Source organism: Thiothrix litoralis (assembly GCF_017901135.1).
GTDB lineage: Bacteria > Pseudomonadota > Gammaproteobacteria > Thiotrichales > Thiotrichaceae > Thiothrix > Thiothrix litoralis.
The window spans coordinates 2,239,175-2,296,333 of the sequence record NZ_CP072801.1 but is presented as its reverse complement, the minus strand read 5'-3'; the positions used below and the strand labels follow the sequence as shown (position 1 = coordinate 2,296,333).

55 protein-coding genes (1 of these 55 running past the window's edge) are annotated in these 57,159 nt (G+C 53.6%); 29 read left to right on the top strand and 26 right to left on the bottom strand.

Going from position 1 to position 57,159, the window contains the following annotated elements:
• From J9253_RS11090 to J9253_RS11040, 11 genes are all read right to left on the bottom strand, one after another.
• Positions 1-224 carry the beginning of an ABC transporter ATP-binding protein gene (locus J9253_RS11090; RefSeq protein ID WP_210221067.1) on the bottom strand. It extends 829 nt beyond the left edge of the window, so 224 of the gene's 1,053 nt are visible here — the first part of the coding sequence; its start codon is at positions 222-224; its stop codon lies beyond the left edge, outside the window.
• On the bottom strand, positions 224-1,819 hold the full coding sequence (locus tag J9253_RS11085) for an ABC transporter permease (RefSeq protein WP_210224602.1): 1,596 nt from the start codon (positions 1,817-1,819) through the stop codon (positions 224-226). The genes J9253_RS11090 and J9253_RS11085 overlap by 1 nt, the downstream gene beginning before the upstream one ends.
• A 32-nt stretch (positions 1,820-1,851) precedes the next feature.
• Positions 1,852-2,862 (bottom strand): Fe(3+) ABC transporter substrate-binding protein, encoded by a 1,011-nt coding sequence (locus J9253_RS11080; RefSeq protein WP_210221066.1) that lies wholly within the window; start codon positions 2,860-2,862, stop codon positions 1,852-1,854.
• 12 nt (positions 2,863-2,874) lie between these two features.
• Entirely contained in the window at positions 2,875-3,768 is an 894-nt protein-coding gene (locus J9253_RS11075) for an LbtU family siderophore porin (protein ID WP_210221065.1), read from the bottom strand.
• 52 nt (positions 3,769-3,820) lie between these two features.
• Complete coding sequence (locus J9253_RS11070; RefSeq protein WP_210221064.1) at positions 3,821-4,954, bottom strand: DUF1513 domain-containing protein; 1,134 nt, start codon at positions 4,952-4,954, stop codon at positions 3,821-3,823.
• Between the two features lie 3 nt (positions 4,955-4,957).
• Positions 4,958-6,097, bottom strand: coding sequence for an imelysin family protein (locus tag J9253_RS11065; RefSeq protein ID WP_210221063.1), 1,140 nt, complete (start codon positions 6,095-6,097; stop codon positions 4,958-4,960).
• Positions 6,098-6,108: 11 nt separating this feature from the next.
• Positions 6,109-7,398, bottom strand: a complete 1,290-nt coding sequence (locus tag J9253_RS11060; protein WP_210221062.1) for a di-heme oxidoreductase family protein — start codon at positions 7,396-7,398, stop codon at positions 6,109-6,111.
• Positions 7,399-8,637: an imelysin family protein gene (locus tag J9253_RS11055; protein WP_210221061.1), complete on the bottom strand. Its 1,239-nt coding sequence runs from the start codon at positions 8,635-8,637 to the stop codon at positions 7,399-7,401.
• The gene (gene hemP, locus J9253_RS11050) at positions 8,634-8,816 is read right to left on the bottom strand and encodes a hemin uptake protein HemP (RefSeq protein WP_028490109.1); all 183 of its coding nucleotides are present in this window, start codon (positions 8,814-8,816) and stop codon (positions 8,634-8,636) included. The genes J9253_RS11055 and hemP overlap by 4 nt, the downstream gene beginning before the upstream one ends.
• 17 nt (positions 8,817-8,833) lie before the next feature.
• Positions 8,834-9,040: a (2Fe-2S)-binding protein gene (locus J9253_RS11045; protein WP_028490108.1), complete on the bottom strand. Its 207-nt coding sequence runs from the start codon at positions 9,038-9,040 to the stop codon at positions 8,834-8,836.
• A 175-nt stretch (positions 9,041-9,215) separates the two neighbouring features.
• Positions 9,216-9,677: a hypothetical protein gene (locus tag J9253_RS11040; RefSeq protein ID WP_210221060.1), complete on the bottom strand. Its 462-nt coding sequence runs from the start codon at positions 9,675-9,677 to the stop codon at positions 9,216-9,218.
• 165 nt (positions 9,678-9,842) lie between these two features.
• Here J9253_RS11040 and J9253_RS11035 point away from each other — a divergent pair, with 165 nt between their 5' ends.
• From J9253_RS11035 to bfr (J9253_RS11025), 3 genes are read left to right on the top strand one after another with little or no spacing between them, the layout of a single operon-like run.
• Positions 9,843-10,988 (top strand): cytochrome-c peroxidase, encoded by a 1,146-nt coding sequence (locus J9253_RS11035; protein ID WP_228291357.1) that lies wholly within the window; start codon positions 9,843-9,845, stop codon positions 10,986-10,988.
• A gap of 33 nt (positions 10,989-11,021) precedes the next feature.
• Positions 11,022-11,492, top strand: a complete 471-nt coding sequence (bfr, locus tag J9253_RS11030) for a bacterioferritin (RefSeq protein WP_210221059.1) — start codon at positions 11,022-11,024, stop codon at positions 11,490-11,492.
• Positions 11,493-11,504: 12 nt separating this feature from the next.
• The gene (gene bfr / locus J9253_RS11025) at positions 11,505-11,972 is read left to right on the top strand and encodes a bacterioferritin (RefSeq protein WP_210221058.1); all 468 of its coding nucleotides are present in this window, start codon (positions 11,505-11,507) and stop codon (positions 11,970-11,972) included.
• Positions 11,973-12,065: 93 nt separating this feature from the next.
• On the opposite strand, the gene J9253_RS11020 is transcribed toward bfr (J9253_RS11025), so the two are convergent.
• Positions 12,066-12,659: a HupE/UreJ family protein gene (locus J9253_RS11020; RefSeq protein WP_028490103.1), complete on the bottom strand. Its 594-nt coding sequence runs from the start codon at positions 12,657-12,659 to the stop codon at positions 12,066-12,068.
• Between the two features lie 222 nt (positions 12,660-12,881).
• On the opposite strand from J9253_RS11020, the gene katG reads away from it, so the two are divergent.
• The 3 genes from katG to J9253_RS11005 all read left to right on the top strand — a co-directional run bounded on the left by katG (position 12,882) and on the right by J9253_RS11005 (position 18,671).
• Complete coding sequence (gene katG, locus J9253_RS11015; protein ID WP_210221057.1) at positions 12,882-15,059, top strand: catalase/peroxidase HPI; 2,178 nt, start codon at positions 12,882-12,884, stop codon at positions 15,057-15,059.
• 133 nt (positions 15,060-15,192) lie between these two features.
• Complete coding sequence (locus J9253_RS11010; RefSeq protein ID WP_210221056.1) at positions 15,193-16,368, top strand: OmpA family protein; 1,176 nt, start codon at positions 15,193-15,195, stop codon at positions 16,366-16,368.
• A 113-nt stretch (positions 16,369-16,481) separates the two neighbouring features.
• Positions 16,482-18,671 (top strand): hypothetical protein, encoded by a 2,190-nt coding sequence (locus tag J9253_RS11005; protein ID WP_210221055.1) that lies wholly within the window; start codon positions 16,482-16,484, stop codon positions 18,669-18,671.
• On the opposite strand, the gene J9253_RS11000 is transcribed toward J9253_RS11005, so the two are convergent.
• Entirely contained in the window at positions 18,668-20,023 is a 1,356-nt protein-coding gene (locus tag J9253_RS11000; protein WP_210221054.1) for a sensor histidine kinase, read from the bottom strand. The two genes, J9253_RS11005 and J9253_RS11000, sit on opposite strands and share 4 nt — an antisense overlap.
• Positions 20,024-20,025: 2 nt before the next feature.
• The gene (locus J9253_RS10995) at positions 20,026-20,712 is read right to left on the bottom strand and encodes a response regulator transcription factor (RefSeq protein ID WP_028490162.1); all 687 of its coding nucleotides are present in this window, start codon (positions 20,710-20,712) and stop codon (positions 20,026-20,028) included.
• Positions 20,713-20,957: 245 nt separating this feature from the next.
• Here J9253_RS10995 and J9253_RS10990 point away from each other — a divergent pair, with 245 nt between their 5' ends.
• Both J9253_RS10990 and J9253_RS10985 read left to right on the top strand, forming a co-directional pair.
• Positions 20,958-21,203: a type II toxin-antitoxin system prevent-host-death family antitoxin gene (locus J9253_RS10990; protein ID WP_028490161.1), complete on the top strand. Its 246-nt coding sequence runs from the start codon at positions 20,958-20,960 to the stop codon at positions 21,201-21,203.
• The gene (locus J9253_RS10985) at positions 21,200-21,616 is read left to right on the top strand and encodes a type II toxin-antitoxin system VapC family toxin (RefSeq protein WP_210221053.1); all 417 of its coding nucleotides are present in this window, start codon (positions 21,200-21,202) and stop codon (positions 21,614-21,616) included. The genes J9253_RS10990 and J9253_RS10985 overlap by 4 nt, the downstream gene beginning before the upstream one ends.
• Before the next feature lie 13 nt (positions 21,617-21,629).
• On the opposite strand, the gene J9253_RS10980 is transcribed toward J9253_RS10985, so the two are convergent.
• From J9253_RS10980 to J9253_RS10970, 3 genes are all read right to left on the bottom strand, one after another.
• On the bottom strand, positions 21,630-22,046 hold the full coding sequence (locus J9253_RS10980; protein ID WP_028490159.1) for a type II toxin-antitoxin system VapC family toxin: 417 nt from the start codon (positions 22,044-22,046) through the stop codon (positions 21,630-21,632).
• Positions 22,033-22,269, bottom strand: coding sequence for a FitA-like ribbon-helix-helix domain-containing protein (locus J9253_RS10975; protein WP_028490158.1), 237 nt, complete (start codon positions 22,267-22,269; stop codon positions 22,033-22,035). The genes J9253_RS10980 and J9253_RS10975 overlap by 14 nt, the downstream gene beginning before the upstream one ends.
• Before the next feature lie 68 nt (positions 22,270-22,337).
• The gene (locus J9253_RS10970) at positions 22,338-22,847 is read right to left on the bottom strand and encodes a DUF4405 domain-containing protein (RefSeq protein ID WP_028490157.1); all 510 of its coding nucleotides are present in this window, start codon (positions 22,845-22,847) and stop codon (positions 22,338-22,340) included.
• Between the two features lie 164 nt (positions 22,848-23,011).
• On the opposite strand from J9253_RS10970, the gene J9253_RS10965 reads away from it, so the two are divergent.
• The 5 genes from J9253_RS10965 to J9253_RS10945 all read left to right on the top strand — a co-directional run bounded on the left by J9253_RS10965 (position 23,012) and on the right by J9253_RS10945 (position 28,823).
• Entirely contained in the window at positions 23,012-24,373 is a 1,362-nt protein-coding gene (locus tag J9253_RS10965) for an efflux transporter outer membrane subunit (protein ID WP_210221052.1), read from the top strand.
• Positions 24,374-24,385: 12 nt separating this feature from the next.
• A complete protein-coding gene (locus J9253_RS10960; RefSeq protein ID WP_210221051.1) occupies positions 24,386-25,711 on the top strand; it encodes an efflux RND transporter periplasmic adaptor subunit in 1,326 nt (441 codons plus the stop codon).
• Positions 25,708-26,424 carry an ABC transporter ATP-binding protein gene (locus J9253_RS10955; protein WP_228291356.1) on the top strand — a complete coding sequence of 239 codons (717 nt, stop codon included), beginning with the start codon at positions 25,708-25,710 and terminating at the stop codon, positions 26,422-26,424. The genes J9253_RS10960 and J9253_RS10955 overlap by 4 nt, the downstream gene beginning before the upstream one ends.
• Complete coding sequence (locus tag J9253_RS10950) at positions 26,424-27,638, top strand: ABC transporter permease (RefSeq protein ID WP_210221050.1); 1,215 nt, start codon at positions 26,424-26,426, stop codon at positions 27,636-27,638. Before J9253_RS10955 ends, J9253_RS10950 begins: the two co-directional genes overlap by 1 nt.
• Positions 27,639-27,779: 141 nt before the next feature.
• Positions 27,780-28,823: a cytochrome-c peroxidase gene (locus J9253_RS10945; RefSeq protein ID WP_210221049.1), complete on the top strand. Its 1,044-nt coding sequence runs from the start codon at positions 27,780-27,782 to the stop codon at positions 28,821-28,823.
• Positions 28,824-28,830: 7 nt separating this feature from the next.
• On the opposite strand, the gene J9253_RS10940 is transcribed toward J9253_RS10945, so the two are convergent.
• Complete coding sequence (locus J9253_RS10940; protein ID WP_210221048.1) at positions 28,831-30,009, bottom strand: glutathionylspermidine synthase family protein; 1,179 nt, start codon at positions 30,007-30,009, stop codon at positions 28,831-28,833.
• Between the two features lie 3 nt (positions 30,010-30,012).
• Entirely contained in the window at positions 30,013-30,669 is a 657-nt protein-coding gene (locus J9253_RS10935; RefSeq protein ID WP_210221047.1) for a hypothetical protein, read from the bottom strand.
• Between the two features lie 116 nt (positions 30,670-30,785).
• Here J9253_RS10935 and J9253_RS10930 point away from each other — a divergent pair, with 116 nt between their 5' ends.
• The 3 genes from J9253_RS10930 (at position 30,786) to J9253_RS10920 (ending at position 33,168) form a co-directional block, all read left to right on the top strand.
• Positions 30,786-31,202, top strand: coding sequence for a ComEA family DNA-binding protein (locus tag J9253_RS10930; RefSeq protein WP_210221046.1), 417 nt, complete (start codon positions 30,786-30,788; stop codon positions 31,200-31,202).
• Between the two features lie 67 nt (positions 31,203-31,269).
• Entirely contained in the window at positions 31,270-32,301 is a 1,032-nt protein-coding gene (galE, locus tag J9253_RS10925) for a UDP-glucose 4-epimerase GalE (protein WP_210221045.1), read from the top strand.
• A gap of 183 nt (positions 32,302-32,484) precedes the next feature.
• Positions 32,485-33,168 (top strand): polysaccharide biosynthesis/export family protein, encoded by a 684-nt coding sequence (locus tag J9253_RS10920; protein ID WP_210221044.1) that lies wholly within the window; start codon positions 32,485-32,487, stop codon positions 33,166-33,168.
• A gap of 76 nt (positions 33,169-33,244) precedes the next feature.
• On the opposite strand, the gene J9253_RS10915 is transcribed toward J9253_RS10920, so the two are convergent.
• Together J9253_RS10915 and J9253_RS10910 are read right to left on the bottom strand one after the other, a co-directional pair.
• On the bottom strand, positions 33,245-34,651 hold the full coding sequence (locus J9253_RS10915) for a GTP-binding protein (RefSeq protein ID WP_228291355.1): 1,407 nt from the start codon (positions 34,649-34,651) through the stop codon (positions 33,245-33,247).
• The gene (locus tag J9253_RS10910; protein WP_210221043.1) at positions 34,584-36,068 is read right to left on the bottom strand and encodes a GTPase domain-containing protein; all 1,485 of its coding nucleotides are present in this window, start codon (positions 36,066-36,068) and stop codon (positions 34,584-34,586) included. The genes J9253_RS10915 and J9253_RS10910 overlap by 68 nt, the downstream gene beginning before the upstream one ends.
• A gap of 145 nt (positions 36,069-36,213) precedes the next feature.
• Here J9253_RS10910 and J9253_RS10905 point away from each other — a divergent pair, with 145 nt between their 5' ends.
• The 10 genes from J9253_RS10905 (at position 36,214) to J9253_RS10860 (ending at position 49,020) form a co-directional block, all read left to right on the top strand.
• Complete coding sequence (locus J9253_RS10905) at positions 36,214-36,543, top strand: hypothetical protein (RefSeq protein WP_210221042.1); 330 nt, start codon at positions 36,214-36,216, stop codon at positions 36,541-36,543.
• A gap of 90 nt (positions 36,544-36,633) precedes the next feature.
• Complete coding sequence (locus tag J9253_RS10900) at positions 36,634-38,229, top strand: efflux RND transporter periplasmic adaptor subunit (RefSeq protein WP_210221041.1); 1,596 nt, start codon at positions 36,634-36,636, stop codon at positions 38,227-38,229.
• 9 nt (positions 38,230-38,238) lie between these two features.
• Entirely contained in the window at positions 38,239-41,355 is a 3,117-nt protein-coding gene (locus J9253_RS10895; protein WP_210221040.1) for an efflux RND transporter permease subunit, read from the top strand.
• A complete protein-coding gene (locus J9253_RS10890) occupies positions 41,342-41,767 on the top strand; it encodes a hypothetical protein (protein ID WP_210221039.1) in 426 nt (141 codons plus the stop codon). The genes J9253_RS10895 and J9253_RS10890 overlap by 14 nt, the downstream gene beginning before the upstream one ends.
• A gap of 76 nt (positions 41,768-41,843) precedes the next feature.
• Complete coding sequence (locus J9253_RS10885) at positions 41,844-42,455, top strand: DUF4395 domain-containing protein (RefSeq protein WP_210221038.1); 612 nt, start codon at positions 41,844-41,846, stop codon at positions 42,453-42,455.
• Positions 42,456-42,468: 13 nt separating this feature from the next.
• Positions 42,469-42,669 (top strand): heavy-metal-associated domain-containing protein, encoded by a 201-nt coding sequence (locus J9253_RS10880; RefSeq protein WP_210221037.1) that lies wholly within the window; start codon positions 42,469-42,471, stop codon positions 42,667-42,669.
• A gap of 4 nt (positions 42,670-42,673) precedes the next feature.
• Positions 42,674-44,926, top strand: coding sequence for a heavy metal translocating P-type ATPase (locus J9253_RS10875; protein WP_210221036.1), 2,253 nt, complete (start codon positions 42,674-42,676; stop codon positions 44,924-44,926).
• 35 nt (positions 44,927-44,961) lie between these two features.
• The gene (locus tag J9253_RS10870; protein WP_228291354.1) at positions 44,962-45,822 is read left to right on the top strand and encodes a D-hexose-6-phosphate mutarotase; all 861 of its coding nucleotides are present in this window, start codon (positions 44,962-44,964) and stop codon (positions 45,820-45,822) included.
• Between the two features lie 9 nt (positions 45,823-45,831).
• Positions 45,832-47,505, top strand: coding sequence for a thiamine pyrophosphate-binding protein (locus J9253_RS10865; protein WP_210221034.1), 1,674 nt, complete (start codon positions 45,832-45,834; stop codon positions 47,503-47,505).
• 9 nt (positions 47,506-47,514) lie between these two features.
• A complete protein-coding gene (locus J9253_RS10860; protein ID WP_210221033.1) occupies positions 47,515-49,020 on the top strand; it encodes a hypothetical protein in 1,506 nt (501 codons plus the stop codon).
• Positions 49,021-49,082: 62 nt separating this feature from the next.
• On the opposite strand, the gene J9253_RS10855 is transcribed toward J9253_RS10860, so the two are convergent.
• The gene (locus tag J9253_RS10855) at positions 49,083-49,403 is read right to left on the bottom strand and encodes a LysM peptidoglycan-binding domain-containing protein (RefSeq protein ID WP_210221032.1); all 321 of its coding nucleotides are present in this window, start codon (positions 49,401-49,403) and stop codon (positions 49,083-49,085) included.
• Between the two features lie 170 nt (positions 49,404-49,573).
• Between J9253_RS10855 and J9253_RS10850 the strand changes: the two genes are divergently transcribed.
• Positions 49,574-50,050 (top strand): STY0301 family protein, encoded by a 477-nt coding sequence (locus J9253_RS10850; protein WP_210221031.1) that lies wholly within the window; start codon positions 49,574-49,576, stop codon positions 50,048-50,050.
• 102 nt (positions 50,051-50,152) lie between these two features.
• Here the strand turns inward: J9253_RS10850 and acuI are convergent, their stop codons facing one another.
• The 3 genes from acuI to J9253_RS10835 form a co-directional block, all read right to left on the bottom strand.
• Positions 50,153-51,136 carry an acrylyl-CoA reductase (NADPH) gene (gene acuI, locus J9253_RS10845; RefSeq protein WP_210221030.1) on the bottom strand — a complete coding sequence of 328 codons (984 nt, stop codon included), beginning with the start codon at positions 51,134-51,136 and terminating at the stop codon, positions 50,153-50,155.
• A 49-nt stretch (positions 51,137-51,185) separates the two neighbouring features.
• On the bottom strand, positions 51,186-51,824 hold the full coding sequence (gene acuR / locus J9253_RS10840) for an acrylate utilization transcriptional regulator AcuR (RefSeq protein WP_210221029.1): 639 nt from the start codon (positions 51,822-51,824) through the stop codon (positions 51,186-51,188).
• 190 nt (positions 51,825-52,014) lie between these two features.
• A complete protein-coding gene (locus J9253_RS10835; RefSeq protein WP_210221028.1) occupies positions 52,015-54,189 on the bottom strand; it encodes a hypothetical protein in 2,175 nt (724 codons plus the stop codon).
• A gap of 206 nt (positions 54,190-54,395) precedes the next feature.
• Between J9253_RS10835 and J9253_RS10830 the strand changes: the two genes are divergently transcribed.
• The gene (locus J9253_RS10830) at positions 54,396-55,427 is read left to right on the top strand and encodes a DUF6174 domain-containing protein (RefSeq protein WP_210221027.1); all 1,032 of its coding nucleotides are present in this window, start codon (positions 54,396-54,398) and stop codon (positions 55,425-55,427) included.
• 3 nt (positions 55,428-55,430) lie between these two features.
• Entirely contained in the window at positions 55,431-56,318 is an 888-nt protein-coding gene (locus J9253_RS10825; RefSeq protein ID WP_210221026.1) for an ATP-grasp domain-containing protein, read from the top strand.
• Here J9253_RS10825 and J9253_RS10820 read toward each other — a convergent pair.
• Positions 56,315-56,887, bottom strand: coding sequence for a YceI family protein (locus tag J9253_RS10820; RefSeq protein ID WP_210221025.1), 573 nt, complete (start codon positions 56,885-56,887; stop codon positions 56,315-56,317). The two genes, J9253_RS10825 and J9253_RS10820, sit on opposite strands and share 4 nt — an antisense overlap.
• Positions 56,888-57,159 lie beyond the last annotated feature (272 nt).

The window sequence follows — 57,159 nt, the reverse complement described above, 5'->3', positions numbered from 1 at the left end:
GGCAAGTGCGTGTTGTGGTCACTGATAAGCTGTCCATTCAGCGTGATACTGCCTTGTGTGACGGACTCGAAACCGGCAATCGCCCGTAACAGCGTCGTTTTGCCGCAGCCACTCGGCCCTAGCAAGCAGCCGATTTGCCCGTCTTCCACCGTCAGGCTCACCGCGTGTACGACGGCGTTGTTGCCGTAACGGATGTGGATGTTTTGTAGGGTCAGTTTGCTCATCAATGTTCCCCCGCCCGCGATTTACCAATCGAGCGACTCAATAAAATTACCGGAATAATCCCCGCCACCACGATCATCAGTGAGGGCAGACCCGCATCCGCCAGCCGTTCATCTGAAGCCAATTCATACGCCCGCACTGCCAAGGTATTGAAGTTGAAGGGGCGTAAAATCAGCGTAGCAGGCAGCTCCTTCAACACATCCACAAACACCAGCAGAATAGCGGTCAGTAGCGTGCCTTTCATCAGCGGTAAATGCAGGCGGTGCAGCACACCAAACGCACTCAAACCCAGCGAACGCCCGGCATTATCCAGCGTCGGTTTAATCTTCCCCAACCCGGCTTCCACCGTTTGCAAGGACACCGCCAGAAAACGCACGTTGTAAGCAAACAGCACGGTAAACAGCGTGCCACTCAGCACCAGCCCGATAGTGCTGCCTCGCCATTGCTGGCTGATAGTGTTGAGTTGCGTATCCATCCACGCAAACGGGATCAGTACCCCAATCGCAATTACCGTGCCGGGAATCGCATAACCCATCGCCGCTATCCGCGCTGTCAGGTTGACCAGCGGATCGTTGCTCAAGCGCTTGCCGTAGCCCAGAATCAGCGCCAAGAGCAAGGCAAACAGTGCCGCCAAACTTGCCAGCATAATGCTGTTCCACACCAGCTTGATGAAATCAGCATCCAAGCCGTTGGTAGCGGTGGTGACACTCCAGTACAGCAATTGCCCGACGGGAATCACGAAACCGAGCAGCAAGGGCAGGGCGCAGACCAGTACCGCCGCGACCGCATAACTTCCCCGTAAAGGATAGCGCGGCAACCGCGAATACTTGCTGGACGTATGATGGTAACGTGCCTTGTGCCGTGACCAGCGTTCCAACAGGATCAGCACGAACACAAACCCCATCAGCAAGGCCGCGAGTTGTGACGCAGCCGCATGATCACCCAACCCAAACCACGTGCGGAAAATACCCGTGGTAAACGTCGTTACCCCGAAATATTGCACCGTGCCAAAATCCGCCAACGTTTCCATCAACGCCAGCGACAAGCCGGTAATAATGGCAGGCCGCGCCAACGGCAAAGCCACGCGAAAGAAACTTTGCCACTGGTTTGACCCCAGTGTACGGCTCACTTCCAGCACGCAAATCGACTGTTCCAGAAAGGCTGCCCTTGCCAGCAAATACACATACGGGAACAGCACCAAGGAGAGCATGGTGATGGCACCACCCAGCGAACGCACATTCGGGAAGTAATAATCGCCATAGCCCCAGCCGGTCAGCTCACGCAACAGGCTTTGCACGGGGCCGGAAAAATCCAGCATCCCGGTATAGGTGTAGGCAATAATGTAAGCAGGCATAGCCAGCGGCAACAGCAATGCCCATTCAAAAAAGCGTTGCCCCGGAAACTGGCACATGCTGTTTAGCCATGCCGCCGGAAGCCCCAGCAGCAATACGCCAAAACCCACGCCTAGCACCAGCCACAAGGTATTCAACAAGTAATCGCTGAGCACCGTTTCACGCAAATGTTGCCAAACCTCGGGTGCAGGCACGAACACATAGCCGAACACCGCAAGGATAGGCAAGGCGGTCAGCAGTGCCATGCTCAACAGCACAGCACGCCACAGCAGGGGTTTTATTTCCACCCAGCTTTATCCATGATTTTGACGGCTTCGGCATTGTGTTTGCCAAGTTCCGACAAGTTCAGGCTATCCGCTTTGAACTCACCCCAGCCTTGCAGCATGTCGCCACTAGCGACGCCCGCTTTCACCGGGTACTCATGGTTAGCTTCGGCGTACCATTGCTGCGATTCGTCGTTCACCAGAAATTCCATCAGTTTGACGGCGTTATCCTTGTTTTTAGCGGTTTTGGTGACAGTCGCACCGCTGATATTGATGTGCGTGCCACGGTCGGCCTGATTAGGCCAGAAAATCGCGACTTTTTCGGCAGCGGCTTTGTCTTCCGCATTTTCACCTGCCAGCATTTGCCCGTAGTAGTAGGTGTTGGAAATGGCAATGTCGCACTGTCCGGCAGCCGCCGCTTTGATCTGATCGCGGTCGCCACCTTCGGGGGGGCGGGCAAAGTTTTTCACCAAGCCATTAGCCCATGCCTGTGCTTTTTCTGTGCCATTGACTGCCATCATCGACCCCAGCATCGACTGGTTGTAAATGTTGTCGGAAGAGCGGATACAAATACGGCTTTTCCATTTTGGGTCAGTCAAATCTTCGTAGGTGGAAAGTTCTTCCGGTTTCACCTTGCCCTTCACATAGAAGATCGGGCGGGCGCGGGAAGTCAGGCCAAACCATTGGTTATTTGCGTCACGCAGATTAGCGGGAATGGCCTTTGTCAGTACCTCAGATTCAACGGGCTGGGTTAGCCCCATTTCTACCGCGCGGTAGAGGCGGCCTGCATCAGCCGTCATCAGCAGGTCAGCCGGGGTATTGTCGCCTTCGAGCCGGAGGCGTTCCAGCAACGCATCATCCTTGCCGGTGACGAGGTTAACGGCAATGCCGGTTTGCGCGGTAAATTTGTCGAACAGCGGTTTGATCAATTGCTCCTTACGAGCGGAATAGACGTTCACTTCGCCATCTGCCAGTGCTGGCGTTGTCAGGCTGGCGATGACCAGCCCCAATAGCTGTTTTTTCATACGGTTCGCTCCTTAAAATTCGTAAGCCATTTGCAGGGTGACGACATCTTCTTTCGCGCCGTCGTAACCTTCGTTATTCATGTATTCTGCCGCGAAACTGGCTTTCTCAAAGACAGGCATCCGGTAGGCAATGCCCGTGGCGGTTTCGGGCAGTTCCAGCGCTTCGGCTTCCTTGGTTTGTTGGTAGGCCAATGCGATGGTGCGGTCGTTACCAATGTCCAGCCCCACTTCCAGATTGGTAGCGGAAGGTTTGGCGGTGCTGTCGTCTTCGAGGGTGATTTCATCTACCGCAATGTGTTCGGCAATCACATTGGCCTTACCGATCTTGGCACCGGCATGGAGGCCAACTCCCGTCGCAGCCTTGTCATTCACGTCAGAAATGTAGCTAACCCCCGCGCTGAAATGTTCAGTGGCATAGTCGAGGTTTGCGCCGTAATCGTCGATCTTGTCACCGCCATCTTCATCATCCTTGAAGACGTAGGCGGAACCGGCGAGATTGCCTGCACTCATGCCCAGTTGCAGCGCTTCTTCCTGTGTTTCAGCCAGTTCCAGCGTTAGCGGGTCGGAAACCATGTTGCTGTCGAATTTGCCGAAAGGCACGTACATGCGCCCGACGGTGACATCCAGCCCTTCACGCGGTTTGAAGGTGAGGGTGGCTTCATCCACGCTGATGTTGTCGCTGTTTTCACCTTGTCCGTACAGGAACAGTAAATGCCCGTCGAGCTTGTCATTCAGCTTGTTGTCGATGCCCAGCTCCACGGTTGGCACGGTAATATCACTGGTATCACCGTCGTCATTGCTGACAAAACCCGCTTCAACTTCAACTGCACCGCTCAAGGTGGTTTCGGCGAAAACAGGTGCTGCTAGGCTTGCGCCAATCAGAATGCTGAGTAGGGTAGGTTTCATGCGGGAACTCCAAAAGTTGTCAATTTTTTAAGTAGCATTGGCTTGTCTATACTCATGACAGCACCACATGGTTATCCCACAACGTGTCGGGATAATGGTGCAGCAGACTGGCTGATGCGGGTTGATAGGTTGAGGCAAAAGTGTGGATGCCACCCGTGGCATCGGATACTAAAAATTGTTGCTGATCAGCAAGAAAACTAACCCCACTGGGTTCTGGCAAGGGGTGTGCGTGCAGAAAACGCCGTTCGCGGGTGCTCCAGAAACTGGTGTGGTTGCCGCGTGGTGACGATACCGCGAGGATTTGTTGGCGTGGGTCATAGGCCAAATCCGCCATGTAGCCGTTGAACAGGGCAACGTCAGCGGGACTAATATCGAGTAATTGCAGATCGCCGCCTTTGTCTTGCCAAGCTACCAATGAGGCAGGTTGCTGGCGATATAAATCACCTTCGTACTGTAACGCCACACCGACATTGCCATCCGCCGTTGCGATCAGGTGGCGAATGCTTAAATGATGGTCGGGTAAACGGTATTCGTCGATTTTCTTGCCGCTGGCTGCGTCGATATACACCAGTGAAGGTTGCATGGTGTCGAGGTTGAGCTTGCGTCGCCCGAAATCCGGGTGCTGTTCGATACCACCGTTGGCAATGACGAGCGTTTTGCCATCAGGCATGAGTTGCACATCGTGAGGGTCAAGCCCGCAAGTGTCGTATTCGCCCAGATGCTGGAAGGTTTTGCTGTCACGGATGCCGAGGACCCCACGTTTTTCATCGTAAGCATTCTCGCTGGTAAACAGCACATCACCCGCCGCAGACAGACAACCGTGCCCGTTGAAATGCCGTCCTGCTGTTGCGGGGATACCGCTGATTTCCTTTTGCCAGTCCACGACGGCACATTCCAACGCCGGTCGCCGCCCGAATAGCAGTACTCGCCCATGTGTCAATGGCAAGACCGCATGACCACGCATGGGGACAGCACGGGATTGCATTTGCCCGTTTGCCAGATCCAACCGGGTCAGGAAATGCCCCCCCGCCGGGTTGTCACTGGCGGAATACAAGGTGGTAGCGGGCATCGTCAATACGCCCTTTCGGGATTCGGTGGCGTTGGCTTGTTGCATCAGGGTATTAACACCCAAGGCGCTACCGAAAGTGCCAGCCGTGGCGAGTAACAGGAAGGCGCGGCGATTCATGGCTTAATCTCCATCGTTATCATTGAAGCCGAGTTGTACCCCCAGTGTTTTGGCGAGCTGGCGTTTGATGCCCATCAGGATGTCATTACCGCTGTAGTAGTAAGCATCCAGTGCTTGGCCTTTACCTGCCTTAATCAGCTCAAACGGGTCAGTGGTGGGTACGGGTAGTTTCAGGTAGCTTTCCAGACGTTGTTGCATGGCATCGGCGACAAACTTTTCGACTTTACGGTCGTTGTGGTCACGCAGCCATTGGAAGATGCCGCCGTCTTGCAGGATGCGTTGCATTCCTTCCACGTTGGCACGGATGATTTTTATCGAATAGCCGCTGCGCCACGCTTCCAATTGGTAGGCGTTGGAGGTGTTCAGCACTTCCTGTTTGCCTTCGGTATTGAGGTCAATGCCTTTGCCCAAGGGATTGCCAATCCGGTTTTTGGTGAACTTCTCGGCGGATTGGAACAGCTTGCCAACCAGCAAATCCACTGCTTGGCGGGAACTGGTGAAGGTGGCATTGCCTTTGTCCGCCGTGCGGAAAGCGCTGGCGTAACCTTGGGTATCTTTCAACCAAGCATCCGCAATCGTGCTGATATGGGTGTGCAGCAATGCGCTGGCAGCTTGCACATAAGCACAGCGGCGTTTACCTGCTTCACCTTGAAAGGCTGCGAGTTGTTCGGTATCAGGTTTTTCGCGGTCGAACAGCAGGAATTCCAGTGTGCCCAAACCTTGCCCACCGACCCCGGCTTTGTCCACCGTCTCAGGGGTTAAGGGCAGCGTGTCGGTCAGCAGGCGGCTGATGATCATCTTTTTAGGTGGGTTGAAGTTGATGTTGAAATCTATCTGCTCTTCGATGGCAGGGCCAAACATCAGCGCGTCGGTACGTTGCCATGCGAGCAAGGTTTCGCCCCAAGCGGTGCGTACTGCGGCGAAACTGTCCGCGTTGGGTTCAGCACAAAAGGCGTTGCTGCGCTGTTCCAACGTGTTGGCGGTGTCTTCCAGTTCACGGTATAGCGGGATAATGGCATTATCGACCACTTGCGCCAGCAGTTTGTCAGCATCAGGAAGGGGCGTGGCAGGGGCAACGGCTGGCGTTTCTGCGTGTAAAGTCAGCGGCAACAGCAGCAGGCAGAAGAAAAGGGTTTTAAACATTGATCTTCTCGTCATAGTGAATGGAGGAAACGCAGCAACGCTTCCCGCTCCGGTTTGTTCATGGACACGACGTTTTGTTTGGCGGTTTCTGCTTCGCCGCCGTGCCAGAGGATGGCTTCCAGCAGGTTGCGGGCGCGTCCATCATGCAGGAAGCGGGTATGCCCGCTGATTGTTTCGGTCAGGCCAATGCCCCACAGCGGCGGGGTACGCCATTCGCTCCCGGAGGCGCTGAATTCGGGGCGATTGTCGGCTAACCCCGCGCCCATATCATGCAGCAGCAGGTCTGAATAAGGTTGTGGCTGTTGGTTCAGCGCAGCAAAACGGGCAACGTGGCACGCAGCACAACCCGCTTGCTGAAACAGTTTCTGCCCTTGTATGACTGCTGGATCATCCACCTCCCGGCGGGCGGGGACAGGTTGGTTGGCAACGTGGAATACGACTTTTTCCAGCAAATTATCGGGGATTTCAGGCTTGCCGCCATCCGGCAGGGTATGGCAATCGGTTTGTGCCGCGCTGCACGGTTGCTCAGGAAACAGGCTGGAGGTAATCCCCATATCATTGTGGAAGGCATCGGCGCTTTGCTGGCGGATGCTGGGTTGGTTGGCTTTCCAGCTAAACCGTCCTAACACGGTTTGCTGTTGGGCAATGTCCCACACCTGATTGGCTTTGCCGGAAATGCCATCGCCATTGGTGTCATCCGGGTCGGCGTTGGCGAGTATCTCAGCCTCGGGGATGCTTTCCAGCAAACCCATGCCGGGCAGGGGCGGGGCAACACGGGCGGAAAACTGTATGTCGTGCGCCAACGCGCCGTAGTGCAGGTTTTCAACCGTCAGAGTGGGTTTTTGCAAGGTGTAATGCTCACCATCCTTGAATTGCCCGTTAATCTCGCTATAGGTGAAGCGTGGCGTGCCTTCCCCCGGTAAGCCTTTGATACCCAAGGGTTGCAGGTGGTCGCCGTAAGTAGGATCAGGCGCTACGCCCAAGGTTTGTGCTTGTGCTTGCTGTTCGGTGGTGTGCGCGGGGATTCCCAGCTTCACAAGGGTGGACAGGAAGGGTTCTGTGTCCGTCAGGGGTGGATGACCGCGCCCATGCCCGACGTGGCAGGTAATGCAGCTATTGGCTTTGAATAGGGGGCCAAGACCATCCCGCGCCGTGGTTGAGGCAGGCGCAATGACCCACGGCTGCTGGAAGAATGCGCCACCGATGGCGAAATCTTCGTGCTGCTGTGGGGTGTTATCACTGTTGGCTAGCCCCGGTAGCGCTAGTAGGCTACCAAGGGCAATGGCTAGAGTTGAGTGCATTTATCCACCAAATGAGTCGCTGCTCTCCGGGTTAAGGCTTTCCACGCCTACCGCTTTGGCAGCCGCTTCAATATCACCCGTTTGGCTACGCAAAGCCGTAATCGTGGCTTTGATGCGCTTATTGCCATCCTTGTTGTCGGGGGCAATTTGCTGGTCGAAATTTTCCCCGTTTTGGGCGGCTTCCACAATGGCTTCGGCTTTTTGTTGGGTGTCCGCCAGCTTGTTGACCAGTGTTTCACTGGCTTTGGCATCTTTGCTGGCAACCAGTTGGGCGAGGCTTGCACCTTCTACCTTGCTGCCATCGGTGCGGGTGTAAGTGCCGTTGAAAATGTTCTGGATGCTGCGGGCATTTTCGGCGATGTCGTTATGGGTGTTATCGCTGAAGCAGGAATGTTCATCTTCTTGTGAATGCGCCAGTAGTGCCACGTTCATGCGTTCACCGGCGAGTTCACCCAAGCTCAGGCTACCCATGCCGAATAACATGCGGCGCAGGGCTTCTTTTTCATCCAATGTTAAAAAGGCGCTGCGGTAGTTATTGTCTTTGCCGTCTGCCCAGTCATCTGCCAGTTGTTGCAAGTCAGCCACCAGTAAATCCGTGACAACTTGCAGGTAGGCGGCGCGGCGCTCGCAATGGCCATTGGTGCAGGCATCACCTTTGGCGTAGTCGGTGTAAGGGCGCTGGCCGGATGTTGTTGGGGTTTCATTGAAATCTTGTCCCCAGAGCAGGAATTCGATGGCATGGTAGCCCGTGGCGACATTGGCTTCGGAGCCGCCTTTTTCTTGGGAGGCTTTTAGCAAGGCGGTGTCGATGTTGTCTTTGCCTGCAATGATATTGGCGGTGGCGAAGGCATTACCTTCTTCGTGGTCGTAAACGTCTTGTTTGACGTAATCAATCAGCCCTTCGTCCAGTGGCCAAGCGTTGATCTCACCTTCCAGTGCATCGACATTGGGGTTGCCGAAACGGAAGGCTTCGGTCTGGCTGTAAGGTTTGCGGGCAGCGAGCCAGGCATCTTTAGCGGCTTGCTGGGTGTCGGCGCTGGGGTTGGCAATGAAGGCAGCCACCTTTGCCTGCAAGGTTTTGGCGGTGGCGAGGGTGTCGCTAAAGCTGGCGCTGGCGAGGTTGACGTACTGTTCCATCACGGCTTTGGCAGTCACAGTGTCAGCGTGGGCGAAGGTGGGGGCAGTGCTTAATAGGCCACCCAGCAGGGCTGTGGACACGATCTGGCTAATACGTTTCATGGTTGGGGTTTCTCCGAAGAAGGTTGCTTGTCTGTATCATCATCCGCTGATGTCAGGATCAGGTTGCCCCGGCGGGTAATGGTCAGGCAATAAGGGCGCTTGCCGTGCTGAAGGATGATCTTTTTACAACCGCGCATCAATTCGTCCAGATTGACACGCTTGGGTTCTGCATCTGTCATTCTTAAAGTTCCAGTCATCACGCGAATGCACCTTGCATCAAGTTGAAGTTAATGGTCTCAGGGTTAAGGGTTTCGTCGATTACTTCGCGGGCATGGTGTTTGCAGCGTCCGCAACAGGTGCCGACTTTGAGTTCTTGCTGGATAGCTTCGAGCGAGTCATGGCCTTGCTTGACCGCTTTCTTGATAGCTTTGTCCGTAACAGAGTGGCAGATGCAAACGTACATACACTTCCCCTAAACAGTAATGATTCTTCATAACAAGATGGATGATAAGCATCCTCATTTGCAAATGCAAGTAGTTCTCAGTGTATTTTTGAAAATGAGATTGTTTCTCAAAAAGTGCTTGACTTAAAAACAGGAATCATTATCATTTGATGCATCTAACAGGTTTTGCCTCTCCTCAAAACGGCAACAAAAGTAGCCAAGCCAGTGTATGACTTTGTAACTCCGCACCAGCCAGGTTATTTCTTTCATTAAAGGAATAGCGGGGTATGTGATGACCTTTTACATAAATGCATGGCTTGATCGGGTTGACCCATTTGTTAGCCTGCACAATCGGCAGACTGGAGAAGTCGTTGTTAAATTTGAAAAAAATGAATTGCAGGAATGCCTCGAACAGGGTGATTTCTGCCTGAGCGAGTTGTGTAGTCCCTGCCATAAAGTACAGCAAGAGTTGGTAAAGTGTTTGTTGTTGGCACGGTGCTCTCATGATGTTCGCCAACAACTGGAAACTATCTATAGCAACTTTTTCCCGCACCCCGTGAGTGCCAACATTATTCCTTTCAGGTTCAAGCAAGCTGCTATGCAGCAGTGTGATTGTGCCTGAGTCAACGTGTGTACGATCTGTCAGGTTAGCCTTCATAAAAATAATCTTGGCCTGATGAGCCTGATTCCTCTCTTGGAATTTTGAACCTTGAACGGGGGCGCTAGCCCCCTTATTTTTGCCTGTTTATTGATTTATCACAATTGTAATAATAATGGTTCTCATTTATTCTTGGCGGCTTGTTACTGATTGAGAGAATTTGGTATGGTCAAGGTTATCCTCCCGCTGACGCTATTGATGTCAGGCATCGTGCTTGCTGTTACGCCTGCGCCAACGCCGATTTCTAGCAAGGAAATGCTGGGTGAAAAGCTATTCGCCGATGTTAATCTGTCGAAAAACCGTACCCAATCTTGCGCTACTTGCCACAATCCTGAGCATGGTTTTGTCGATAACCGTGCCACTAGCGTTGGCAAAGCGGTGTCATTGGGCGATGACGGCAAATCGCTGGGAGACAGGAATACCCCGACAGCAACTTATGCCCAATTCAGCCCAGATTTCCACCAGAATAAGAAAAGCCAGCGTTACATCGGTGGGCAGTTTCTCGATGGGCGCGAAAAGGATTTGCAAGGGCAAGCGGGTGGCCCCCCGACCAATCCGGTGGAAATGGGAATGCCTGATAAGGCCGCCGTCGTGGCACGTTTGCAGGAAAATGCCGATTATGTGACCGCTTTCAAACAGCTTTTCGGGGATAAGGTCTTCGATGCACCCGAAACTGCGTATGCTGCCATGACCACCAGCCTTGCTGCGTTTGAAAAAACCGCGCTATTTGCCCCGTTTGATTCCAGATACGACCGTTATCTTAGAGGCGAAGTCGAGCTGACCGATCAGGAATCGTTGGGTGAATCGCTGTTTTTTTCCAATCAATTCACCAACTGTAACCGCTGCCATCAATTGAAAACCTTTCCGGGTAGTGAGGGCGAAACCTTTTCCAATTACGAATACCACAACCTTGGCGTGCCGCCCCATGAGGCAGTGCGGGCAGCTAATGGCAAAGGCAAAGCTTTCATCGACTACGGTTTGCTGGAACACCCCGGCGTGACCGATGAGAAGGAAGCAGGCAAATTCAAAGTGCCAACGTTGCGCAATGTGGCAGTGACAGCGCCCTACATGCACAACGGAGTCTTTGCTGATTTGCGCACCGTGGTTTTGTTTTACGACAAGTTTAATAATACTGAGCGCAAGCTCAACCCAGAAACGGGTAAGCCGTGGGCTGCGCCAGAGGTGGATAAAAATCTTGCCTTGAAAACCGAAGAGTTTCAAGCCTCTGCCTTGAAAGATTCGGAAGTGGATGCGTTAGTGGCATTCATGCAAACGCTGACGGACAAACGCTATGAGTCTTTGTTACCATAAAAAATCTTTCAACACCTGAACAGGAGAAGTGCCATGAAAGGAAGCCCCGAAATTAACCGTTCGCTGAATTTGGCGTTACGCAGCCAGCTTACGGCGATCAACCAATACTTCCTCCACGCCCGCATGTGTAAAAACTGGGGTCTGGAAGGTTTTAACCAGCGCGAATACAAACGTTCTATCAAAGCCATGAAACAGGCGGACGAGTTGATCGAACGTATTCTGTTCCTCGAAGCACTGCCTAACCTGCAAGACTTGGGCAAGCTGTATCTCGGTGAAGATGTGCCGGAAATCATCGCCAACGATTTACGCCTTGCTGGGGAAGTCGTGGCGGAATTACGCCGCGTGATTGCCGCGTGTGAACAAGCGCAGGATTACGTGAGCCGTGACATGCTGCAAGAGATTCTCGAAGAGGAGGAAGAGCAAATCGACTGGCTCGAATCCCAACAATGGGCAATCCAGAATGCGGGTTTGCCCAATTATTTACAGTCCATGATGAGCGCATAAGGAGACAACATTATGAAAGGAAACGACCGCGTTATTGACGTGCTGAAAACCCTGTTAGCCGGTGAGTTGGCAGCCCGCGACCAATATTTCATCCATTCGCGTATGTGTGATGACTGGGGTTTAACCAAGCTGTTTGAGCATTACGAGCATGAACGTCAGGAAGAAAGCAGCCATGCCGATGCGATCATTAAGCGCATTTTGTTCCTCGAAGGCTTGCCGGATCTTGGCAATCAGGATGGCCTGAATATTGGTGCGGATGTGCCTAGCATGTTCAAAAATGACCTTGCACTGGAATATCACGTCGTGGGCGCGTTAAAAGCCGCGATGAAGATTTGTGAAGATGAAAGCGATTACGTGACCCGCGAAATGCTGCGCTTACAGTTATCCGATACTGAAGAAGACCATGCGTATTTTCTGGAAAAACAACTCGGTCTGATTGACAAAATCGGTCTGCAAAATTACCTGCAATCGCAGATGTAACGCTCTCTCTCCATCTCTGTTCAGGCACACGCGGTCATCACGATGCAGCGCATTACCCAAACAGGGACTTTTCACTGGAATGGTGATGATGGCTTACAGCATCCCGGTCAAAAAACCCACCCCAGCCAAGCTGATGATTGCACCGCCCGCCCTTACGGCATGGTTTCCCCAAGGCCAGCGGGTCAGTTCACCAAACACAATGCCAGACAAGTGTAATAAACCGGTAGCGATGACAAATCCAAGGCTATACGCCAACGGGCTGGCAGCATCGGGTAATTCTGTACCGTGAGCATGACCGTGGAAAATCGCAAATGCACCGACCAACACAGCCGCCACCCATAACGGTGGGCGAACGGCTAAGACCACCATTAACCCCAGCACCAAGGCTGACAGCGCAATGCCGGTTTCAACGGAAGGAATCGGAACGCCCGCGATACCCAATACCCCACCGAACGCCATGACGACCGGAAACACCACGGGCAGTATCCAAATGGCAGGTCGCCCTAAAAATGCACCCCACAAGCCAACCGCGACCATGGCGGCGACGTGATCCCAGCCAAACAGGGGATGGGTAAAACCGCTGAAAAAGCCGCCGCTCATGCCAGCAGCATCGGAATGCGCCCACACGCTGGTGCTCAAACTCAAGAGCAGTAACAGGATGCCGAAGCGTTGTTGTGTTGAAATCATTTGTTGATTACCTCTGATCTGTTGATGGGGAAAAGTGTAGCGTATTCCCGCGACTTTATTGCCAACACGAACAACAGCAGCGTCAAGCGCGTGAAAAGTCAATCCATTTTTGTTAAAAAACCGATTGAAACATTCGTTTTAATCAACTGGATAGCTTGATGCGAAAGGACTAAAACTATAAAGGAGAGTAAACAATACCAATCACCATAAGGAGATAACACCATGAGTGACATTAGCAAGTGTCCTGTTATAGGACATGCCAATACTCCCGCAGCGAGCAATGCTGGGCGTGGCACATCCAACCGCGACTGGTGGCCTAAGCAGTTGAAACTCAATATCCTGCACCAACATTCCACCAAGTCCAATCCGCTGGGTTCCACCTTTAACTACGCAGAGGCATTCAAACAACTTGACCTGAATGCCGTCAAACAAGACCTCTACGCACTGATGACCGACTCGCAAGACTGGTGGCCTGCCGATTATGGCCACTACGGGCCGATGTTCATCCGCATGGCGTGGCATAGCGCAGGCACTTACCGCATTTCGGACGGGCGTGGCGGCGCCGGTCACGGCAACCAGCGTTTCGCACCTTTGAATAGCTGGCCTGATAACGTCAACCTCGACAAGGCACGGCGCTTGTTGTGGCCGATTAAGCAAAAGTACGGCAACAGCATTTCTTGGGCTGACCTGATGATCCTCACGGGGAACTGTGCGCTCGAATCAATGGGCTTCAAGACCTTCGGTTTTGCCGGTGGGCGCGAAGACATTTGGGAACCCGAAGAAGATGTTTACTGGGGTTCCGAAGCTGAATGGCTGGGTGACAAGCGCTACAGCGGCGAACGTGATCTGGAAAATCCCCTCGCGGCGGTGCAAATGGGCTTGATCTACGTGAACCCCGAAGGGCCCAACGGCGAGCCAGACCCGATCGGTTCTGGGCGGGATGTACGCGAAACCTTCGCCCGCATGGCAATGGATGACTACGAAACCGTCGCGCTCACTGCGGGTGGGCACACCTTCGGCAAATGCCACGGTGCAGCCAGCCCTACCCACGTCGGTGCAGAACCTGAAAGCGCAGGCATTGAACAACAAGGTCTCGGTTGGAAAAACAGCTTCGCTAGTGGCAAAGGTGGCGACCAAATTGGCAGTGGTTTGGAAGGTTCGTGGACGCCAACCCCAACGCAGTGGGACAACAGCTATCTGGACATGTTGTTCGGCAACGAGTGGGAATTGACGAAAAGCCCGGCAGGTGCGTGGCAATGGACACCCAAAGTCGCAACTGCTGACAACCTTGCCCCAGCGGCTGACGATGCGGCGAAACGTGTACCCATTATCATGACCACGGCGGATATGGCGATGCGTTTCGACCCGATCTACGAGCCGATTGCACGGCATTTCCAGCAAAACCCGGATGAATTTGCCGATGCGTTTGCCCGTGCATGGTTCAAGCTGACCCACCGTGATATGGGGCCGCGTTCACGCTATCTCGGTGTGGAAGTTCCGGCGGAAGAACTGGTGTGGCAAGACCCGGTTCCAAGTGTGGATCATGAACTGATTGACGCACAGGACATTGCCGCCCTCAAGGGTAAAATCCTTGCTTCCGGGCTTTCCATTGCGGAACTGGTGTCGACCGCTTGGGCGTCAGCGTTTACCTTCCGGGGTTCTGACAAGCGCGGTGGTGCAAACGGGGCGCGTATCCGCCTTGCGCCGCAAAAGGATTGGGAAGTGAACCAGCCTGCGCAATTGGCGAAAGTGCTGGCAGCGCTTGAAACCATCCAACGCGACTTCAATGCGGCGCAAGGTGGTAAGCAAGTATCGCTGGCTGACTTGATCGTGCTGGGCGGTTGCGCGGCTGTGGAACAGGCGGCGAAGAATGCCGGGCACGCCGTCGACGTTCCCTTTGCAGCGGGGCGCACGGATGCTTCGCAGGAACAAACCGATGTCGAATCTTTCGCAGTGCTGGAGCCGGTGGCAGATGGCTTCCGTAATTACCTCAAAGCTAAGTTTGCAGTCACGGCAGAGGAACTGCTCATCGACAAGGCGCAATTGCTGACGCTGACTACGCCCGAAATGACCGTGCTGGTTGGTGGGCTGCGGGTACTGAATGCCAATTTCACCACACGATCCGAGACGCTTAGCACCGACTTTTTCGTCAACCTGCTGGATATGGGGACGGAGTGGAAAGCGACAGCGGAAGGTCAGGAGGTGTTTGAAGGTCGTGACCGTGCTACAGGTCAACTGAAATGGACAGGTACTCGTGTTGACCTCATTTTCGGTTCAAATTCCCAGCTTCGAGCCGTTGCAGAGGTCTATGCGCAGGATGACGCGCAAGGGAAATTTGTGCATGACTTTGTAGCAGCGTGGAATAAGGTGATGAATCTTGACCGTTTCGACCTTGCCTAACCTTAGTCGCATTCAGTAAACCGATCGACGGGTAATATTATCCGCTTAATTAACATTTTTTAAACTTTATTGTTAATTGATGCTACTACACTACGTGTTGGATATTTCACAATGATAACCAAAGGATAGTGTTATGGATAAAAAAAGCGCGTGCTGTTGCGGTGCTCTGCCTGCAATGTGGTGGTGGTTGTTGACCTTACTGGGCTTACCTCTGTTATTTTTCCTAATGACAGGGGCGCGTCAGGGCGTCGTTGAAAAGGACTTAGCTACCCGTAGTCAAGCTGCGCTAAAAGCCGCCGGTATGGATTGGGCGCAGGTGAGCCTTGATCAGCGCGGGCGTGATGTGCTGCTTAATGGTATGGCAGCTTCTGATCAGGAGCGTATCGCTGCTTTCAAAACGGTGCAGAGCGTTTACGGCGTGCGTGATGTGCAGAATATGGTCGAGGTGGCTGCTGCCAGTGCGTCTGAGCCAGCGCAAGCTGCTCCCTCCAAAACACCTGAGTTTTTGTTGCAATCGGTGAATGGCAAAGTGGTGCTGCAAGGTGTGATGGGTTCTCAGCAAGAAATTGATGAAGCGTTGGCTGCCGCTCAAGGTGTATATGGTGTTGGCAAAGTCGATAATCAGTTGCAGCTTGCGGAGGGTGTTGCTCCCGCCGCTTGGGTGAAGGATTTGGCTGGCTTGCTACCGGCTTTGCAAGGTTTGGAAAATGCCAGCCTGAAAGTGTCTGCTGCGGGTAATAGCATCGGTGGGCAAGCACCGTCAAATGCCGATAAAGCCAGTTTTTTGGATAAGGCCAGGGCATTGCTGGGTGAGGGGATTGTCGATGATTTGGCGGTGAAAGAAGCTGCACCCGATCAAATGGTGAAAATACCTGAGCAGGCACCTGCTGCTGATGCCAAGCCGGAAGCTGCCGCTGAAGAACAAGCGGCTGCGAATTGCCAGCAACAGTTGAATGATGCCATGAACGGCAAAACCGTTCTGTTTGAAACCAATAAGTCCGGCATCAAGCTGGATAGCGCTGCTTTGCTGGATTCACTGGTTGGCATTGTCACGACCTGTAAGGATGTGGTGGCAGGCCGGGGTATTCAGATCAGTGGTCATACGGACAGCGTCGGCAATGCGGCTTACAACCAGAAGTTGAGCCAGCAGCGTGCAGATGCAGTGAAAGACTACTTTGTGAATAAGGGCGTGGATGCCGGGCTGATCAAGAGTGTCGGGTTTGGCGCAAGCAAGCCAGTGGCTTCCAATGCCAATGAGGCAGGCCGTTCCCAAAACCGTCGGATCACTTTTGACATCAACCCTGAGTGAAGGAGAGCGTTATGCTGTATTTATTTTCAGAATTGTCCACGTGGCTGTTACTGGCGTTTGTCTTTGGCTTGGTAATGGGTTGGTTTTCACGCTCAGGGAAAGAGGATTAAGTCATGACAATGTTTTTGCTACAGGCTTTGCTTTGGTTATTGGTGGTCTTTGTACTGGGGTATGGTATTGGGCGTCTCTTGAAGTCGCTGTTTTGCGATGGCGCTGCTGAGGTGGCCGAGGATGCAACGCTACATCCACGTCGGCCTATCGAAGCACCGTCGGTGCATAGGGAAACTTCTGCTCAGGTGAGTGTGCCATCAGTAGCTACGGTGCTAGGTGGTGCTGCCGCTGTGGGTGCAGTTGCCGCTGCTCGCCATAAGGTTGATGTGCCTAAAGCCCCACCGATGGATTTCAGCGGAATCAATCCACACAAGCCGATTATCGACCCGCCAGATATGGATTTGCCCGCTGTTGAATTGACCGCACCTGATATGAGCTTGCCTAACGTTGAACTGACTGCGCCTAAAGTCGATTTACCTGAATTTGAGCTGACCGCGCCTAAAGTTGATTTACCCGATATGCCTGAAATTGAGTTATTGCCAGAGGCGGTTACAGAACTACCAGAAGCCAAACTCAGTTTGCCGGATGTGTCACTGAACGTACCACCAGTCGACCTGAAAACGCCCACTATCGACGTGAGTGATATTGAACCATACAAACCCATCCTTGATTTGCCGGATATGGATAGGGAACTGCCGGATGTCGAGTTAAAAGCGCCGGAAGTGGCTTTGCCTAACATGGGTCTGAAAGCACCTGCTATCGACTTCGACAGCATCGACCCACATAAGCCCATTCTTGATTTGCCGGATATGGAGAGGGAACTGCCCGATGTCGAGTTAAAAGCGCCGGAAGTGGCTTTGCCAGACATCGGTCTGAAAGCACCTGCTATCGACTTCGACAGCATCGACCCACACAAACCCATCCTTGATTTGCCGGATATGGAGAGGGAACTGCCCGATGTCGAGTTAAAAGCGCCGGAAGTGGCTTTGCCAGACATTGGTCTGAAAGCACCAGCTATCGACTTCGACAGCATCGACCCACATAAGCCCATTCTTGATTTGCCGGATATGGACAGGGAACTGCCCGATGTCAAGTTGAAAGTGCCAGAAGTGGCTTTGCCAGACATCGGTCTGAAAGCACCTGTTATCGGCTTCGACAACATCGACCCACACAAGCCCATTCTTGATTTGCCGGATATGGACAGGGAACTGCCCGATGTCGAGTTAAAAGCGCCGGAAGTGGCTTTGCCAGACATTGGTCTGAAAGCACCTGCTATCGACTTCGACAGCATCGACCCACACAAACCCATTCTTGATTTGCCGGATATGGACAGGGAACTGCCCGATGTCGATCTGAAAATGCCGGAAGTGGCTTTGCCTAACATGGGTCTGAAAGCACCAGCTATCGACTTCGACAGCATCGACCCACACAAACCCATTCTTGATTTGCCGGATATGGACAGGGAACTGCCCGATGTCGAGTTAAAAGCGCCGGAAGTGGCTTTGCCAGACATTGGTCTGAAAGCACCAGCTATCGACTTCGACAGCATCGACCCACATAAGCCCATTCTTGATTTGCCGGATATGGACAGGGAACTGCCCGATGTCGAGTTAAAAGCGCCGGAAGTGGCTTTGCCTAACATGGGTCTGAAAGCACCTGCTATCGACTTCGACAGCATCGACCCACACAAACCAATCTTTGATTTGCCGGATATGGACAGGGAACTGCCCGATGTCGATCTGCAATTGCCAGAAGTGGATTTACCCGAAGTCAGCATAGACGAAGGTAGCGGCTTGTTGGATGCTGCCAAAGCCGCAGCCATGGCTGGCGGGGCAGGTTTGGTAGCAAATGCCATAGCAGCAGACATGGGTTCTGCTGATGAGGCAACGACCGATCATACCGATGTTGCCGACAGTGATGCTGATGAAAAAAACTGGCTGCTCCTGCTAGTGCAACAAGCCAAGGCTGCATACCGAGGGCATAACCATCGCGCCGTCAGCCATTTGTGGCGTAGTGGTAATACCCGTGATTGCTCAACGTTGGATGACTTCGAGTCGCTCAGCCTGCAACCGGCTACCTACGACAAACTGGGTTCCAGCCATTGCGGCGTACCCAGAGCCGGTTTTGTGGCAGTCGGCGGTGATGTGAGTAATATTGAGCAGGGTTCTGCTGTGTTGTTCCATTACTGCAATATTGTGGTGTGTCGCGATGCCGATGATACCCATCACTTTATCCGGGTCGTTGCTGACTAAAGGATAATTTCCACCCGCAAGCCACGGTCTGCACGGTTCATCGCTCGAATCGTGCCGCCGTGGCTCTCAACTGCCCTACGGGCAATCGCTAACCCCAGACCGTAACCGCTACGGCTGGGGTTGGCATTACTGCTGCGCTGGAACGGCTCGAAAATACTCCCCAATTCTTCTTCCGGTACACCCGTGCCTTGATCATCCACTGTGATCTGCAAGCGAGCATTAGCACTATTTTGATGAATCGCCAGTGTTACCGCTGTACCCTCTGGTGTGTGGTGGATAGCGTTACGCACGACATTTTCCAAAGCCCGGTACAGCAATTCACCATGCCCCTGAATGATCGGGCTATTCTCCACATCGCACTGAAACACCACTTGGCGGGACAACGCATTCGCTTCAAAACGCGCATCATCAATCACCGCATCCGCCAGCTCCAGAATGTCGATGTATTCATCTAGCGGCTGTGGCACACCGGACTCAAGGCGTGAAAGGGTAAGTACTTCGCCGACCAGCGTATCCAGACGTTCGGCTTCGTGCTCAATACGGGCAAGGCTGCTGGCGACTTTTTCAGGTTGTTGGTGGGCAAGGCCGATGCTGGCTTGCAAGCGTGCCAAGGGCGAACGCAATTCGTGTGAAATATCATGCAGCAAACGGCGTTGTGAGGCCATCAGGGTTTGTAGTTTGGTTGCCATATTATCGAAGTCGTTCCCCAGATCAGCGATTTCATCGCGGCGTGAGCCGATGATGGGGGTGACGCGCTGGCTTAAATCACCTTCGGCAGCGATACGGAAGGCTTTGCGCAAGATGTTGATAGGTTGCGAGAAATACCACGCCAAGAAGAAGCTCGATAAAAAGCTCGCGGCAATCCCGGAGATAATCAGGGTGGAGGCTGAAATATGGCGAGGCGGGGATAAGCGTCGTTCTTGTTGGAATTGCGGGTATTGCCCGGCAAGGGGGGCGAACAACAGGTAATTTTCCGTACCCGCTTGCACCTGCCGGACGATGGGTAATTTGAGGTTTTGCCCAAGGCTGGCGCGGACACGTTGCAGGGTGTCATCCGATACGGCGCGTTCCAGCAGTTCCTTGCCGTTAGCATCCACCGCGTAGATTTGCAGCTCTTCAGGGGCTTCGTCTTTTTGCTCCTGCAACATATTGCGCAGCGCTGCTGTTCCGCCGTAGAGGAATGTATTGGCGGCTGCTTTGACAGCGAGGATGGAGCTGGGGCGGACGATGACTTCCTTTTCCATGGCTTGCAAGTTGTTATGGTGTACCCACACGGCAATGCCCGTGACACCACCTGCTACTAGCAGCGTGAGCCAGAAGGTGAGGAGAATTTTCCAGAACAGCCTGCCCATGTTTATTCCCCGATCAGTTGGTAGCCGACGCCGCGCACGGTCTGGATGCAGGAACGCCCGTCCGGCAGGTTGCCGAGTTTGTGGCGGATGCTGCTCATGTGTACGTCAATGCTGCGGTCGTAACGGGTAAGCGCCCGGCCTAGCCCGTGGGTGGAAAGATCGGCTTTGCTGACGGTTTGCCCTGCCTGACGTGCCAATACTTCCAGCAGGTTGAATTCGGTGCTGGTGAGTTCCAGCGCTTGCCCGTGCCAGAGGGTTTGGCGTTTGTCGGGGTGGAGGCTGAGTTCGCCGACGTGCAAGGGTTCATGGCTCATGGCTGCATTATCGTTGCTGGTACGTCGCAAGATAGCGCGGATACGGGCGACCAGTTCACGCGGCATACACGGTTTGGGTACGTAATCGTCTGCGCCCAGTTCCAGCCCGATAATACGGTCGATGTCGTCACCGCGTGCCGTTAACATCAGCACGGGCATCTTGCTGTGGGTGCGGATGCGGCTCAAGGCTTCAATGCCGCTCATGCCGGGCATCATTACATCCAGCACTACCAGTGCGTAGTCACCATTGAGGGCTTCGCGCACAGCAGCCTCACCATTTTGCACGGTGGTGACGCTGAAACCTTCGCGTTCCAGATATTCCGCCAGCATGGTGGTGAGTTCGATGTCGTCGTCGACCAGTAATAGTTTGCTCATGGTGCTTGTGCCAGTGTGAGTGTATAGCTTGAATCATACGGCGAATGCGTGGGGTGGGGGCGGGGTTTTACATTTTTTTACACGGGCTTTGCGGTGGTTTTGGTTTGCTCGACACCATTGTGATGATGCCCGACCAGATGTTTTGCAACACGGGGATTTACTCGGCTAATGTATTTACTTGACCTCTGATGAGCTTAATTTGATAATTATAGCTAGATTGGCTAGATTAAACGAGGTGGGTAAATATGATGCAATGGCGCTTGGCAGATGCTAAAAACAGGTTCAGTGAAGTGGTCAACCGTGCTTTGTGCGAGGGGCCGCAACAAGTTTCCCGCCGCGATGAGGCGGTAGTCGTGTTGTCATTGGCGGATTATCAACGTTTGACCGGTAAACGTACCAGCTTCAAACGTTTCTTGTTGGATCATACACCGAGCTTGGAGGGGCTGGACTTATCCCGCGACAAGTCTCCCATGCGTGAGGTAGAGCTGTGAGAGTGTTGCTGGATACCTGCGTTTTATCTGAATTACGCAAGCAAGATTGCCCGGCACAAGTAAAGTCAGCGGTAGAAGTATTGGATGATTTCGATCTTTTTGTCAGTGTGATTACCCTAGGCGAAATTGCCAAAGGTATTGCCTTGCTGGATGAAAGTAAGCGTAAACGTGCCTTGCGTGATTGGTTGGAAACCCTAGAACAACAGTATGGCGAACGCATTTTACCTGTCGATTTGGAAACCGTGCGCGTGTGGGGCGACATCACCGCCAAAGCACAACAGGCTGGCAAAATAGTCGCGGTAGCGGATGGCTTGATCGCCGCCACCGCGATTCGTTACGGTTTACGGGTCATGACACGCAACGTTGATGATTTCTCGCCGACGGGGGCATTACTGATAAATCCTTGGGATTAGGTAGGTCACGTACTCAAGTAAACGGGTTCAGCAGCTTAACGCTTGTCCCCGCGAAGTCATCCACATTGCGAGTTACTACCGTCAAATCATAGAGCAAGGCACTCGCCGCAATCAGCTTATCCAGCTCGTGTTCATGATGGGGGACACGCAACCGTCCCCACAGTTGTGCTGCATCAGCATCCAGCCCGATTATATGGTCTTGATAGTCGCTTAGGATTTGTTCCAACCATTGTTCCAGTTGGTGCGCCTGCACATGATCGTTACGGTAACGGATCAGTTCAATTCCCCGCCGCAATTCCCCAATCGTTACCGCAGAGAGAAAGAGCTTGTCGTGGTTGTGGGTAACGTGTTGGAAAAATGCTTGCACACCCGGATTGGCGCGTTGTCCCTTGCGGATTTCGCTGATGACATTGGTATCAAGCAAATACATCGGAAACCTGTTGCTTACCTTGGATGCGTTCAAAATCCGCATCTGTTCCGACGTTGGGCATCGTAGCCAGTACTTCGGCCAAGCTACGTTTTTTCAGTACCAATAACACTTCCCGCAAAATGGCACGGTGTTCCATTTCAGCACTTCTGCCGTTGCGGGCAGCACGTTGTTTCAGTGCTTCGATAATTTCGGGTTCAAGTTTTCGGACAATCAAGTTTGACATGCGTTAGCACTCCTGTAGTCGCTATTCGCTATCAATGCTATCACCTGTGCTGGAATAGGTGAAGCCTGTTAGTTCGCCCCAATCACCCCATTCAGCACTTCCACCGGATTACGCTGATTTTGCTGGGCGACATCTCCCAACGAAGCCATTGTCGCATCGACTTTCAAGCCTTGTTGTTGCAATTGTGCCTGTAAACCTTCCAGCGTTTTGCCGGTAACGCCTGCCAGTTTATCGAGTGGTGCTGCCATCAGTACTTTAGTGACTTGCATCTGTCCACCCGGAGGGCCACGGCGTTCCTCATCCTTGCCCGGTATCAGCATGGAAGCGACCATGATCACGATGAACAAGCCAATGACGGCCATTGCAGGTTTCTGGGTGAAATAGCGGTTAAAGGTTTTCCAGTGCAGGGTAACGTGCAAGCCAACGGCGATGACCATTGCCCAACTCAGCCATTCGTGTGCCACTTTGATAATGCCCAGTTGCACATGAAAAAACATCAAAATGCCCGTGACCGCCATCAAGATGAAAGCGCCGATGGTCAGTGGTGTCGCCCAGCGACGCAGTGTGGTGGTATCCATTGTTAATCTCCAATCAAGCATGAAAAGTTGTAATGGCGTCATGATTGCGGACATTTGCTCACGGAAAAAGGGGTTTTACATATCTTTACATGAGACTTACCCACCTTTACGTTTGTTTGAGCCACACTTGTCTTATGGAAACTAATAATCAGGAAACAAGGATTATGGCCTCGACACCGCGAATTCTGTTGACCAGTCTGGCTGTGTGTATGGCACTGAATGCGTGCACTCCTGCCGCCAGTGTTCGGGATACAGCAACACCGCAAGCTTCTACCCGCGTGCAGACAGCCGATACCGCTGCCCGCAAGCCCATCCAAGCCGCATGGTGGCAACGCTTCAACGACCTGTTGATGACCGCGCTGATTCAGGAAGCCCTGCAAGCCAGCCCCGACATTACAACCGCCCAAGCCAGTTTGCGTGCTGCCCGTGCGCAACGTGTGATTGCCGGTGCGAGCCTGTTACCCAGCCTCTCTAGCAGCGGCTCAACCCGCCGCAGCAGTGGCAGTGACAGCTACAGCGCTAACCTCGATGCCAGTTGGGAAGCCGATATTTTTGGCGGCAATCACCTGGTCGACCGCGCCTCTGTCGCTGACCTGCAAGCCACCCAAGCGAGTCTGGAGGATGTCAAAGCCTCGCTCGCCGCTGAAGTCGCCACTGCCTATGTCAACTTACGGCTGGCGCAGGCACGCCTTGCTGTATCGAACCAAAGCCTTGCTTCGCGGGATGAAACCGTGCGCCTGATCAGCCTGAAACAGCAAGCCGGGCTTGCCAGTAGCTTAGAGACAGATCAGGCGCGGCTGAGCCTTGGGCAAACCCAAGCGCAAATCCCCGCTCTGGAAAACAGCGTTATCCAGTCGCAACACGCCATCGCCATCCTCACCGGCAAAGAACCGGGCGCACTCAAAACCCGCTTGGCTACTGCGAAACCGATTCCTGTGGCAGGTGGGCAATTGCTCAATAACATTCCAGCGAATGCCATCCGCCAACGCCCCGATATTCGCGCAGCCGAATACAAGGTGACCGCAGCGGCATTGCGGGTAGGGGAAGCCAAAGCCAATCTTTACCCCAGTTTCAATTTGAGTGGTTCATTCGGCCTTAGCAGCCTGAGTCTGGTGGATTTTCTGGATACGAGTAGCCTTGTTCGTTCCCTTGCCGCCTCCATCAGTGCGCCTTTGTTTGACGGCGGACGCCTCAAACAACAGGTTGAAGCGAAAGATGCCGCCCGTGAACAAGCCGTTGCCAGTTACCAAAAAGCCGTGCTGGGGGCGTTACAGGATATAGCGAATACGTTTTCCACCCTGCAAGCCCTGCGTCAGCAACAGCCCTTACTGGCGAAAAACGTAGAGCTGGCACGCAGCGCAGATCTGCTGGCGCAACTGAGTTACAACGCAGGCATCGACGATTTCCAGAACGTGCTGGATGCGCAACGTGCCGTCTTGAGCGCACAGGAAAGCTTGCTGTCGGCACAAGCCGATAATACCCAGGCCATCATCAGCCTTTACAAAGCCGTCGGCGGCGCATGGTAGGAGCACCATTTTATGAGTAACACAGTCGATTCAACTTCAAGTAGCTCCGTCAAAGCGGTGCTGGCAGCCGGTGGCAGGAAAAAACGCCAGGGTAATGGCGGCAAGTGGCTGTTTACCTTGCTGGTCGCCGCCTTGGTCGCCGGTGGCGCGTGGTATTATTTCATGGGGCAATCCCAAACCAGTCATCAGGCCAGTTACAAAACTACGCCCGCCGAAATGGGCAACCTCAGCGTGACCGTTACAGCAACCGGCAACCTACAACCCAAAAATCAGGTCGACATCGGCACGGAGCTGTCCGGCACGATTGATGAAGTCTTGGTGGATGCCAATGAAGTGGTCAAAAAAGGCCAGAAACTGGCAAGCCTCAATACCACTCAGTTGCAAGATACCATTACCAAAGGCAAAGCAGCGCTGGCTTCCGCCCAAGCCAAGGTCAAACAGGCCGCCGCCAGCATCAAGGAAGCCCGCACCAAACTGGCGCGGTTGCGTGAGCTGTACAATACTTCTGGTGGTAAATTGCCTGCCAAGTCTGAGCTGGATACTGCCGAAGCCACGCTGGAACGTGCCCAAGCCGATGAGGAAGTGGCCAAGACGACAGTGACCTCCGCTGCGGCTGATTTGCGTTCCGCGCAAACCAATCTGGACAAAGCCATCATCACTTCACCGATTGACGGGGTAGTGCTGACCCGCACGGTCGAATCGGGGCAAACGGTGGCATCATCGCTGTCTGCGCCTACCTTGTTTACCTTGGCGGAAGACTTGGCACAGATGGAGGTGGAAGTCGGGGTAGATGAAGCCGATGTCGGTCAGGTCAAAGCCGGGCAATCAGCCGAATTCACCGTGGACGCTTGGCCTGGGCGCAAATATCTGGCAGAACTGACCCGCGTCAGTCTGGGGTCGAGTATTTCTGACAATGTGGTTTCCTACATCACCGTGTTGGCAGTGCAAAACACCGATTTGACCTTGCGCCCCGGCATGACGGCTACGGCGACCATTAAGACGGATGCGCGGGAAAACGTTTTGCTGGTTCCCAACACGGCGCTGCACTTTACCCCGACCGTCGAAGCTGCACCCGACGCACCTGCTGAAACCAGCTTTATTTCCAAGCTGATGCCGCGTCCGCCCGGCATGGGGAGGCAAAAGAAACGCACTAATGACAGTGAAAAAACGGTTACCCATGTCGCTGGAATGCAAACCCTATGGGTATTGGACAACAATGCGCCGCTTGCGGTGGATGTCGAAACTGGCATTAGCGATGGCAAAATGACTGAGATCATCAGTGGTGACTTGAAGGCGGGAATGCAGGTCATTACTGAAAGTGTCGGGAGTGCACCATGAGCGCCCTGATCGAATTGCGGGACATTACCAAAACCTACGGGCAAGGGCAGGCCAGTTTCAAGGCGTTGGATAAGGTCAGCATGGCGATTGACCAAGGCGATTTTGTTGCCATCATGGGGCCGAGTGGTTCCGGCAAGTCCACCGCCATGAACATTCTGGGGTGTCTGGATGTGCCTACCGGTGGGGAATACCTGTTTTCCGACGTGCATGTGGAAGCATTGTCACGCAACGAACGCGCCCTGTTACGGCGGCATTATCTGGGGTTCGTGTTTCAGGGGTTTAACCTGTTGGCGCGGACTTCCGCACAGGAAAACGTGGAGTTGCCGCTATTGTACCGGGGCGAATCCAGTCTAGATCGCCATGCCGCCGCCGAAGCTGCCCTGCGACAGGTGGGGCTGGAAGGCTGGGGGCATCATACTCCGGCGGAACTCTCCGGTGGGCAGCAGCAGCGTGTTGCGATTGCGCGGGCGATTGTCACCAACCCGACCATCTTGCTGGCGGATGAGCCAACCGGCAACCTCGATACTAAAACCAGCAATGAAATCATGGCCTTGCTTACATCGCTCAACGAAGACAAGGGGATTACGGTGTTAATGGTGACGCATGAACCCGACATGGCGGAATACGCTAAACGCATTATTCACTTCGTTGACGGCAATATTGACAGCGACATCCGCAACCGTGCCATTGATAGCAAAAGGAGGGTTGCCTGATGTTATGGAGCAGCTTTTTACTCGCCTTGCGCGAAGTCCGCCGCAATTTGTTGCGCTCGTTTCTGACGATTTTAGGGATTGTGATTGGCGTCTCTGCCGTGATTACCATGGTAACGCTGGGTAATGGGGCGACTCAGGCAGTTAAAAATCAGGTGGCTAGTTTGGGCAGTAACTTGCTGCAAATCCGTAACGGGCAACGCATGATGGGGCCACCGGGGGGCGGTGGCGGTGGTTCGCCGCCCTTTTCACTGGAAGATGTGGAGGCTATCCGCAACCAGATTTCCGGCCTTGCAGCGGTTGCGCCAGAGGTGAGCAAGAGTGCCACCGTGGTATCCATGTCTAACAACTGGTCAACCAGTGTGACTGGTACGACCAACGACTTTTTCATTGCCGGAAGCTGGAAAATTGCCGCAGGCCGTACTTTCACGGATGCAGAAGAAAAGGCAGGGCAAACCGTGTGCCTGATCGGTGAAACCATCCGCAAGGAGTTGTTTGGTACGCAACAGCCGGTAGGTGACAGCTTGCGCGTCAATAATTTTTCCTGCGAAATCATTGGCATTCTAGCCTCCAAGGGGCAGGCGTCGATGGGGCGCGATCAGGATGATTCGGTCATTATGCCGATCAAGGCGGTACAGCGGCGCTTGGCGGGCAACCAGAACGTTTCCAGTATTCAGGTGTCGGTCAAGAGTGAAAACGACATTACCCGTGTGACGGAGGAATTGACCAGCCTGCTACGCGAACGTCGCCGTTTGGGGGATGACAAGGACGATAATTTCAACGTGCTGGATACCCGGCAGATTACCGAAGCCTTGTCGGGTACTACCCAGATCCTGACGATGTTATTGGCTGCGGTGGCCTCGGTCAGCTTGCTGGTGGGCGGGATTGGCATTATGAATATCATGCTGGTTTCTGTTACCGAACGTACCCGCGAGATCGGCATCCGCTTGGCGATTGGGGCGCTGGAACGCGAAGTATTGCTGCAATTTTTGATTGAAGCGGTGGTGCTGTCTTCCCTCGGTGGCGCGGTGGGCGTTGGGCTGGCAACGCTGGCGTCGCTGGCATTGTCACAGGTGATGAATGTGCCGTATACCTTTAACGTGGGTATCAACTTGTTGTCGTTTGTATTTTCGGCGGGGATAGGCGTGCTGTTTGGGTATATGCCTGCGAAGCGGGCGGCGCGGCTCGATCCGATTGATGCCTTACGGCATGAGTAAACGATCTAGAAAACCGATCATGATGAGCTAAAAAGTATATTAGAACATACTGAATTTCTTGACCTGCATCAAGTCGGTGCAGGTGCTTAGGATTAACATGACCCCTGCAAAGATTTACTCATAAAAAAGTAGGAGATAGTCATGAAAGCGAAGGCACTGATGATTTCGTTGTTGGCATTTAGCGTTGCCACGGCAGTATGGGCGGAAGGGACGGTCAAGGACGAGCCGATCAAGCCGATTGAAGCAGCAGTCGTTAAAGACCCTAAAATGGTCGAGTTGGGTAAAAAGCTGTATTTTGACCCACGTCTATCCAAGTCTGGTTTTATTTCCTGTAACTCCTGCCATAACCTAAGTCTGGGTGGTACAGATAACCTGCAAACCTCGATTGGTGACAAGTGGCAGCAAGGGCCGATCAACTCTCCAACCGTCCTCAACTCCAGCATGAACGTGGCACAATTCTGGGATGGTCGTGCTAAAGACTTGAAAGAACAGGCGGGCGGCCCGATTGCCAACCCCGGCGAAATGGCGTTTACCCACGAATTGGCGACCAAGGTGCTCGACTCGATTCCTGCCTATAAGGAAGAGTTCAAAACGGTGTTTGGTAAAGAGGCCATTGACATTGGTATGGTGACTGACGCTATTGCCGCGTTTGAAGAAACGCTGGTGACGCCGGATTCCAAATTTGACCAATGGTTGAAAGGCGACGACAAGGCATTGGATGACAAGGAACTGGCAGGTTACAAACTGTTCAAGGACAGCGGCTGCGTGGCTTGTCATAACGGCCCGGCAGTCGGTGGTACGAGCTTCCAGAAAATGGGTTTGGTGGAACCGTATAAGACTGACAACAAGGCCGAGGGTCTGGTGGCTGTGAGCAAGCAGGATGCCGACCGTTTCAAGTTCAAAGTGCCCACCTTGCGCAATGTGGAAATGACTTACCCTTACTTCCACGATGGTGCGGCTAAAACGCTGGAAGATGCGGTGCATATCATGGGGCAAATCCAGTTGGGTAAGAAGTTTAATGATGAGGAAACGGCCAATATCGTCGCTTTCTTGAAGACGCTGACGGGCAAGCAGCCAGAGATTACTTTGCCGGTGATGGCGCCTTCCACCAATGATACGCCGCGCCCCGACCCGTTTGGTAAGGGCGATGCTGCCAAGGTTGAGGGTGCTGACAAGAAATCCTGATTACCCCTCACCTCACCCGATGCGCCACAAACTTACTGAGGTTGTCGAGGATCTCGCCGCCGCGTCGGAAGCCTAGTCCACAGGCTTCCCACGCAAAGAACACGCCTGCTTGATAGCTGCGCCCTTGCGCATCTTGCGGGTAGTCGGCAAATGCTTGATAAATGGTGCGGTAGCGGTCGTATTCGCCGGGGATTGATTTGAGGATATTGCCAGCCGCGTCGTAAATGACGGTGTTGGCACCTTCGCGCCCGAACATTTTTTTCGCGACCTGTTTTTTGCCTTGCAAGACTTCGGTGCGGGTTTCCAGCAGGTAGGGCGAATCCGGGAACAAGTCGTACAGCACTTTCATAATGCCCTTGCTCTGGAACAGCAGGGTGTAGGCCGGGTTGAGGATTACTGTATCGGTATTGCGGGTGATGTCATCCAGAATGCCGTTGATGCCGTCGGTTTGCAGGGCAATGCCTTCCCACGGGTAGAGCTTGAACCAGTAGTCGAAGCGCGTTCCGGCAGGGTTGAAAATGCCTTCTTGTTCCAGAAAGCCCACTTCGTCCATGTAGCAAAAATCGGTCTGGAAACCCGCATCATTCGCCATTTGTTGCAGGAAGCGCACGGTGCGTTCGTCTTCCGGCAGGTCGCGCATACTGGAAAACAGGATGTTCTGGAAGTTGTAAGCGTCGCCGAACGTTTGCGGGTCTGCCTCGCCTGTGACCAAACGCTGGAAGTTTTTCACGAGGCTGTCGTACACCGTGTTGAATTGTGCGGCTTCGTTCATGCCGTTGGCTTTGAGCAGTGCCCATTGCACGATGGCGGTTTCAAACAGGCTGGTCGGGGTGTCGGCATTGAATTCAATCAGCTTGATCGGCAGGCCGTCGACACCACCCGCAAAATCGAAGCGTCCGTAAAGGTGACGGTGGTCGTTTTCCCAACTACGCCTGATCGGGTCGATGAGGTTGTAGGGGATGTCGAGCGCCAGAAACAGGTCGTTGTCGATGACGTGCTGGGCGGCTTCCACGTACATGTCGTAGAGTGCATTGGCGGCGGTGTAATAGGCTTCTGTTTCGGCTTCGGTGACTTGCACGATTTCATCGGCGATATAGGGCTGGCCGTCGAGATCGGTATGCCAGGTCATGCCCACTTCTTCCATCAATGCGGTGCTGATGGGTTGTACTTTTTCCAGTTGAATCATGATTTAACCACCGAATGCGTTGGTGCCGGAACGGTTGCTGGGGTTGGAAGTGCCGCTGTTGTTGCCGAAAAAGCCCGATTTGGGTTGTTGGCCTTGATTCGGATTGACCGCGCGGGTATCCATGCCACCACTTTTGGGGCGACTGATGGAGGTTTGCGCCCGGCTGGCTTGTTGTTGCTGGTGTTGTTGGTAATTGGAGTTGCCCATCAGCTTGTTGGCAATCATACCGCCAATCAAGGCACCTGCGGCGGCAGCGAGGATGGTTTCACCCAAACCCAAACCCTGATTTTCAGCAACAGGCTGGGTCAGGTTGGACGTGCCCTCTTCGACTCTTTTGGCTTCTGCCGCCGCCATGGCTTTCAATTCGGCTTCCGTCAGGATGCGTTCAGCCCCGTTCAGATCTTTGAGGATGGCGCGGGTTTCACTTGCTGGGTATTTTTCTTTCAGCTCGTAGGTATCGGGGTTGGCACCGGTTTGCTGGATTACCATAAACATGCCTTCGCCTTTCGCCGCGTCTGAAATCGTGCCAGCGTTGTTGCTTTGCGGCGGTGGGGTAGAGGGTTGGTCGCCGCCGCAACCTTGCAGGCTGGCAAGGATGGTTAACCCAAGGCTGCCTACCATTGAATAAGAAAAAATGCGTTTGATGTAAGGTTTGCTCATGTGAATGGGTCTCATGCCGATTGTCTGGAAAAGCTGTGGAATGTGCAGTTTACCGCGATAATTCACGGGTGCACGCACAAACCCTAACAATAAATTAAATTTTAAGAGAGTCCGCAATGAAAAAGACAATTGCCATCACATCCCTGTTAGTTTCCTTGTTTGTATCCCCGCTGGTTTTGGCGGAAACCGTCAATATCAATACCGCCGATGCTGCCGCGCTGGATTCGCTGAATGGTATCGGTGCCAAGAAAGCTGAAGCCATTATTGCGTATCGCACTGAGCACGGCGAATTCAAGACACTGGAAGAAATTAAGGAAGTGCCGGGTATTGGCGACAAAATGTTCGATAAGATCAAAGAAGACATTTCTCTGACAGAAGGTGCAGCTACCGTTGCTGGCAAATCAACTGAGAAAAATGGCACAACTGCTGACAAAGCTGATATGAAGGATGACAAGGCCGATAAAAAAGTGGACGCTGCGGTAAAAACCGACAAAGTATCCAATAAAGCGGAAATTAAGGCAGACAAGTCCTGATCTATTTTTGTTACCCTAAGGCAGGCGTAACAGCCGTTACGCTTGTCAATTCACGAGGGCAAACAACATGCAAACAAGCAAAATGATTCTGGTAACAGGCGGGGCAGGTTACATCGGTTCCCATACTTGTGTGGAGCTGCTGGCAGCAGGCTTTCAGGTGGTGGTACTGGATAATCTGTGTAACAGTTCGCCGGAATCACTGCGCCGCGTCGCCGAGATTAGCGGGCAAGCGACCATTCCGTTTTACGAAGGCGATATTCGTGACCCGGTGCTGCTCGACAGGATTTTCAAGGAACAGGCTATTTATAGCGTCATCCATTTCGCCGGTTTGAAAGCGGTGGGTGAGTCGGTTGAGAAACCGCTGGACTATTACGACAACAATGTCGCGGGCACGGTGTCGCTATTACAGGCGATGCAGCGGCATGGGGTCAGGAATATTGTGTTCAGCTCCTCCGCCACGGTGTATGGCGACCCGCATACCACCCCGATTCAGGAGCATTTCCCGCTGTCTGCTACTAACCCGTATGGGCGTTCCAAGTTGATGATTGAGGAAATGCTCGGCGATCTTTACAAGGCAGACCCTGGGTGGAAGATTGCTTTGTTGCGTTATTTCAATCCGGTTGGGGCGCATGAAAGCGGCAAGATCGGTGAAGACCCGCAGGGCGTTCCCAACAACCTGATGCCGTATATCGCCCGTGTCGCCGTGGGGCAATACGAATACCTGTCCGTGTTTGGTGGTGATTACCCGACGCACGATGGCACGGGGGTACGTGACTACATTCACGTGGTGGATTTGGCAAAAGGCCATGTGAAAGCGCTGGAAGCTTTTCTGCGTGGGGATGTGCCTAACCTGCTGCTGATTAACCTTGGCACTGGGCAAGGCTATTCGGTGCTGGATATGGTGAAAGCTTTTGCAGAAGCCAGCGGGCGTGAAGTGCCTTACCGTATTGTTGCGCGGCGTGCTGGGGATATTGCCTGTTGTTATGCTGACCCCGCTTTGGCTGAGCAATTGATTCACTGGAAAGCCGAGAAAAATCTGGTGGAAATGTGTCAAGATACCTGGCACTGGCAGAAGCATAATCCGCAGGGCTATAATTAACGTTTGTGCTATATAAGAGACGATAGCGAGTGTCAATTTGGTCTATAGTCCTGTTGTCTGCGGATTGTTTACGTTCAGACCATCGGGTGTCGCGAATGATCGTTAGGGTATTTAGTATCCGATGCGAAGAAGGCTAACCCCTTATCCCACTAAATTGTTAAAAATATTATCAGGGAGATTCCCATGAAAGTGACTTGGAAATTAATGTTTCCGTTTTTGGCTGCGATGATTCTGTCAGCCTGTTCCAATAATATCCCCCAGCACTCGGCTTTGCCGGGTTCTACCGCGAGTGTAGCGTCAGCCAGTTTGCCAACGGGCACTTCAGGCAGTGACCGGATTGCACCCCAGGATTTGCTGGAAATCGACGTATTCAAAGTGCCAGATCTTTCTAAGGAAGTACGTGTTGATGACAATGGCAATATCACCCTCGCTTTGATCGGCACAGTACGGGCGCAGGGTTTGTCTGCGAGCCAGTTGGAAAAGCAGATTGCTACCCGTCTGGAAAAGGATTACATGCACAATCCACAAGTGAATGTGTTGGTGAAAGAATCTACTGCCAGCAAAATCACCGTTTCAGGTGCAGTCAATAAGCCGGGCGTTTACCCACTGGCGGGTGATACTACGCTGACACAAGCCATTGCGTTGGCGGAAGGTTTGAGCCGTCTGGCGGTGAAAGATAATGTCACTGTGTTCCGGGGGGGTAAGCCTTATACCGTGCTGTTGTCAGAAGTGGAAATGGGCAAAGTAGCTGACCCAGTGGTAGTTGCGGGTGACAAGATTCAGGTGCATACCTCAGCTACCAAGGAAGCGGTACAGGATTACGGTGGTATAGGTGGTTTACTGTCACCATTCACCTTGTTTCGTTAAGCATTAGCACTCTCACGGGCAAATAGCTTTAGGGCGACTGGTTTCAGTCGCCCTTTTTGCATGAATAAAACCCTTATCAGGTGCCGGGATTGCTTTTAACGGTTTTGTGCAAATAGGTGAGGATTTCTTCACGCGCCTCGGTGAGCACCGAGTCTCGATCCAGCGAGTCCAGAATCCGTTCCACGGTGAGTTTTGGCCCCGCATCACCCCAGGATTTGCCATTTGCCAGCCACTCTTCGGCAACGCGCCCGACGACCAGAGTGCTATACCACGCGATTGCCCCTTGGGCAGCACCTGTGATGATGGTGGAAATACCGCCGGTGCCGAGTTTGAGGGCAGCAGACACCAGATTCACCGCCCACACCGTACCTGCCAGTAACAGCATTTGTCCCAGTATGGTGCGGATCAGGTCGCTGGCTTCATTACGCGAAATGGGCAAGCCGTACAGTTTTGACAGGTGGATGATCATGCCAGCGTCAAGCACGGCGGCGGCGAGCAAGTCAGCGATGGGAATCGGATTCAGGGCGACAGCAACACCCTTGCCCAGGCAGTACATGCGGATGGTTTTTTCGCCGAGTTCGCGTTTGATGGCAAGAATACGTTGCCCGACTTCCTTGCTGAGATGCCCGGCAAACAGTGAGGCGTTGAGGGCGGAAAGGGTTTTGCCTTCGGACTCGATAATATCCCACAGGCGGGTTTTGAGGGCGCTGATATTGACCGAGCGTTCACGGATGCTTTCACGCTCCTCGCCATTTTCATCCACGTAAATGACGGTTTGGCGCTTGGTCTGTGCGGTGGTGAACACCAGATTTTCGGGGGCGATAATGCCTTGGGTACGGGTACGCATAATGCCGCGCAACTGGCGCTGCTCTTCTTCAGTGTAGCGGTCGGCCTTGTTGACGATTAACAGGGTGGGGCGGTGCGAACCCGTGACGATTTTGAGCGCCTGAAATTCCACATCGGTCAGGTCGCCATCCACCACAAATAGCACCAGATCGGCACGGTTAGCGACTTCATGCGCCATTTTTTCGCGGGATTCGCCGTCGACTTCGTTAATGCCGGGGGTGTCAATGAGGTAAATCCCGCCATCGCTGTATTCCTGCCATTGCTGCATATTGACGCTGCGGGTTTCGCCATGTAGGACGCTGACACTGAATACTGGCTGGCCGAGCAAGGCATTAAGTAGGGAGGATTTACCGACGCTGACGCGCCCAAACACAGCGACATGCAGGTGTCCGTACTCCAGTTTGTCGAGCATTCCGCGCACCTGGGTGTAGTCATCCCGCAGGCTCTCGCGGATGTCGTCGGGAATGCGAGTATCATCCAGTAACTGGCGCAAGCTTTCGGTGGCAAGTTGCAGGTGGGTGTCACCGGTGTTCGGCGGAGGAACCTCCACTACGGCGGTGTTTTCTTGCTTACTTACCCCGATATTGTTCAAGAACCAATCTGGCAAATGTTTTTGTACGTTCTTCCAGATTTCCACTGAGCATCTCCTGAAATGTTGCTGCTGCGGGTGCTGCTTTGAGCGTGCCGCGTTGTTCGAGTGTATAGGTAACGGCGCGGCCGAGCGCGTCGAAAATCAGCCCGTAGGCGACGGCGTGTACCAATCCCCCCGCTACTGTGCCAATGCCGGGGAAAGCTTTCAGGCCATTACCGGCAACCGCCAGAAGCAACGGCACGCTTTTTTTCACCTGTCCCTGACTGAAATTCAAGAACTGGTCAATGTCGAGCGATCTGACCGGGCTATCGTACAGTTTGCAGAGTTCTTGCACCATACGTGTGCCGATGACACCCTGAATGACCAAATCAGTACCGGGGCTGACCGAAGCCAGTGCACCTAGTATGGCTTTGTGGGTATAACTGCGCACGATCTTTTCAGCTTGCGCCCGGCGGTAGTCCACACGGGTGGTATCGAGCTTTTCTTGTACCAGATTCAGCACGCTGGTGTCGCGTTGTTGTGAAAGCCATTCCAGCCGCTGGTCAATGTCGGTTTGTAAGTGGTTGGCGAGAGCGGAAACGTTCGTCTTGCGGGGGCGTTGCACGGTTTCTTCGCGCCCGTCCGGGTAAACGCGGACGATTTCTTCCACACCGCCAGACTGGATGAAAACAATATCGGGCGATGCCACTTCGCCGAAGCGGGAGCGGATGCGTTGGACGAGTTGTGCCTGTTCTTCCGGCGTGTACTGGTCGCTTTTGTTGATGGCAATCAACATGGGCTTGCCAAAGGCGGCGAGTTCCAGCACATCCTGATATTGGCTGCGGCTGAGGTCGGAGTCGGTGACGTAAACCACAATCTGGGCGCGGATGGCTTCATCACGGGCAGCCGCGTCGAGCGTGCCTTCGGCTTCGTTGCGCCCCGGCAGGTCGGTCAGCATCAGGTGGTCGCCTGCAATGGTCTGCCAAGTGTATTCGCGGATGTCGCGGGTAGAGCCACCCCGCAGGTTGATTTCCACCCCAGCTTCCGGCAGCAATGCCTTGATAATGGAAGATTTTCCGGTACTAATGTCACCGAAGAACGCAATGTGTACTTGTCCGGCGGCTTTACGGGCGTTCAAGCGGTCAAGCTCGACTTGCAGCTTGGTGGTATCCATCCCGGCAGTTTTGATTTGCTCAATTTCTTGTGTCAGACCTACTTCGGTGACAGGTTTGGGGAGTGGGCGGGCAATGGTCTTCGCCCTTGGCCCGCCAAAGACCAGTTTGACAATAACCCAGCCACTGAATAATACCACCGCCATAATCAGGGTGCTGTAGGTGTAAAATAACCATGTTGGCAATTGGTGCAGGCGATCCCACAGGTCGAGAAAGTTTTTGGTGGCAAAAAACAGGAATAACAGGAACAGCAGTGTCAGCAGCAACATGCCGCCTGCCATTAGCCAGCGTAAGCGTTGGGTAATCTTCATGGTTGGTAAGGTTCTTCCGTATCCTTGCATTGACGGTGATATTATCAGTTATGTCGAGAATATCAGGGTCTGGCAGCTTATCCAAATCCGTTGTGGGATAGGTGCATTTTGCATGAGCAAGACACTTCTGCTAGAGTTTTGAATTATGCGTAAACATATCATCATTTTCCTCATGTTACTGATGGCTGCCTTGCCTGTCTGGTCAGCGACGATGATGTGTGCTCATGTGCAAACAATGCCGCAAACGATGGATATGCAGGCATCCGGGCACACTTGCTGCTTGGATAGGCAGAAACAAACCAGCCATACCGCTGCCGATACCTGCCATTGTGACCAATTACAGCACGGGCAATTTATCCTCAGCCTGCCAGATATGCTAGTCGCTGCACCTGCCAGTGACTTTATCGCCACGCTTCTGCCCTCACAAGTCCTGCCCGAACGCACCGACGTGCTCTATCGCCCTCCGATTGCCTGAACTGTAGGTCGGACTTCAGTCCGACATCTATCCCAATATTCCAACGTTTCTTGTCGGGCTAGAGCCTGACCTACAGTACTGGACAAAAACATGAAAAAACAGATTGTTGCCGCATGGTACGGTGGCTTGCTTGTGGGTATGGCAAGCCTTTCACTTCCCGTGTTTGCGCACGGTGGCGAAGACCACAGCCACGCCGATGATGCACCTGCGCCCATTATTACCCCTGTCAGCACCGGGGTACGGCTGGAACTGGCTTCACCCGATGTCGAATTGCTCGGTATTCTGCACGAAGGCCAACTGACTTTGTATGCCGACCATTTCGCTACCAACGCACCGATTCCCAACGCCAAAGTGGAACTGGAAAGCAAGGGGCAAAAACTTGTCCTGCAAACCGATGCCAATGGCGTGGCACAGGCGGATGCCGCATGGCTTGCCAAGCCCGGATATTATGAACTGACCGTCAGTATCCAAGCCAAAGGCGTCAATGATTTGCTGGCAGGCAAGGCCGATATTCCTAAACCCGACCTTGAAGTCAAGCAACAGGGAACAGCGGAGTCCTCCCCTTGGTGGAAATTATGGGGCAATCTACTAGAAGATACCTTCTTACCCAAAGCCGCTTTCGCTCATGGCGGTGAAGATCACAGCCACGCCGACGAAGCCCCCGCTGCTGCTTTGCCCGCGAATGCGCAAGACAAACCTGCCCGTTTAACGGATGGCAGCGTCTTCGTGCCCAAACCTGTGCAACACTTGTTAGGCATTCGTACCGTTTCCGCCAAACCGCAAAGCGTGGCGCAAAGCATTGAACTCAACGGTGTGGTCGTCACTGACCCCAACGCCAGCGCCCGCCTGCAACCCACCATGAGTGGACGCTTACTTGCACCCACCGCTGGCTTTCCAACCTTGGGAAGCCGTGTGGAAAAAGGGCAAGTCCTTGCCATTCTCGAACCTGCCGCTAGCAATACCGACAAAGCCGACCAGCAAGAAAAAATAGCGGAAGTCCGTGCCGAACTGGGTTTAGCTGAGAAAAACGCAACACGCCTCGCCAGCATTGCTGGAGTCATTCCACAAATGGAAGTCGATGCCGCGCGTAATGTCGCCGATACCCTCAATGCCCGTTTAAAAGCCTTACAGGGAAGTCGCGTACAACAACCGGAAACCTTACGTGCGCCGCTGTCCGGCATTATCAGCACCGCCACTGTCCAAGTCGGGCAACAAGCCAACGCAGGCGATGTTTTGTTTGACATCATCGACACCTCACGCTTGCAAGTGGAAGCCTTGGCTTACGACCCCAGCCTTGCCGCGCAAATCAGCGGTGCATCCGCCGTCGTCGCGGGGCAAACCCTCAAACTCGCCTTCGTCGGCGCTAGCCAACAATTACGCAACCAAGCGTTGCCACTACGTTTTCGGGTGGAGGGGGCAGACACACTTGCCATCGGTCAACCCCTCAAAATTGCCGTACAAACCCAACTCACACGCCAAGGCACGCCTTTGCCCGCCAGCGCCGTGGTCAACAATAGCCAGCAAGAACCAACGGTATGGCTGCATACCAGCGCCGAACGTTTCACTCCACATAAGGTGAACGTACAACCGTTGGATGCGGAAACCGTGGTGGTGCTGGAAGGCTTACCCGATAGCAGCGTGCGTGCCGTTACCATCGGTGCGGCTTTGCTCACCCAAGTGCGCTAGGAGGCAGCCATGTTTAACGCGATTATTCAAATCAGTTTGCGCCAACGCCTGTTTGTGTTGGTAGGTGCATTGCTGTTGATGTTGTACGGGCTGTTTACCTTGCCGCAGTTGCCGGTGGATGTTTTCCCTGACCTCAATAAACCCACCGTCACCTTGATGACCGAAAGCGAGGGCATGGCTCCCGAAGAAGTCGAACAACTCGTCACCTTCCCGCTGGAAACCGCCATGAACGGGCTGGAAGGCGTCACGCGGGTACGTTCGGTTTCCGGCGTGGGCTTGTCGATTGTGTACGTAGAATTTGGCTGGGGAACGGATATTTACCGCAACCGCCAGCAAGTTTCCGAACGGCTCGGCACGGTCAGCCAGCAATTGCCCGCCGGAGTCACGCCGCAATTGTCGCCCATCAGTTCGATCATGGGGGAAATCCTGCTGATTGCGATGACAGTGGAAGAGGGTGCAAAGGCAACACCGATGGAAGTGCGGGACTTAGCCAACTGGGTTATCCGTCCGCGCTTATTGAGTATCAGCGGCGTGTCGCAAGTGATTCCCATGGGTGGCGAAGTCCGCCAATACCGCGTAACACCGGATGTGGCGAACATGGAACGCCTCACTATCAGCCTTGAGCAAATACAGACCGCACTCGCCGGGTTTGCCAGCAATACCAGCGGCGGCTTTTTGGAAGCACAGGCGCAGGAATACCTGATCCGCAATATCGGGCGCACCACCAAGCTGGAGGATATGCGCCAGTTGGTGGTGACACACCGCGACGGCGTGCCCATCCTGTTGCAACAAGTGGCAAAAGTAGAATTTGCCGCTGGGGTAAAACGCGGCGAAGCCAGTTTCAAGGGCAAACCAGCGGTGATCCTCTCGGTGCAAAAGCAGCCGTCCACCGATACCGTGCAACTCACCCGCCAAGTGGAAGCGGCGTTAGCAGACCTCAACCGTAGCCTGCCTGCGGGGGTGAAAGCTGACAATATCCTCTTCAAACAAGCGAATTTCATCGAAAGCGCCATCGGCAATGTGGAAGAAGCCTTGCGTGACGGCGCAATCATGGTGGTAATCGTGCTGTTTTTGTTCCTGCTGAATGTGCGCACCACGCTGATTTCACTCACCGCCATCCCGCTCTCCTTGCTGGCGGCGGGGCTGGTGTTCCATGCGTTTGGCTTGTCGGTCAACACCATGACGCTGGGTGGTTTGGCGATTGCCTTGGGGGAACTGGTGGACGATGCGGTGGTGGATGTGGAAAACGTGCTGCGCCGCTTGCGCCAGAATGCGTTGTTATCGCAACCCTTGCCTGCCTTGCGCGTGATTGCAGCCGCTTCGCGGGAAGTGCGTTCCGGGGTGGTGTATGCCACGCTGATTGTGGTGCTGGTCTTCGTGCCGCTGTTCTTTCTGGCGGGAATTGAGGGGCGGCTATTTACGCCGTTAGGGATTGCCTACATCGTGTCGATATTGGCAAGTTTGGGAGTGGCTGTCACGGTCACGCCGGTGTTGTGTTATTACTTATTGAGGAAACAGAGCGGGAAAGCACATGGCGACTCCCCACTGGTTCGCTTCCTCAAACGCGCTGACGAACGCTTGCTGAACTGGTCATTCCCTCGCGCCCGCCTGTTGCTCAGTGCCGCCGTAATCGTCGTATTAATCGCCGCTGCTAGCATCCCGTTTTTCCCCAAAGCCTTTCTGCCTGCCTTCAACGAAGGCACGTTGACGGTGAGTTTGATGTTGCAACCGGGCATTTCCCTGACTGAATCCAACCGCATGGGGACATTGGCAGAAAATCTGTTGCTGCAAGTGCCAGAGGTTACGCAGGTCGGGCGACGTACCGGGCGGGCGGAACTCGACGAACACGCGGAAGGCGTGCATTCCAGCGAAATCGACGTAGACCTTGAGCCGTCAGAACGACCCCGCGAGGCAGTGTTAGCTGACATCCGCGCCCGCTTGGCAGTGATTCCCGCTTCCATCAACATTGGACAACCGATTTCGCATCGGCTGGATCATTTGCTGTCAGGGGTACGGGCGCAGATTGCGCTGAAAATCTTCGGCGATGACACTGATGCTTTGCGCAGTCTGGCAAGCGATTTACAAACGCGCTTGGCAGGCATCCCCGGCTTGGTCGATTTGCAGCTCGAAAAGCAGGTACGTATCCCGCAATTACAGGTGCGGGTCGATTACAGCAAGGCGCAGCAATACGGTGCGACCCCAGCAAGTATCAATCATGCACTGGAAACCCTCTCCAATGGCACAACTGTCGGGCAAGTGATCGACAACAACCGCCGCGCCGACGTGGTGATCCGCTTGCAGGACAGTGACCGCACCGCGCAAGGTTTGCGCAATTTGTTGGTGGAAACCCACGCAGGCTATATCCCACTGAGTAAGGTTGCCAGCATCGAAGACGGCAGCGGCCCCAACCAGATCGTGCGCGAAAACAGCCGTCGCCGCATCGTGCTATCAGCCAATGCCGCAGGCGGGGCAGACATGGCGCAAGTGGTGAGCAACATCCGTGCAGAATTGGCGAAATTCCCCCTGCCCGAAGGTTATTTCACTCAACTGGAAGGGCAGTTTCAAGCACAGGAAGAAGCTAGTCAGTTGATTGCCTTGCTGGGGTTGGTGTCATTGACGTTGATCTTTTTGGTGCTGTACAGCCGTTACCAATCCAGCGTGTTGGTACTGATCATCATGGGTAATATTCCGCTGGCAATGGTCGGCGGTGTCATCGCACTGTGGCTTGCCGGGCAGGCATTGTCGGTGGCCAGTCTGGTCGGTTTCATCACGCTGGCAGGGATCAGTACCCGTAACGGCATCCTCAAAATCAGCCATTACATCAATCTGGTCGCGCAGGAAGGCGAAACCTTCGGTACGGCCATGATTGTGCGTGGCAGTCTGGAACGGCTGGTGCCGGTGCTGATGACCGCACTGGTAGCAGCGTTTGCACTGTTGCCGCTGCTGTTGGCGGGGGGCGATCCGGGCAAGGAAATCTTGCATCCGGTGGCTTTGGTGATTTTTGGCGGGTTGGTCAGTTCCACCCTGCTGGATACCTTGCTTACCCCCGTATTGTTTTACCGTTGGGGCGAAAAGCCCCTGATTTCTTTACTATCCAATCAAGGAGCTAACCATGAAACTGTTTAAAACTACCCTGTTTGCTGTATCCCTGCTGATGGCCGGTTACGCAATGGCGCATACCGATGAATTCCTCGACACCCAAAAATCCCCGCATGGCGGGCAGGTACGCATGACTGACACCCATCATCTCGAATTGGTGATTAAAGACAAGGACATCACCGTGTACGTCATGAATCACGGCAACGAAGCCCAGCCGAGTGTGGGGATGACCGCTACTGCTACGGTGCTGTCGGGTGAAACCAAAGTCGAAGTGAAGCTCGAACCTGCCGAAGAAAACTTGCTAAAGGGAAGCGGCGACTTCAACATCAGCGATGACATGAAAGTGCTGTTGTCGGTCACGCCTGCGCCAATGACTGCCCGCTTTGCGCCGTTCCAGAAAGCGGAAGCTACACCAGCAGCGGAGGATGTGAAAAAATAACATCTTCACCAATACCAGCCTTACCAACAGGTAGGACTGGTTTTTTTAGTACTTCATAAGAGATGATAACGAAATAATGAAACCATATTTCCACTTTGGAGAAGTCGTCGCTGGTTACGACGTGCGAGTGTTGAATGAGCGTGAAGCACGTGCCGCCGCCGGTCTGCTGTTTGTGTGTGCGTTCATGTCATTTTTGTATGCGTATCGAACGATGGATTTCCGCTACACCAGTATTTTTATTATCTTTTTTTTGGTGGATTTCTTTATCCGCGTTTTGGTCAATCCCAAATACGCACCTAGCCTGATTGTGGGGCGTTTTTTTGTATCACATCAAAAGCCAGAATACGTCGGCGCGGCGCAAAAGCGGTTTGCGTGGAGCATTGGTTTGATTCTCGCCATCGTCATGTTTCGCTGGGTTGTCTTGCTGGAAGTGATGACTCCGCTCAAAATCTACGTTTGCCTCGCCTGTTTAATCTTGCTTTTCAGTGAGGCCGCCTTTGGTATTTGTATTGGTTGTAGTATCTACAATCTGTTCAACCGCACCAAAGCCAGCCATTGCCCCGGTGGTGTGTGTGAAATCAGGGTGAAAGAACCCATTCAAATGATCAATTGGGTGCAAGCCATCATCGCGGTAGTGGCGTTAGGTGTCGCCGGAACCGCGCTGTACAATAACTGGATTCAAACCTGAAACGGAGATAACTATGAAATTCAAAGTTGAAAAAATGATGTGCGGCGGTTGCGTCAGCAACGTGCAGTCCAAGCTGGAAGCACTGGAGGGCGTCACTAAGGTCACGGTTGATCTGGCCTCTGCCAGTGCCGAAGTCGAAGGCGGCGTTGATGCCCAGCAGGTCATCGACACGCTGAACGCAGCCGGTTATCCCACTAGCCTGCAAAGCGATTAAGGCCATGTCAGCACCCACCATTCGCCTTTCCGTCACCGGCATGATGTGTGCCGGTTGTGTCGGCGCGGTCGAAAAAGCCCTGCAAGCGGTTGCCGGTGTCACCCAAGCCAGCGTCAATCTGGCGGAGCGCACTGCAATGGTCACGGGCAATGTTGACCCCGCTGCCGTAGTAAAAGCCGTCAAGGATGCCGGTTTCACCGCCGCCGTCATGCAAGGCCGCGCCGCCGAAGCTGAAAAAGAAGCGCACGAACAGCAGCAATACCAGCACTTGTGGAAACGGGTGTGGGTTGCCGGGGTTCCGGGGGCTTTCCTGATGCTGGCGGGGATGATGCCGGGTTTCCTGCCCGGTATTGAGGGTGCAGGTCGCTGGTTTTGGCTGATTGCCGGGCTGGTGACGCTGGTGGTGATGGTCTATTCCGGCGGGCATTTCTACAAAGGCGCATGGCAGCAACTCAAGCACCGCAGCAGCAATATGGATACGCTGATCGCGCTCGGCACGGGCACGGCTTGGTTTTATTCGATGTTGGTGGTGCTGTTCCCGACGGTTGTCCCCTCGCTGGCGCGGCACGCTTACTTCGAGGCCGCGCTGGTGATCATCGCCTTGGTCAGTGTTGGTAATGCACTGGAAATGCGGGCGCGGGGGCGCACGTCTGCCGCGATTAAAAGCTTGATGAAGCTGCAACCGCCGATTGCCCACGTTATCCGCAACGGCGAAGATCTGGATTTGCCGTTGGAAGAGGTGGGGCTGGAAGAAACCCTGCGGGTACGGGCGGGCGAAACCATTCCGTTGGACGGCAAGCTGCTGGAAGGCCAGTCGTATGTGGATGAATCCATGCTCACTGGCGAATCCGTGCCGGTTGCCAAAGTGGCGGGCGACAGCGTTACGGGTGGCACGATGAACGGTTCCGGCAGCTTTCTGATGCAGGTCAGTCATATCGGCGCGGATACGGTGTTGGCGCAAATCATCGACATGATTCGTCAGGCGCAAAGTTCCAAACCGGCGATTGCGCGGCTGGTGGATAAAGTGGCCTCGGTGTTTGTGCCGGTGGTGGTTTCCATCGCCATCCTTACCTTCATGCTGTGGTACTGGCTGGGGCCGGAACCTTCCTTGAGTTACGCGCTGGTCACGTCCATGACGGTGCTGGTGATTGCTTGCCCGTGTGCGCTGGGTTTGGCTACGCCGATTTCGATCATTGCCGGGGTCGGGCGGGCGGCGCAGTCCGGTATCCTGATCCGTAACGGTGATGCGTTGCAACAGGCCGCCAAGCTGGACACCATCGTGCTGGATAAAACCGGCACGATTACCCAAGGTAAGCCTAGCCTCAACACGACCTACGTGGCGGACGGGCAGGATGCTGAACGTTTACTGCAAATGGCCGCCAGTCTGGAACGTGGTTCGGAACATCCCTTGGGCGAAACCATTCGCGCCGCCGCCAAGGGCAAAGGTTTGCAGGATTTGCCCGTTAAGGATTTCAACGCCATCGCCGGGCACGGTGTGCAAGCGACGGTCGACGGGCAAACGTATTTCATCGGTAATACCCGCCTGATGCAGCAGCAACATTTGGCGCTGGAACCTTGGCAAGCCCGCTTGCACGCGCTGGATGCGCAAGGCCAAACCCCGGTGTTTCTGGCCGATTCACAGCAAATCCTGATGCTGCTCGGCATTGCGGATGCCATCAAGGATGATGCAAAGGCCAGCATTCAACGCCTGCAAGCTCAAGGGCTGAATGTCATTATGCTGACCGGCGACCGTCGGGCAGTGGCGGAACACATTGCGCAACAGGTTGGTATTCTCACGCTGCACGCCGACGTGCTGCCCGCCGACAAATCACAGGTCATTGCGGACTTGCAACAGCAAGGCCACCGCGTTGCGATGGTGGGTGATGGGGTGAATGATGCCCCGGCACTGGCGCGGGCAGACATCGGCATCGCCATCGGGGCAGGCACGGATGTGGCGATTGCCGCCGCCGACATTACCCTGATGGGATCATCCCTGCGCGGGATTGCGGATGCGATTGCCATCTCCAAGGCCACCAACCGCACGATTTGGCAGAACCTGTTGGGTGCATTCGTCTACAACTCGTTGGGTATTCCGATAGCAGCAGGGGTGCTGTATCCCTTCATGGGGTTGTTGCTGAACCCGATGATTGCTGGGGCGGCGATGGCGTTGTCTTCCGTCACGGTTGTCACCAATGCCAATCGTTTGGCTAAAGCAAAGCTTCGCACGGCTGCACCTTCGCCGGGTGATACGGTATGATTAGCGCCGATTTAAACCATAAACAGGAATGCACCATGACCATTACCCATGTAGAAGGCAACGGCGGTTTGCCCTTTATCAACGTTAGCAATGACCATGCCGATGCTGTGATTTCGGTATACGCCGGGCAAGTGTTGTCTTTCCAGCCCAAAGGCGCGGCGGATCTGCTGTTTGTCAGCGACAAGGCTTATTACGCAGCAGGCAAGGCGATCAAGGGCGGCGTACCGATTTGCTGGCCGTGGTTTGGCGCTGACCCAGAAGGCAAAGGCCGCCCAGCACACGGTTTCATGCGTAACCGGATGTGGGAAGTGTGGGGTAGCAGCGAAAATGCCGACGGTTCCACCACCGTGAGGCTGGGCGTGGCTTCTTCCCCGGAAACGCTGGCAATCTGGCCTTATGCGTTCAAGTTGGCAATGGAAATTACCGTCGGTAAAACCTTGCAGTTGGCACTGGTCACACAGAACACCGGCGATCAGGCGTTCAACATTACCCAAGCGCTGCACACTTATTTTGCAGTGGGCGATATTGCCAAAACGACTGTCACCGGGCTGGAAGGGACGCAATACCTCGACAAAGCCGCTGACGGTAACGGTGAAACCAAGCAGCAGTCCGGCGCAATCAGCATCAACAGTGAAGTTGACCGGGTTTACCTTGGTGTCCCGGCGGAATTGGCGATTGTCGATGGTGCACAGAACCGTACCATCCGTATCACTTCCAGCGGCAACAAAACCGCCGTGGTGTGGAATCCGTGGGCAAAAATCGCGGCAGGCATGGCCGATTTGCAGGATGACGATTACACCCGTTTCGTTTGCGTCGAAACCACCAATGCGGCGGACGACGTGGTAAACGTTCCGGCAGGCGGGGAATTCCGTTTGGTGGCGGAATACGGGGTATAATCGCACCCCATGAAAATTCAGGTCAGCGAACTCCTCGTCAAATTTCTGCACCGTTTGGGTGTCGATACCCTTTTTGGGATGCCCGGTGCACATATTTTGCCGGTTTACGATGACCTGTATGGGTCTGGTATCCAGACAGTGTTGGTCAAGCACGAACAAGGTGCGGCGTTCATGGCGGGTGGTTATGCCCGTGTGAGCGGCCGCATCGGTGCTTGCATCACCACGGCTGGCCCCGGTGCCAGTAACCTGATTACTGGCATTGCTAACGCCTATGCCGACAAATTGCCGGTGCTGGTGATTACTGGCGAAGCGCCCACCTACATTTTTGGGCGCGGCGGCTTGCAGGAAAGCTCGGGCGAAGGCGGCAGCATCGACCAAACCGCGCTGTTTTCCGGCGTGACCCGCTACCACAAGCTGATCGAACGTACCGATTACCTCGTCAATGTGCTCAATCAAGCGGCACGGCAACTGGTGTCGGATGTCCCCGGCCCCGTGGTCTTAAGCATTCCGGTGAATGTGCAAAAAGAACTGGTGGATGCGTCGATTCTCGACAAGTTGCCCGATTTACACCCTTTGCCAAAGTTGAAAATTGCCCCGCAAACGCTGGAACAGTGCGGTGACATGATCCGTAGCGCCAAGCGCCCCGTGGTGTTGGCAGGTTATGGCTGCATTCAGTCCGCTACCGCCCATGATGCCTTGTGCGAATTCAGTCAGCGTTTGAATATTCCAGTCGCTTCCAGTTTGAAAGGCAAGGGCGCGATTGATGAGCGTTCAGCACTTTCACTCGGCAGTTTAGGGGTCACTTCCGGCGGTCATGCCATGCACTATTTTATACATGAAGCTGACCTGATTATTTTGCTGGGTGCGGGTTTTAATGAGCGCACCAGTTATGTGTGGAATGCCGCGTTATTAAACGGCAAAAAGATTATTCAAGTCGACCGCAATGTGACGCAACTGGAAAAGGTCTTCAAGGCTGATTTGGCGATTCAATCCGACCTTGGGGATTTTTTACAGTCGATTAATGGCTGGTGCGCCCAGCGGGTTATTGAACCCAAAATCTGCCCGGATTTGGCTGCCTTCAAACGCGGCATCGACCAGCAAATGGAAGCAGACGGTGCGGTGATTTTCGGTGAAAAGTTTGATTTGGTAAAAACCTTTTTCGCCTTGCTGGAACAGCAGTTTAACGATGGCATCGTTTTGGTGGACGATAATATTATTTTTGCGCAGAATTTTTATCGCGTCACCCCTCAAGATCATTTTGTACCGAATACCGGGGTTTCATCGCTGGGTCATGCTATCCCGGCAGCGATTGGTTCACGCTTTACGGTGGACAAGCCAACTTTTGCGGTGATTGGCGATGGTGGTTTTCAAATGTGCTGCATGGAGATCATGACAGCGGTGAATTACCACATTCCCTTAAACATTGTGTTGTTCAATAACCAGACTTTGGGATTGATCCGTAAAAACCAGCATCAGCAGTATGAACAGCGTTTTCTGGATTGCGATTTTAAAAACCCGGATTATGCTTTGTTGGCGCAATCGTTTGGGATTAACCATTTTAAAATAGAAACCGATGCCGATTGCGAACGGGTGTTTGCACAAGCTGATTTTCATCGCGGGATTAACCTGATCGAACTAATGATTGATCAGGATGCTTACCCGAATTATTCCTCACGCCGCTAAGGGTTGCTTATGTCGGGTGTTACTGACTTTTACCGTTTCATTATCAGCATTCCGGTGGCTGACCGCCCGCCGCATTTGCGCAATTGCTTGGAAAGCATTTTCCAGCTGGGTGAGCGTTATGCTTATCGCGGCGGTATGACGATCGTGGTTGCGGAAGACAGTCGTGAACCGCCGCATATCGACGCGCACAAGGCGTTAGTAGCGAAGTATTGCGCGAAAGGCTTGGACGTTATTCATTTCGATTTGCCCGAACAATATCAGGTATTGCAAAGCATCCCGGCAGCGCAGCGCCAGCAGTTGGGCAGGGTGCTGACCACGCAACCGGCTGAACGCTTTTACCGTAAGGGGCAGGCCGCCAACCGCAACCTCAGCTACCTGAAAATGCTGCAACTCACTGAGGATAAAGAGCGCACCCTGTATTATCTGGTGGATAGCGACCAGTTGTTTTTGCCGGAACTGGATTATTTTCACCACATCAACCAGATTTTCCAAACCAACGACATTGCGATGCTGACCGGGAAACTGGTGGGCGACCCGCCGGTATCGCCTGCGGTGATGGCGGCTAATTTTCTGGATGACGTGACCGCTTTTCTGCATGAAATCGCTGGGCTTGCGCCGCAATCTGACTGCCAGTTCCACCGTGACACGCCCTTGCCGGGGGATGCGGCTTATCACGACATGGCGAACATGTTTGGCTTTAAGCAGCAGGTAGATCATTTTGACTACCGTTGTCCGTTAACGGGGGCGCATGACCATACGGCTTGTTTGGCGACCTTTGCGGGGCGTTTGCAGGCGTTCTTTTTTGGGGAACATCTGACCCGCAAAACGGCGTTTCAGCCTGATAGCGCTGTGACAGCACTGGCTCCGGCACGCACGATTTACCCCGGTAACTACATCGTCAATTTTGAGGGGCTGAAGTACATTATTCCGTTTGGGCATTTGCGGCTGCGGATGTCGGGGCCGACAGCGGGGCGTTTGATTCAGGCTGAAATCGGCGCACGTTTTGTGTCGGCCAACTTGCCGATGTTGCACAAGCGCACGACCGCTGAGGACGAAGGATTCCGCCCCGGTGTGGAACAGCAGCATGATGCCGCGATGGATATTTCAGACGAGTTTGAACGCCAGTTTTTTGGCGATTTGATGCTGTTTTCGGTGGTGGAATGGTTCAAGCACTACGACCTGACGCAATTAGCGGATGGCGAACGTTTGCAGCAGGTGGTGGATAAGGTGGAAGCCGACATGCTGGCTTTGTATCGGGCGAAGCATCAGGCGGTGAATAGCCGTCGCCGCGAGCTTGAAACGTGGGTCAAGGCGCAACAAGGCTGGGCTGGAACGCCTGCGTTGTACCAGATCACGCAATTCCTGCGCAATATTGAGCTGAATTTCGGGGATGAGGCCAAGGCTTGGCAACAGATTCAGTCTGAATCACACCGGCAGGGGCGCAAGCAGCAGATTGTTGATGCGTTGCTGCATTATTGCGGTGAGCGGTTAGTGTGGGATCAATTGTTTCGGTAAGACGAAAAACTTCAGGGTGCGATTTAATGCACCCTGAAGTTGATAGTAAACCCGTTACCGGATTAACGAATGCGTAGGCGTTGACCTGCAAAAATTGTGTCGCCCCGCAGGTGGTTCAGGCGTTTCAGCGTGGAAACTCGTGTGCGGTATTTATGGGCAATCCCGCTGAGTGTATCACCCCGATGAACACGAATGAAGCGTGCTTTCTGCGGGTGCTGTTGCATGGGTTTTTGCTGTGGAGACTGCTTCATTGGCATTTGCTGTTGCGCACTCTGCATCGGTTTTTGTTGAACCGGATCAGAGCCTTTTGCAAAAGTAGCTCCCCCCATTGTTAGCAGGATTGCAGTAGTTAACGCAGTTACGATGAAATGACGTGGTTTCATGATTGTTCTCCTTAATTTGGTTATTGACTATCTAGCCTCACTTTTAAGTTTAGACCACGCTGAATATAAAGTTGGGATTTGAAGTGTAAAGTTATGTAAAGCATCTGCTTTATTGGTGTTTTAGCGTCTATAAGTAAGATTGAATAGTGAGTCTGTAAGGAGAAATGATCATGAATAAAAAGTGGCTTTTATTGACAATAGCATCAATGTTTTCTGCGGGTGTGGCTGCGGATGATTATACCTGTCCATTATCGCTGGATATTCAAGCAAAGCTGGTATCTGAACCAGCCGACTGGTCTGGCATGTATGAAAAAAGTTCTGGCGAAATTGTTACGGCGGATGGCAATGAAATCCGTGATACGGTTGATCTGGTAGAGATTGCGCTCTACGCGGGTGAGCCTAAAGATCAGGCTCCACTAGAACCAGACAATGCGGACAGCCTTGCCGAAGAAGGCGGCGATAGCTTGTGGTCTTTTGGCTCTGTGGCTGAGCAGAATAAAAATCCGCTCTATGTTGCCTGTCATTATGAGGGTTCTAGTATGGGGGTGTTCAAGAAAATGACAGCTCCGGTTAAATCTTGCACTTGGCACTTTACCCCGGATGCGGCAAACAATGTCCTGACATGTACGCCTGAAAAACCATCTTGAGCATTGGGTTCGTTGCTGACCCTCGATTTTCAGATCTTCGAGGGGTCAGCATTGGTGGGCGTTTAAAGTATACCTACACGCCGGAGAACAAATCACTGGCTATCAGGCATTCACGTCAACGACAACCCGCCCACGAACCTGACCGTCTAGCAGTTTAGTAGCCATGGGAATAGCCTCTGCTAGACCGATTTCATTAGTAATGAGGTTCAGTTTGGCAATATCCAGATCTGTTCCCAGACGTTGCCAAGCGATAAGACGCTCAGCGCGTGGACACATAACGCTATCAATTCCCACAAGCGTCACCCCGCGCAAGATAAAGGGTGCAACAGTCGCAGGAAAATCCATACCACCCGCCAAACCACACGCAGTCACCACGCCACGGTATTGGGTAGCAGCGCACACATTCGCCAAGGTATGGCTACCGACGACATCGACCGCCCCTGCCCAACGTTCCCGAGCCAGTGGTTTACCAGCGGATGAGAACGCCGACCGCTCCAGAACTTCGCTAGCACCCAGGCGCTTAATGTAGGCATTCTCTTCTGGACGCCCACTTACACCAACAACGGTATAGCCCAGTTTTGACAAAATGGAAACAGCAACGCTACCCACACCGCCAGCAGCTCCAGTCACCAGTATTTCCCCCTTGTCCGGTGTCACGCCGTGACGCTCAAGCGCTAGCACACACAACATAGCCGTATAGCCAGCCGTACCTATAGCCATGGCCTGCTGCGGTGTAAATTGAGACGGCAAGGGAACCAACCACTCACCGTTCAAACGCGCCTTCTGAGCCAAGCCCCCCCAATGACCTTCGCCAACACCCCAACCATTCAGCAATACGGCATCGCCGACGCTATAGGCCGGGTGGCTGGTCTCTTCAACTGTACCAACCAAATCAACACCGGGAACCATCGGAAACTTGCGGACAACCGGCCCCTTGCCGGTAATGGCAAGACCGTCTTTGTAGTTGAGGGTTGAATGACTGACCCGTACTGTCACATCGCCTGCGGGAAGTTGCGACTCATCAACCTCCTTAAGGTTTGCCCGGTAGCCCGTTTCGTCCTTCTCAATCATGATGGCTTTAAACATATATCACGCCTCGCTAAATTAGACTGATCGTCTATAAAAAGATAAAAAATTACCGGCGTTGTAACCCGGTGAAAAAAACATCAGAAAAAATGCGCAAAGCAGTAGGTTGACGCTCAAGTTTTGCCCGCAACACCGCCCCTTCCCAGCCAATCCAGAAAAAGGCGGCTTGTTGCTCGCAGTCAATGTCCGGTGGAATCTCACCAGCCACTTGCGCCGCTAACAAACAACGCTCTACCCGTTCCTGCCAGTCGGTAAATACCGCGCTCAAGCGCTCACCAAAGGATGCCGGTAGCGCCCCCATTTCCTGACCAAGATTGCCAATCAAACAGCCACGTGTATAACCGTATTTAGCCATCCCGGACTGAGCATCCGCAACAAAGGCTTTCAAGCGCTCAAGCGGTGAGAGTGACTCATCATCCAAATGGTGCTGCAACTTGCGTGCGAAATAGGCACCGTACCGCGCAATCAATTCAGCACCAAAGGCTTCCTTGCTCTCGAAATAATGATAGAACGACCCCTTCGGGATACCGACACGCCGCAAAATTTCGTCAATACCTGTCGCACTGAAACCTTTCTCCGTCAAAACCTCGACACCTGCACGCAGAAGCATTTCGCGAGTATCGAACTGTTCATCCAATCGCTTGGGTGGCCGACCACGGCGACGGATATTAGTGCTGTGTTTTTCCATCCCGTCAATATTAGACCGATCGTCTAGTTAAATCAAGGCGTTTTCCCCTAAAAACGCTGTTGTCAAATCAATGCATCTAACCTAGCTCACACATTTTTTTTAAAAACACCCAAGACATTTTCATTATTGCGCCAGATGCATCGCAGGCTAACCCGGCTAAAATCGGGTTAGCCTGCTTTTGCATTCGACCTTACCAGTAAGTGCCTTTGCCGCCTTGGGTTTGGGTGGCAGCTTGCGTCACGCTATTGGCAACGCCTGCTTTACGCATCAGGTCGGCAAGTTCGCGTTGCTGCGCGGGATTGTGGCAAGCGGCAGTCGCTTTGTCGTACAGGCTTTTGGCTTTGTCGGCATTGCCCCATTTTTGCGCCAGTTCTGCCATGTAGGCGAAATGGAAATGGCTTTCGGCCTTGGCTTCGCCTTTGTCCAGAATTTGCTGGGCTTGGGTGTCGTCACCGAGGTGTTCCTTGACTACTTTCGCCAGCTTGTTGTACTCGAAAGTACTGGCGCTGCCCGCATCCAGCTTGTCGAGTTGGGCGCTGTAGAATTTCTGCGTCCATTCCTTGCCGAAAGCGGTGTCGCTGAGCTGCTTGCTGACGGTTTCGCCGAGGCTGCGTACTTGCGCGAACGTGTTGCTGTGGCTGGCAGCCAAGTCCAGCAAACGCGCCAGCCATGTTTTGTCTTTCACCAGATTGCCAACCGCAACGATCAGCGGCTGGTAGGCGGCAAAGCTGAAGGTGTTTGCCTGCATCTTTTCTTCGGCAGTGGTCAGCAACTGGGTGGCGTAGGAGGTATCTTCCAGTTCTTCGACCACGGTACTGGCTAGCGTAATGAACTGGCCGGGGCGTGTCAGGGTTTTTTCCTGATTCTGGAATTCGGTGTAACGCGCTTGGCTGGCTTCACGTTTGGCCAGTTTCGCGCCGATACGCTCGTTGCGCTCGGTGTCATCAGCCAGCAATTGCTTGGATGCGTTGGCGAGTTTGCGCATTTCGTCCAGTGAGCTGACGTTGGCTTCGGCTTTGTCGAGTGCCTGTTCTACCACGGTGTTGTCGCCGGGGGTGAGCTTTTGGGCGCGTTGGGCAACGTCCAGCACTTGGGCATTGGTTTCGGTCAACTCCAGCGCTTTTTGCAGGGAAGTGGCAGCAAGGGCGGCATCCGCCGGGTTTTTGGCAAGCGCTTCGAGGATGCTGGTGGCATCGGTGTAGACTTTGCAAGCGTCCACGGCTTTGGCGTACAGCGCATTGGTTTTGGCGGGGTCTTGCAGGTTGGCGTTGACTTCGCCTGCCAGTGTGACCAGCGCGGCGGCAGTGGTGGCCTTTTCTTCGGCAGCAGCATACAGGCTGGCTACTTTGTCTTTGTCGCCGAGGTTGTCGTTGACCGCTTTTGCCAGCATGGCGATGTCAGCCGGGTTGCTGAGTTTGCTGGCGAGCTTGTCGTATGCTTTGCCTGCGATGCTTTTGTCATCCATGTTGGCGGCAACGGAGCCCGCGAGTTTCAGCAGGTCATCTTTGTTGCTGAATTCGTTGAGGGCAACGTTGTACATGTCGGCAGCAGTGGACTGGTCGCCGAGCAAGCTGGCGTAGCCGGTAGCAAGGTCGAGGTTTTCTTCGCCGCTCATGGCAAAGTTTTTGCCTTGTTCGAGCAGGTCTTCGGCTTTGGCTTTGTCGTCGAGCAGGTTGATGAAACCGCCCGCGAGCGCAACAAACTGACCGGGGAACATGCAGCCGCTTTCAGCATCGGCGAGGGTGGCGGCGACCTCTTTATCATCCCCAAACAAGTCCTTCAGACCCTTGGCGAAGTCGACCACATCGGTGGTGTCATTGCTGGAAGGTGCCGCTTTTTTGAAGACCATCAGCGCGGTAGTGGGGTTGCCGCTGTTTTTGATGTCGGTCGCCAGTTTCTGGTAATCGGCAATGCTTTTGCAGTTGGCGGTGACTTTGCTGAACAGCTTGTTGGCTAATTCGTTGTCTTGCAGAGCATCCTGAACATACCCGGCATAAGACAGTAATTCGGTGGTGTTGGTGGTTTCGGCAATGGCCTCTTCCAGCAGGGCGCGGCCTTTGTCGCGGTCGCCGAGGTATTTGGCAATGCTGTAGCCAGTTTCGGCTTTTTCTTTGGCATCAAAGCAGCTATTTGCAGCTTCGTCATACAGGGCGGCGGCTTTGTCGTGATCACCGGCGGCCACATAGCCTTCGGCAACGGCTACGTAATGATCGGGGAAGGAGCAGTTGGATTCGCCTTTTGCCAGCAGTTCTTTGGCGTAGTCCAGATCGGCTGGTTCTGCGGCTGCCTGTTTGGCGAGTGCTGCGTAAGAGGCTGCGTCGTTGCAGGCGGATGCTTGTGCGCTGAGTTCTTCCCGAGTTGCCATAGTTCCTCCAAAGGCGATTAATGCGATAGTTGCGAGTAGGTGTTGTTGTAAAGCAAATCGGCGTTGGGTTCAAGTGGGATGCTTGCCCTATCCGTTGATAGGAGGATGTTGTCTGCCTGTCTGATGATGATTGTCATGTCTCAGGCGCTTGGGTTAAGAACTTAAGTGCCAAACTAGGCATAAACTTTATAAGCGGAGAATTCAACATGACAGCTATAACACAAGGAAGTGGGGTTCGGGATAGCCAACCCAACAACCAGACATCCAGCAGCAGCTCATCCTCACAGGTGACGACGGCGACCTCTACAGCACTCAAGAACGCCGTTACGGGCATTCAGGATCAGGCGCGTAACCCGCTGGGTGGCAACAATGATGCGTTGATGGCACTTATCCAGCAACTGATTGATCAGCTTGGCAAAGGTTGCAGGCCAAAACCCCCCACGCCGGTAGACAAGCCGCTGGAGCTGAGCAAGCAACAGGATGCAGCAATCCGTGAGCGTTTCAATATCGGTGGTTCACTGACCTATGAAGTGCTGGATAGCAAAAAGGATGGCAAGCTGAGCGCAGGCGATACGTTGGTGATTTCTGGTGGGATTACCGGCGGGGAAATTTCCCGGCAGAAGCTGACAGCTAAAGATGTGAAAGCCATTAACAGTGGTGGCACGACTTCCACGGCGCAACAACAACTGAATACTAATCTCAAGAAGTGGGATTCGTTGGGTATCAGCGATTATTCTTTGACGTTCCAGCGCAGTTGTTTCTGCACACCGGAGTCGACGCGTCCCATTAATATTCAAGTGCGGGATGGTAGCGTCACCGAGGCACGTTACGCGGATACTGGGGAACTGATTCCTGATGATCGGCAATACAATAAACAGTCGGTGTATAACCTGAATGGGGATGGCCTATTTAATCTCGTTCAGCAGGGTATCAACAGTGGTGCGGCGCAAGTCGATGCAACGTATGACAAGCAATTCGGCTTGCCAACCTCGATCTACATTGATCAGATCGGGCAAGCAGTGGATGACGAGGTGAGTTATACGATTTCCAACTTCCAGCCTGAGCCAGTCTTTACGACGTTGGCGGTGGGTGAAGAAGACGGCGGTGGTATTACGCCTGGCCCAATCAAGCCACCGGTAGAACCACCGATTGCGACCACACTAGCGATTGGTGAGGAAGATGGTGGTTTCACTAACGAGCTGCCTATCTATCTTGGCCCTCCTATCAAGGCGGATTAATAAATGGCAAACAGAACCCGATTGTTATTAGCAGGTGGTGATACTGACCCCCAGATGGTGCGTCTGTTGAAACGGGCGGCGCTGCATGGTATTCCGGTGCATAGCCTGCTGACTGGGCAATCGGGTTCCCCGCGCCTGCATTGGGACATTCGCCAGAATCGCTTGCTGGATGATGGTGAAGGTGTGCAGGTATCTGCCGCTTTCATCCGTCAGGATGTGTTTGCTTACCTGAAAAGCAATGATGTGCAGGATAATGCTTTGGCGCGGGAATGGTTCGTTACGGTATCCGGCTGGTTGTTAAGCTCGCCGGATATTACGGTGTGTAACCGCCGTTTTCTGGCGTGCGGGGGCGTTAACAAGCCGCATGTGTTGCGGCTGGCGCTGGAACTGGGTTTTAACGTGGCGGATACCTATATCAGCAATGATATTCCCGCGATGGATCAACTGCACGACAGCGGTGACTGGATAGTGAAACCCGTCACGGGGGGGGCCTATTGTACCGTGCTCGACAAGCATGAAGGGCAGGGCAATACGATTCTGTCGTATCCACAAATCGTGCAGCGTCGTCTGGAACAACCTGAGATGCGGATATTCCGTATCGGTCACGAGTGGTTCGGGTTTCGGGTGGTGTCGGATGCGCTGGATTACCGCAGTTCTGCCGCCACACGCATGGCAGTGGTTATGCCGCCCGGCGATCTGGTTGAAAAGCTGGCAAAGCTCTCCGACCATTTAGGGCTGACGTTTGCTGCCGCCGATTTCAAGACGGATGTGGTGAGCGGCGAACTGCAATTTCTGGAAATCAATACCAACCCAATGTTTGCGGGTTTCGATCAGGTAGCAGCAGGGGCGCTGAGTGACGCCCTGCTACGGCATTTGGGGGTGTTGCCTTAAGCCTGTTTGACGAAACTCAGGAAAAACGTCACGGGTACGGCATTGCTAATGCTGCTGACTGCGCCAATTTCCCGCAAAATCGTCAAGCCGCCTGCCAGATCAAAGTCTGCCGCATTCAACAAAACCGGGGCAACGGTGACGACTTGCACGGTGTCGCCCACTTCGGTAATCGCCACGGTGGCGGGAATGTCTTTTTTGACCCCATGCAGATCCAGCGTGACGTTCACGGTCTGGATGCCGGGATTGATCCCGGTTTTGCTCAAGTCAACGCTGACCGTCGCATTGGGAAAGGTTTTAGTATCAAACAGATGGTCGCGCATCCGCTGGTCGCGGATGTCGATATTGGTGCTCAGGCTGGCCAAATCAATATTCAATGAACCCTGACCGGCTGTGGTGATGAGGCCAGTCAGATTTTTGAAGGTGTTGGTTTCGGCGATATTCTCTTTCTTGATCGAGACAAAATACAGGGCGGATTTGCTGTTATCCAGCGTCCAGTCAGCGAAGGCAGAACCAGAGAGCAGGGCGAAAGTCAGGGCAGTTGCCCCCAGCAGTTTCAATACGTGTTGCATCAGATATATCCCTCGTCATTGTTGGCGTTTCGGCTATTGTACCTTAACTTAAAAGTCGATACTTAGCATGGCTTTCAAGCCTTCGATATTGACCCGTTCAATTTTATGGTCATGGACAGCGATCAGCCCTTGCTTTGTCAGTGCTATACCCACAAATCTCCGGCAAGTAAACGCTGGACATGTTTTGACAAAAAGTGCTTTTTTATCAAATTGGTGCAATGCCCGTGCGGGTTTGCTTGATACACATCAAGGCATGAAGGCGGGTATGGGTG

Bases quoted from the DNA above. Each gene is read 5' to 3' on its own strand.
- J9253_RS11085 (WP_210224602.1), bottom strand. From the start codon at position 1,819: ATGGCACTGCTGACCGCCTTGCCTATCCTTGCGGTGTTCGGCTATGTG.
- J9253_RS11080 (WP_210221066.1), bottom strand. From the start codon at position 2,862: ATGAAAAAACAGCTATTGGGGCTGGTCATCGCCAGCCTGACAACGCCA.
- J9253_RS11075 (WP_210221065.1), bottom strand. From the start codon at position 3,768: ATGAAACCTACCCTACTCAGCATTCTGATTGGCGCAAGCCTAGCAGCA.
- J9253_RS11070 (WP_210221064.1), bottom strand. From the start codon at position 4,954: ATGAATCGCCGCGCCTTCCTGTTACTCGCCACGGCTGGCACTTTCGGT.
- J9253_RS11065 (WP_210221063.1), bottom strand. From the start codon at position 6,097: ATGTTTAAAACCCTTTTCTTCTGCCTGCTGCTGTTGCCGCTGACTTTA.
- J9253_RS11060 (WP_210221062.1), bottom strand. From the start codon at position 7,398: ATGCACTCAACTCTAGCCATTGCCCTTGGTAGCCTACTAGCGCTACCG.
- J9253_RS11055 (WP_210221061.1), bottom strand. From the start codon at position 8,637: ATGAAACGTATTAGCCAGATCGTGTCCACAGCCCTGCTGGGTGGCCTA.
- hemP (WP_028490109.1), bottom strand. From the start codon at position 8,816: ATGACAGATGCAGAACCCAAGCGTGTCAATCTGGACGAATTGATGCGC.
- J9253_RS11045 (WP_028490108.1), bottom strand. From the start codon at position 9,040: ATGTACGTTTGCATCTGCCACTCTGTTACGGACAAAGCTATCAAGAAA.
- J9253_RS11040 (WP_210221060.1), bottom strand. From the start codon at position 9,677: ATGAAGGCTAACCTGACAGATCGTACACACGTTGACTCAGGCACAATC.
- J9253_RS11035 (WP_228291357.1), top strand. From the start codon at position 9,843: ATGGTCAAGGTTATCCTCCCGCTGACGCTATTGATGTCAGGCATCGTG.
- bfr (WP_210221059.1), top strand. From the start codon at position 11,022: ATGAAAGGAAGCCCCGAAATTAACCGTTCGCTGAATTTGGCGTTACGC.
- bfr (WP_210221058.1), top strand. From the start codon at position 11,505: ATGAAAGGAAACGACCGCGTTATTGACGTGCTGAAAACCCTGTTAGCC.
- J9253_RS11020 (WP_028490103.1), bottom strand. From the start codon at position 12,659: ATGATTTCAACACAACAACGCTTCGGCATCCTGTTACTGCTCTTGAGT.
- katG (WP_210221057.1), top strand. From the start codon at position 12,882: ATGAGTGACATTAGCAAGTGTCCTGTTATAGGACATGCCAATACTCCC.
- J9253_RS11010 (WP_210221056.1), top strand. From the start codon at position 15,193: ATGGATAAAAAAAGCGCGTGCTGTTGCGGTGCTCTGCCTGCAATGTGG.
- J9253_RS11005 (WP_210221055.1), top strand. From the start codon at position 16,482: ATGACAATGTTTTTGCTACAGGCTTTGCTTTGGTTATTGGTGGTCTTT.
- J9253_RS11000 (WP_210221054.1), bottom strand. From the start codon at position 20,023: ATGGGCAGGCTGTTCTGGAAAATTCTCCTCACCTTCTGGCTCACGCTG.
- J9253_RS10995 (WP_028490162.1), bottom strand. From the start codon at position 20,712: ATGAGCAAACTATTACTGGTCGACGACGACATCGAACTCACCACCATG.
- J9253_RS10990 (WP_028490161.1), top strand. From the start codon at position 20,958: ATGATGCAATGGCGCTTGGCAGATGCTAAAAACAGGTTCAGTGAAGTG.
- J9253_RS10980 (WP_028490159.1), bottom strand. From the start codon at position 22,046: ATGTATTTGCTTGATACCAATGTCATCAGCGAAATCCGCAAGGGACAA.
- J9253_RS10975 (WP_028490158.1), bottom strand. From the start codon at position 22,269: ATGTCAAACTTGATTGTCCGAAAACTTGAACCCGAAATTATCGAAGCA.
- J9253_RS10970 (WP_028490157.1), bottom strand. From the start codon at position 22,847: ATGGATACCACCACACTGCGTCGCTGGGCGACACCACTGACCATCGGC.
- J9253_RS10965 (WP_210221052.1), top strand. From the start codon at position 23,012: ATGGCCTCGACACCGCGAATTCTGTTGACCAGTCTGGCTGTGTGTATG.
- J9253_RS10960 (WP_210221051.1), top strand. From the start codon at position 24,386: ATGAGTAACACAGTCGATTCAACTTCAAGTAGCTCCGTCAAAGCGGTG.
- J9253_RS10955 (WP_228291356.1), top strand. From the start codon at position 25,708: ATGAGCGCCCTGATCGAATTGCGGGACATTACCAAAACCTACGGGCAA.
- J9253_RS10950 (WP_210221050.1), top strand. From the start codon at position 26,424: ATGTTATGGAGCAGCTTTTTACTCGCCTTGCGCGAAGTCCGCCGCAAT.
- J9253_RS10945 (WP_210221049.1), top strand. From the start codon at position 27,780: ATGAAAGCGAAGGCACTGATGATTTCGTTGTTGGCATTTAGCGTTGCC.
- J9253_RS10940 (WP_210221048.1), bottom strand. From the start codon at position 30,009: ATGATTCAACTGGAAAAAGTACAACCCATCAGCACCGCATTGATGGAA.
- J9253_RS10935 (WP_210221047.1), bottom strand. From the start codon at position 30,669: ATGAGCAAACCTTACATCAAACGCATTTTTTCTTATTCAATGGTAGGC.
- J9253_RS10930 (WP_210221046.1), top strand. From the start codon at position 30,786: ATGAAAAAGACAATTGCCATCACATCCCTGTTAGTTTCCTTGTTTGTA.
- galE (WP_210221045.1), top strand. From the start codon at position 31,270: ATGCAAACAAGCAAAATGATTCTGGTAACAGGCGGGGCAGGTTACATC.
- J9253_RS10920 (WP_210221044.1), top strand. From the start codon at position 32,485: ATGAAAGTGACTTGGAAATTAATGTTTCCGTTTTTGGCTGCGATGATT.
- J9253_RS10910 (WP_210221043.1), bottom strand. From the start codon at position 36,068: ATGAAGATTACCCAACGCTTACGCTGGCTAATGGCAGGCGGCATGTTG.
- J9253_RS10905 (WP_210221042.1), top strand. From the start codon at position 36,214: ATGCGTAAACATATCATCATTTTCCTCATGTTACTGATGGCTGCCTTG.
- J9253_RS10900 (WP_210221041.1), top strand. From the start codon at position 36,634: ATGAAAAAACAGATTGTTGCCGCATGGTACGGTGGCTTGCTTGTGGGT.
- J9253_RS10895 (WP_210221040.1), top strand. From the start codon at position 38,239: ATGTTTAACGCGATTATTCAAATCAGTTTGCGCCAACGCCTGTTTGTG.
- J9253_RS10890 (WP_210221039.1), top strand. From the start codon at position 41,342: ATGAAACTGTTTAAAACTACCCTGTTTGCTGTATCCCTGCTGATGGCC.
- J9253_RS10885 (WP_210221038.1), top strand. From the start codon at position 41,844: ATGAAACCATATTTCCACTTTGGAGAAGTCGTCGCTGGTTACGACGTG.
- J9253_RS10880 (WP_210221037.1), top strand. From the start codon at position 42,469: ATGAAATTCAAAGTTGAAAAAATGATGTGCGGCGGTTGCGTCAGCAAC.
- J9253_RS10875 (WP_210221036.1), top strand. From the start codon at position 42,674: ATGTCAGCACCCACCATTCGCCTTTCCGTCACCGGCATGATGTGTGCC.
- J9253_RS10870 (WP_228291354.1), top strand. From the start codon at position 44,962: ATGACCATTACCCATGTAGAAGGCAACGGCGGTTTGCCCTTTATCAAC.
- J9253_RS10865 (WP_210221034.1), top strand. From the start codon at position 45,832: ATGAAAATTCAGGTCAGCGAACTCCTCGTCAAATTTCTGCACCGTTTG.
- J9253_RS10860 (WP_210221033.1), top strand. From the start codon at position 47,515: ATGTCGGGTGTTACTGACTTTTACCGTTTCATTATCAGCATTCCGGTG.
- J9253_RS10855 (WP_210221032.1), bottom strand. From the start codon at position 49,403: ATGAAACCACGTCATTTCATCGTAACTGCGTTAACTACTGCAATCCTG.
- J9253_RS10850 (WP_210221031.1), top strand. From the start codon at position 49,574: ATGAATAAAAAGTGGCTTTTATTGACAATAGCATCAATGTTTTCTGCG.
- acuI (WP_210221030.1), bottom strand. From the start codon at position 51,136: ATGTTTAAAGCCATCATGATTGAGAAGGACGAAACGGGCTACCGGGCA.
- acuR (WP_210221029.1), bottom strand. From the start codon at position 51,824: ATGGAAAAACACAGCACTAATATCCGTCGCCGTGGTCGGCCACCCAAG.
- J9253_RS10835 (WP_210221028.1), bottom strand. From the start codon at position 54,189: ATGGCAACTCGGGAAGAACTCAGCGCACAAGCATCCGCCTGCAACGAC.
- J9253_RS10830 (WP_210221027.1), top strand. From the start codon at position 54,396: ATGACAGCTATAACACAAGGAAGTGGGGTTCGGGATAGCCAACCCAAC.
- J9253_RS10825 (WP_210221026.1), top strand. From the start codon at position 55,431: ATGGCAAACAGAACCCGATTGTTATTAGCAGGTGGTGATACTGACCCC.
- J9253_RS10820 (WP_210221025.1), bottom strand. From the start codon at position 56,887: ATGCAACACGTATTGAAACTGCTGGGGGCAACTGCCCTGACTTTCGCC.